The following is a 57,671-nucleotide window of genomic DNA, read 5'->3' on the forward strand; positions in this document are numbered from 1 at the left end:
GCAAAATCTGCTGACCGATTTCCAACACTCACTGGAAGGGCTTGACACGATCATTGCATCCCGCTTGATGCAACTGTCACTGACCGCAGCAAAACAGATCCTAGGTCAGCCAGCGATTTGTGATGGCACTGCCCTGCTCAATCAGATCCGTGAATTTATTCAACAGGAACCGATGTTGAGTGGTAAGCCTCAATTGCGGGTTCATCCACGAGATATGCCAATAATTGAACAACAATTAGGCAATACGCTCTCATTACACGGCTGGCGCTTACTGGCAGATAACAAACTGCATCCTGGTGGTTGCAAAATCAGTGCGGATGAAGGCGATTTGGATGCCAGCCTGGCAACCCGCTGGCATGAGTTATGCCGGCTGGCCGCACCGGGGGAATTGTAATGACAGCAAGACTCGGACGCTGGCTGGCGACACTGGATGCTTTTGAGCAGAAATTAGCGAAAACTTCGCTAGTGCGTCGTTATGGACGTCTGACCAGAGCGACCGGGCTGGTGATGGAGGCAACGGGTTTACATCTGCCTCTGGGGGCAACCTGCCTGATTGAACGACAAAATGGCAGCAATATTGAAGAAGTTGAAAGTGAAGTTGTCGGTTTTAATGGCGAAAAACTGCTCCTCATGCCACTTGAAGATCTGGAAGGAATTGTACCCGACGCCCGTGTATACGCGCGCCCGTACAGTGAAGATTGTGGCAGTGGACGCCAGTTACCCCTTGGCCCGGAACTGTTAGGACGGGTTTTGGATGGCGCCGGTCGTCCACTGGATGGGTTTCCTTCGCCAGATACCGGCTATCGTGCCCCACTCACCACACCGCCAATCAACCCTCTGCAACGTACACCAATCAGTGATGTACTGGATGTCGGTGTACGAGCGATTAATGCCCTACTGACCGTAGGCCGTGGGCAACGTATGGGGTTGTTTGCCGGTTCCGGGGTGGGTAAAAGTGTCCTGCTTGGCATGATGGCACGTTATACACAGGCTGATGTGATTGTCGTTGGCTTGATCGGTGAACGTGGCCGTGAAGTTAAAGATTTTATTGAAAACATCCTTGGCGCCGCCGGTTTAGCCCGCTCAGTAGTTGTCGCCGCACCTGCCGATATTTCACCCCTGTTACGCATGCAAGGTGCATCCTACGCGACCCGGATTGCCGAAGATTTTCGTGACCGGGGTCAACATGTATTACTGATCATGGATTCATTGACCCGCTACAGTATGGCGCAACGTGAAATTGCCCTAGCTATTGGTGAACCTCCGGCAACCAAAGGCTACCCTCCTTCGGTTTTTGCTAAACTTCCGGCGCTCGTGGAGCGGGCAGGCAATGGAGTGAATGGCGGTGGCTCCATTACCGCATTCTACACCGTACTGACCGAAGGTGATGATCAGCAAGACCCGATAGCCGATGCGGCCCGAGCGATTCTGGATGGTCACATTGTCCTTTCTCGTTCACTTGCGGAATCAGGGCACTACCCGGCAATTGATATTGAAGCTTCTATCAGCCGCGCGATGACGGCACTCATTGATAAGCAGCACTACCGGCGAGTACAGCAGTTCAAACAACTACTCGCAAACTATCAGCGTAACCGTGATCTGATTAACGTCGGTGCTTATGCGGCAGGCAGTGATCCGCTATTGGACAAAGCCATTGAGCTTTATCCCTACATGGCACAATTTCTACAGCAAGATATTGAAGAACGTAGTGAATATGAAGCTGCCTGCATTCAATTACAACAGTTGTTACCTACGTAACGTAACGATTTTCTGTGTGTTGCCATTAAAGCGAGGAAGAAGATGCAGCAACAATCACCTCTCATGACCTTGCGTGACCTTGCACAAAATGCAGTGGAAAAAGCCACCACCCACCTGGCACAAGTTCGTCAGAACCATCAGCAAATGGAGCACCAACTCGCAACGTTGGTGGGCTATCAGGATGAATACCGGGAGCGCCTGAATGACACACTGAGTAATGGTATGCCATGCACTACTTGGCAAAATTATCAGCAATTCATGAAAACACTGGAAAAAGCGATTGAACAGCACAAATTGCAGCTCAATCAATGGCAACAGCGGCTTGATACGGCTTTATCACAGTGGCGGGAAAAACAACAACGTCTCAATGCTTTTGATACTTTGCAACAACGGGCAGATAACAACCGAAGATTACATCAGAACAGAACGGAGCAGAAACAGATGGATGAGTATGCCCAACATAGCGCACAACGGAGAAATAAATAATGAACCTCACTCTTTTGCCTGCCGACCTGAAACCGACAGAAAACCAACCAACGCGTAGTGATTCACTCACTGATGCCGATCAGTCTTCGGCTTTTGCTCAGTTTCTTAATCTGGAAACCGAACTGGCACAAAAAGGCGGGGTCAAACCGGGAAAAGTGTCATCCACAGAAGAAAAAGAGATTATAGATGATACAGACAACGGTTTATCGCCACTATTGTCTATCCCAAATGAATTGTCTATCCCAAATGAATTGTCTATCCCAAATGAATTACCTATCTCAAATGGAATGCCAACGGAGCCGATTACCTCCTCGCGGGTTTCCCTTGATGTAAAAGCAGATGTAAACAAACAACCGGCTTCTGTTGATGAAAAACTCATGTCAGCAGAAGAGCTGGCGGCAAGTTTACCCATACAATTATCCGGGTTAGCCATCAAATCAGAAAACCAGAAAAGTAGCCTCCAATCTGACGGACTCATTAAGCATAATGACAAAAACCGTCAAATTAGCGCTCAAGAATTAGTCGTTACAGGATTATCGACTGAGGAGAATCCGCTGACTACGATTGCAGAACAGCCAGAACAAAAAGAACAGAAAGAACAAACAGAAGTACTTTTTAAAACCAAGCCTGAAAACGGACTTGGGCAAAATTCTTCGGTAAAACCCAAGATTACTGCCACAACTCTCCAGCATGAAACTGCAACTCAACCCCATCCACGTGAATCAGCATTAATTCAAACCCCTGCTCAAGCTGAAAGCCAGCCCGCGCCAGCAGTCACTGAAAATCAACAAACCGGGCAAATCCCCTCTGTAGCAACCTCTCCCCTGCTTTCCGCCGGGCATAACCAGACGGCCCAGTTTCAGTTATCCAGTGCTTCCACCCCCTTACTGAATGCCCAGTTGGGGAGTGAAGAGTGGCAACAACAATTAAACCAGCAGATCATCTTGTTCAACCGCAATGGCCTGCAACAGGCAGAACTACGCCTGCATCCACAAGAGCTAGGCGCATTGCAAATCCGTATGTCTGTTGAAGATAATCAAGCACAATTGCATCTAGCATCGGCTCACAGCCATGTCCGGGCCGCACTGGAAGCGGCATTACCGGGACTTCGCCATGCCTTGGCAGAAAGTGGTATTCAACTGACCCAAAGCAGTGTCAGCGGTGACAACGCCAATTCGTGGCAACAACAACGTTCTGGTTCACAACATTCAGGCGGCACCGCAAGTCACCATGCGGATACTGCCTCGGAAAACCATTCCGCTACTGAATCCACGGTACATTTAACACCCCATCAACTGGCATCGGTTCGGGGCGGTGTGGATATTTTCGCCTGATGATGGAAGGTATTGATACGTACTATAAACAAGGCTCACAACAAACGAACGAGTTAGTAGTTTTTTCCCCGTTTGTTCCAGCTATTGCTGGCGGAAATACGCGGGATAATGATTATCGATATTGATGGATAAGCCAGTCCGCCACGGAACGCGTGGACACTTATCCGCAACAAAAACAGGAATTTGTCTGTCCATGTCTGACTATAGCTACGAGCGTAAACGCAAAAATCCATTTGGGATGATACTGTTAGTACTGATTGCCGTTATCGGTGCCGCCATCGGGGGATACAGTTGGTGGGCACTTAAACAGGCAAAAGAGAGTGACTCCGCGGCATCCAAAACCATAGAAGCCCCGGTCTTCATGACTCTGGAGCCTTTTACCGTCAACCTGATCGACAATGAAGATCACTTTGACCGAGTGCTCTACATTGGTGTGACTTTACGTTTAGCCGATGAAAAAACTCGACAGCGCTTCCACGAGTATCTGCCGGAAGTTCGTAGCCGTATGTTGTTGTTGCTATCACGCCAAAAATCGGCCGATCTGGCGCATGACAACGGCAAATTGCGTCTGATGGATGACATCAAGCAAACACTGCGCCCAACCTTGGTACCCGGTGAACCGGATCAGGTCATCACCGATGTGCTGTTTACCACGTTTATTCTACGATAATCACCATGAGTGACAATATTCTTTCACAGGCAGAGATTGATGCTCTGCTCAATGGCGACAGTGCCAGTGACGACGCGGAAAATACCGCGTCCAGGGAAAATGAGGTTCGCCCTTATGATCCCAATACCCAACGCCGTGTTATTCGGGAACGTCTGCAAGCACTGGAAATTATTAATGAACGCTTTGCTCGTCATTTCAGGATGGGATTGTTTAACATGCTCCGCCGTAGTCCTGACATTACAGTCGGTGCAATAAAAATTCAGCCTTATCATGAATTCGCCCGTAACCTGGCAGTACCGACCAACCTTAACCTGGTTCATCTGAAACCATTGAGAGGAACAGCGCTGTTTGCATTCGCACCAAGCCTGGTTTACATCGCGGTGGATAACCTGTTTGGTGGTGACGGACGTTTCCCGACCAAAGTGGAAGGTCGTGAATTCACCCATACTGAACAACGAGTGATTAACCGGATGTTACGTATGGCGCTGGATTCCTATCGTGATGCCTGGAGTGCCATTTTCAAAATTGAAGTGGAATATATCCGCTCTGAAATGCAGGTAAAATTTACCAACATTACGACATCACCGAACGATATTGTGGTGACAACGCCATTTCAAGTGGAAATTGGTGCGTTGAGTGGTGAATTTAATATCTGTATTCCGTTTGCCATGATCGAACCCCTACGGGAACGTCTGACCAATCCACCGTTGGAAAATGTCCGGCAAGAAGATAGCCTGTGGCGAGAAAGCCTGGTAAAACAGGTTCAGCATTCAGAACTAGAATTAGTCGCTAACTTTGCTGATATTCCGCTAAGGCTGTCAAAAATCCTGCAACTCCAGCCGGGGGATATCTTACCTATTGATAAACCCGAACGCCTGATCGTTCACGTCGATGGTGTGCCCGTGCTCACCAGTCAGTACGGAACATTAAACGGGCAATATGCCCTGCGTGTCGAACACCTTATTAACCCTGTTTTAAATGCTCTGGATGAGGAACAGCCCAATGAGTGATGCTAAGCAACCCACAGATACCGCTTCAACCGGATCTGCCGAAGATATGTGGGCAGAAGCTCTGGAACAACAGGCCGCGCAACAACAAACCTCTGACAGTAGCGCGGCGATTTTTGAATCTCTGGAGCCTCGGGATACACTGGCCCACTTATCGGATATCGACCTAATCCTGGATATTCCGGTCAAATTATCCGTAGAATTGGGCCGGACAAAAATGACCATCAAACAACTACTGAGATTATCTCAAGGTTCAGTGGTTTCCCTTGATGGCCTCGCCGGGGAGCCATTGGATATTTTAATCAATGGATATCTGATTGCTCAGGGTGAAGTTGTGGTTGTATCCGATAAATACGGTATCCGTATCACCGATATCATCACCCCTTCTGAACGTATGCGTCGCCTGAGTCGTTAATATGGCTTTCCAGCCCTCTCTGCATCATGGCGCGGCAGAACCTGCCGCGCAAACCCAAGCGGTGGCTCAAGTAGCCACTTCCGCCCCCCTTCCCGCAGGTCAGACACTGATGCAAGTCAGCAGTGCTCTGGCGGGAGTGTTGCTATTGATTTTCACTCTCACTTGGTTAATTCGCCGTATGGGGCTATTTTCCAGCAAAGGGAGAACTCAGCAACAATTAAGTATCAAAGCCAGTTGTTCTTTAGGACAACGTGAACGTGTCGTCATTGTGGAAGTTGAAGATAACTGGCTGGTACTGGGTGTCACTGCTCAGCAAATTAATTTATTACATCAGATGCCAATACCTGAATCCAACCGTGATAACACCGAGGGGCAAGCTATAAAACCCGCGCTGTTTGGTCAGATTTTAAAAAATACGCTGATGCGACAAGGCAAAAGTGATGAAAAAAATTAGTTCTCTCTTTATGACAAGGGATAAATTTGCCATGTCATTCCGTCTAGGGATGGCACTCGCCGCGCTTATTTTACCAATGGATGTTGCGGCACAGTTGCCGGGGATAATCAGCCAACCGCTGGCAAACGGCGGGCAAAGTTGGTCACTACCGGTTCAGACGTTAGTTTTTATTACCGCACTGACTTTTATTCCCGCGGCCTTGCTCATGATGACCAGTTTTACCCGCATTATTATCGTGTTGGGTTTACTGCGTAATGCTTTAGGCACCCCATCAGCGCCACCCAATCAAATTTTACTTGGACTGGCGCTATTTATGACGTTTTTCATTATGTCACCGGTTTTCGATAAAGTTTATCAAGATGCTTATCTGCCTTTCAGTGAAGATAAAATTAGTCTGGAAACCGCTTTAGAAAATGGCGCCAAGCCACTACGGCAATTTATGTTGCGTCAGACAAGGGAAAACGATTTAGCGCTGTTTGCTCGTCTTGCTGATCAGCCACCATTTGAAACCGCCGATTCCGTTCCTATGAGAGTATTAATGCCGGCATTTATCACCAGTGAACTGAAAACCGCTTTTCAGATTGGTTTTACACTGTTTATCCCATTTTTGATTATTGACCTGGTGGTCGCCAGCGTATTGATGGCGTTGGGGATGATGATGGTACCCCCCGCGACTATCTCACTGCCCTTTAAACTCATGCTATTTGTCTTAGTTGACGGCTGGCAATTACTGCTAGGTTCTCTAGCACAAAGTTTCTATGGTTAACCTGAAAAGAGGCAGACATTATGACTCCTGAATCAGTAATGGCATTGGGAACAGAAGCCATGAAAGTCGCGCTGGCGCTCGCTGCGCCGCTGCTTTTATCGGCTTTATTATGTGGTTTAATTGTGAGCTTGTTGCAAGCTGCAACACAGGTTAACGAAATGACGCTGTCATTTATTCCTAAAATTCTGGCGGTATTTGTCACTACCGTTATCGCCGGCCCTTGGATGCTAAACCTATTTCTGGACTACATGCGTGAACTCTACAGCAGCATACCCGTGATAATTGGCTGATTATGATCTCTTTTAACAGTGAAATGCTGATCCAGTTTGTCAGTGAATTTTTCTGGCCGCTGGTTCGGGTGCTTGCGCTGTTCAGTACTGCACCACTATTTAGCGAAAAACAGGCAACTAAGAAAGTCAGAATCGGACTGGCAGTGATGGTAACGCTGCTCTTGATGCCAAACCTGCAACCTGCGCAAGTGCCTATTTTCTCTGTTGCGGCATTCTGGGTGATGCTGCAACAAATCCTAATTGGCGCATCGCTTGGCCTGACGATGCAAATTGCCTTTGCCGCGGTGCGTCATGCCGGAGAAGTAATTGGTTTACAGATGGGGCTTTCATTCGCTACCTTTTTTGATCCCTCCGGCGGCCCCAATATGCCTATTTTGGCACGAATCTTTAACCTCTTGACCTTACTGTTATTTCTGGCTTTTGACGGTCACCTGTGGCTATTATCGGTTCTGGCGGATACATTTCAAGTTCTTCCGGTACAACCACTGCAACTCAGCGCTCAAGGATTTTTACTGCTAGCACAAAGCGCCAGTATGATATTTATCAACGGCATGATGCTGGCTCTACCATTGATAACGCTATTATTAACACTAAATTTATCATTGGGGATTTTAAACCGGATGACACCACAACTTTCCATCTTTGTGGTCGGTTTTCCGTTAACACTGACTACCGGTATCTTGGTACTCACACTTTTAATCCCGATGTTAGCGCCATTTACCGAGCGTATGTTTAGTGAATTATTTAATCGACTGGCGGTCATTATCAGTGGAATGGTTATTTAAAATCGAAACCATTCCAAAAACCCATAAGTATTACATACTGCATAAACCATACTATTTAATGCTGTAAAATTTTACCGATAAGTAAGAGAAAAGCGCATCTTAGTGTTTTAACTATATAATAGATTTTTAACAACAGCTAAAAGCTTATTTTTCAAAGATGTTATTAACATAGAAAAAGAAAATAAGCTAATTGGATCGGAGCAGTAAGTTAATGAATATAGAACAAGTGTTATATAATGCCGCAGTTAACTTAATTGAAAAACGATATCCAAAGGGATGGGGTGGTGCAGCCGCAGTACGGACAGAATCGGGTAAAATTTTAACCAGCATTGCTCCTGATACCAAAAATGACGCATTATCCCTTTGTATGGAAGTTGGCGCCTATTTAGAGGCACATAAATTGAATGAAGCAGTAACACATTCTTTATGTCTTTGCCGTGAAGATGCGGGTTGTGAATATATCATTTTGACACCCTGTGGAATATGTCAAGAGCGTCTGGTTTATTGGGGAAGCGCCGTAAAAGCAGCGGTGACTAATGAAAAAAATGAACTCTTATTTAAAACCATACGTGAATTACAACCTTATCACTGGTCAGCCGTTAATGGAGAAAAGCTCTAATATATGTGATTTATTTTAACTTGGTTATTCTGCTTTATTCCTGAGTATTAAAGCGGTTAATACTCAGTTATTTAAGAAAACTATATACCCTTCATCCTTCAAGTTGCTGCTTTGTTGGCTGCTTTCACTTACCCCAGTCACATAGTTATCTATGCTCCTGGGGATGCGTTCACTTGCCGCCGCGCTGCAATTTGAAATCTATTGGGTATATTTAATTCAAAACAACAATTTTATGTTTTAAAAAAATATAATATTAAAAAAACATAACAATAATTCAATCATTAAAACACCATTAATTTATAATTCCATCCAATTATAATTAAAAATAATCATCATTATTTTCATTTCTTATTTAACTAATTTAAACCTAAATAAACTCACCAAATACCTATTAGAATTCATGTTATACAATATAGTCAATATTGGTACCGTCACCCATGTTTTTGTGCACGGTACCTGTTATTTCTTATACTTTTAATATAGCGATCAGAATCTATTGATAATAGTTGTATTGATTAAAAAAAATTATCAATATCCGTCCATTGGTCTGGTCATTTAAGCGATATCTTTTTACGCTGAACACATGTTTCAACAGACCACTTAACCAGGTCAATAGTCGATTCTCTATCCATTCGAAGGCATGAAGCAACCATAATTGCCTGGGAACAAGCAATTACAAAGCAGTCCCCTGAACTTAGGTTTCTTTCAACAACGTCGAATCGTTCAACATAGTCACTGAACCGGGAAAAGATTTCGTCCTGTGGGTTCTCAATTTTTGGCGGGTTAACTTCTTTTTTACAAACCAAGATTGCATCAAGATTGATAGGTTCTTTTGCAGCGCTTTTAGGGCTGGCAACAGACATTTCAGCTTTTACCGGATGAGCAGCTACAATATCAAAACCGGCTTTAGTGACAGAATCGTATATTGCCATCCAGCCGTCTATCGTCGAATGATGATAACTGAAACACAAGAGGCCATCTTCTTTAAGCACTCGGTTGCATTCCTTAAAAATACTGCAAATTTTCCTTGTGAAACTTTCATTATCCCTATCTTGAACTTCGTTTTCATGTGATGAATCTTTCCTGTTTAAGTATTCGTATTCACCACTAAGAGCATTAGAAAGCCAAGCATAGAAAAAGTCACTCAATTCACTATAGTGAACAAAATCAAAATACGGTGGATCAGTAACTACAGCATCAACCGATGAATCAGGGATGGGAAGTGAAGAACTGTCCGCATTCAAAATCAAAGCACCTTGAGAAGCGTTTTTGAACGTTTCCCATGATTGAGTAACATTTACCCTTATCGGATCACTACAAACGACTTTCTTTGAAAAACATTTTACCCCATTGTTTTCAATGAATACTTCAAATGGTTCATCAAGATAGGTTTTCGCCTTAATCAAACGACTTTCAAATAATGTCGAAAATGTACCGCTGCTTTTTCCCAGTGTTCCCCATACACTATTTTCTAATGGTGTTCTCTCTGGTTTCAAAATATGATTCGAAAACATATGACGAACAGCACCAGTACCTTCCCCCTTAAAACTGCAAAACAGGTTATTAAATTCAAGTGTTCCGCTAAACAAGCAAACAAAATGATCTCGAATCACCTTGTCTTTAATCTTCAATATCCGCTGAAGCAATAATCCAAGGCATAACAATTGACGTTCATTAAAGAAGTCACGCCAATGATTGTAGTTATATCCGCGTGCTTGGTTCGTGTTATATCCGAGTCTAACTTTCATAGTGGGTAATGGAAGATCGCCTTTGATCAGGGAAAGACGTTCACGCGTTTCATTAAAAAGGTCGTAGTCATATTGGGTCGGTTTGATATAGACCTTTTCACCGGCTTCGTTAAGCGCCATAATGGCATACAATTTATGCTTTGGTGGATGCTCTTTGCAAGATACCAATTCCTTGATTTTGTATTCATGACCTCTACTGTCAACAATTTTTGTCCCCTTGGCAGGTCCATTTTGCGGATTAAAGTTATATGAGCAGCAAGGACATTTAATGTCAGTACTATTGTATTTCTCCACAATAATAGATTCGCATGATGGGCACCATATTTGCGAATCCGGTTTCTTGCTAGCGTAGGCATTTTTACTGAATACATAACTTGAAAACAACGGGATTTCTTCGCCCTCTGGCGTGGCAACAACCTTCACCCAAAAATAGTAAAGTGCTGGCGTGGATTTTGAAGCGCCGGGAACCATTGTTGTATAGTAGGAAAGGATTTCCTCTTTTACATCCCGTTCAATGGATTTAAATTCTTTTTTCAGTTCATTTATATTCACGCTAGCCATTGCTTGTGTGACTAAGAATGTACTAACTGGGTTAACATCACATCCTATAATACTTGCTCCAAGCTTTGCCGCTTCCCCCAATGTAGTTCCTGAACCCATAAAAGGATCAAGCACAACCTTTCCAGTATGTTTTTGGTATTCGTAAAAATCCTTCCATTGACCCTCAGTAAGAGCACCAGAAACAATAGAACGGAATACGCTTCCTAAACGCTTCGCCCACCATTTATGAATGTGGTAAATAGGACGGTTAATTTCCTTTCTGTAACTTTCGATTTCCGCAATTGGATCAATCTGCTCAAAAGGGAAATTATTTTCAATTATATACTTCATATTATTTTGTTAACACTGGCATAGAAATAGACGTACGAAGTTTTGCTGTACGTGCTTTGCAGTCAGCAAAAATATCTTCAATTAGAACAGGTTCAACAGATTGATCAGGTTTTCCATTATCAATGATATTGTACAAAAAGTTATTTTCGTAAATGTCATACCTTGATACTTCTTCTGTAGCCAAGTACGATATCTGAAGATTTTCACAATCAAATTTTTTCGCTACAAAAACCTTTCTTGTATGAAAACACTTTAATTTGTAATTTAGTGGATTAGGGTACGTATACATTGCCCGATGACGAACAGAGCCTTCACCGTACGGACCATGGTTATACCCGGTTTGGTTCGCAACTTTGGCTTTCTTATAAAGATTAAAGTCATAGTTGATGAAATCACCGTGCATCAAAATAAAAGTTACAATACTGCTACTGTCATTGCTCAATAGTGAGTACATGTAATAACAAGGAATATCGACTGTTGTATTGCCCATCTTTATCAAAGCAGTTCCACACGGCAAGCAACTATTGTAATCCATAGTAAGACCACGTGCATCAGCGCCACTCGGCTTCTGAATTAGCTTTTTAACTTCAACCCCAACAATGATACCCGTTCGCTTATCACGAATAATAATATCAGGGGTAGTCAGCTTACCTGAACGAACAACTTCCAATTCAGGAAATGCTTGTTGAAGTTTTTGTTCAATCAAACAATCAAAAGGATCGTCTTGAACTGTACCAATCAAGGAAGGCGCACGTAGGTCAATAGGTATAACGCCATTATCATTAATCTGACCATAAAAGTGATCGTAAACAGCTTTCATTATTTGATGTTCATTGTGGTACATGCGCAATCCTTAAGGTTATTTTTTAATATTGATTATTGTTTTCAACCGCTTCCATAATTCGTTACTTAAATCACGATATCCTTCTTCATTGGGATTAGATAGAAAGTTGAATCCCTAGCCATTTTAAGCGTTATACCGTAACGATTTTTGAAAAAAAGATCAAAAGGGAAATCAAATAACACAGTAATTAGGACTAAAAATGCAATTATTCTGGACACCAGAGGCTATTCAAGACCGCGAGGAGATATCTATGATGTTGCAGGTAAAACAGTACGTATCCTCCGTGTACTACATACCATACCGCCAGACAATGGCCCAAATCTTGACTTGCTCCCGCCGCTAAGTCACAAATGACGCTAGCGGGGGCTTCTTATGATCCCTATTAGCGAGGGCCAATAGCTTTCTTTTAGTCGTAACCCTCTTTATCCTTCCAACGAGTCTTCGATACAAAACTACTTTGATACTTTTGATAATTAGGATTTTTAGTATGATATAATAATAACAATATTAACCGTTAACAAAAAAATATCTACAGGCGGGAAATTAACTAAAAACGGAGAAGCAGGATTAATATAATAAATAATTATTTGGGATATTTAATTGAGAAAATCGCTGGCCTGAAAACCAGCGATTAAAGTAAAAAATAAAAACCGAATTAACGAAATATCTCAAATAACGACATGCCTTTCATATCAGTAAATGTCTTATACGATGCTTGAAGTATTGCTTGTTGTTGATAATAATTCGAAATCGCTGAATTCCATTCCACATCAACCAGTTCACTCAAACGGCTCTTATTAGCCAGACTGCGTTCTGCTCCTAAACTATCCAAATCTTCCATTTCTCTCAGTTGTAAACCCAATACCGATTCCACCGAAGAGACATTATTCAACGCATTGCGAGTTCCACGGTTGGCTTTATTCAGCAATTCCAGTGCATCATCACGAGTCTTTTGATCTGCCTCGGCAAATGGCGTTTTCAATGACTGAATCGCCATATCTATCGTTTTAAATATGTCAGATTCACTGGAGCTGCCATCCGGCTCTTTTATCGGATTACTCGTCGATGAGAGAAATACCTGAGCCCCAGTATGTCCAATGATCATAGAGCGGTTGCTATCTACTTTTTGAGTCAGTTCCTCAGAGCCACCTCGATAGCTAACTGCTCCGCTTTTACTCTCATCAAAAGGTTTCACATCCGTTTTATAACCGGCAAAAATATAGCGGCCATTACCATCGGTGGTGTTACCCAAGTTAACCAGTTGCTCTTTAAATCCTTCCAGTTGAATAGCCAGCGAGTCACGATCTTCATCACTCAATACACCATTCACTGTAGCTACCAGGCTTTCATGAACATTTTGAACCACACCAACAACTTTAGATACTACGCTTAATTGCATGGAAATCGCATTCTTGGCAAATGAACGAGCAGTCTTATATTGCTGATTCTGAGCTTCAGCCTGGGCAACCATCACGCCCTGAGAGGCCGCCATCGGATCATCCGATGGATTTATCACTCTCTGACCACTAGATAGCTGTGTTCCCTGTTGCATCCATTTTGACTGGGCAGTAGTAATGCCAACCATTTTCTGGTCGTACAATATATTGGTACTTACGCGCACAATATTATTCCTTTTAAATATTCAGCTATACCCTTTATCTTTCAAGCTGCTGCTTTGTTGGCTGCTTTCACTCACCCCAGTCACATCGTTATCTATGCTCCTGGGGATTCGTTCACTTGCCGCCGCGCTGCAACTCGAAATCTATTAGGTATAAATGCCAAAAATATCCGAGTATTCTCAGGCTATTTTTTATTAAGTGGCACGTTTATTAGCGACGGAGATCCAAAATGGCATTAAACAAGGTTGTGGCAGTCTGGACAACTTGCGCATTAGCCAGATAATATTGCTGTAAACTTTGTAATGCGCCGTACTCTTCATCTATATTGACGCCGGAAACCGACTGCTGTTCGGCATAAAGCTGTTTAGTAATATTATTCTGAGTTTCTAAATCAACATTCGCCGTGCTAGTCTGGTTACCAATAGTACTGACCATCGAAGCATAAGCACCAGAAAATGACGCTTTACCCTCTACCAATTTTTTACTTTGTAATTCAATGAGTTTTTTGGCATTGGCGTTATCACTCGGTCCACTATCTTTAGTGCCCGCCGCCGCCAATTGTGACGCATCTTTAATATTCACTTCCAGGCCGCCAATAACACCATTAACCGCTTTCAGTGTATATCGGTCATTCTTTTGCGCATTGTCTGGATTAATTTCAACCTTTAATCCATCAAATTCCAGAGTATTACCCGTTACTTTGGCAGAAATATCCGCCTTATCAGAGGCACGCTGGATGTTCCAATTAGACCCATCGTAGCTGAGATGATAATCACTGGCTTTTACCGCTGAGGTATCTGTATATTCCACGTTGAAATCGGCAGAACCTTTATTTTTGCCATTGGCAATAACATCAGGGTTATTAAATGCGAAGAAGTCTTCACCCGGTTTACCTTTTAAATCAAAACCAGAACGATGAACCTGATTAAATTGATCGCCCAATACCAACGCTAATTGGTTTAACTGATTACGGGAATTATCCAACACTTCACTGCGCGCCCGTAATATGCCGCTTAATTTACCTTTATCAATGTATCTTTCATCAATTTCAACAACGCCGCCAAAACCACGATCATAACCTAGTGTAATGCGACTGCTGTCCGTATTGGACGAAATCGCTTCTACTCGGTAGGCGGTTGTCCCCTGAACTAGCATCGTTCCACCGGCAAAAGTCACATTATAAGCGTCACCGTCCTGCTGAGTCACATTCACACCAACCCGTTCATTCAGTTCATTGACCAATTGATCTCGCTGATCCAGTAATGAGTTTGGTTCAGCACTACCACCGCCTCTCATACGGGTAATTTCACCATTGAGTTTAGCAATTTGCTGGGCATAATTATTGATGGAATCAACGGAGTCAGTTATTTCCCGGTTAATATTATTTTCCATTTTACGCAGGAAGTCATCTGCACTTTTCAACTGGTTTACCAATCCCTTTGCTTTACCAATGGCTGTCGTTCTGGCGGCATCATCTTCAGCATTACTGACAACATTTTGTAAACTGGTAAAGAAGTCATCAACGGTGTTTGACAGGTTATTTGCTTTATCTGCCAGCAAATTATCAATCTTGGAAATTTGCTGAGAATAAGTGGTTAATGCCCCTTGTTTCGCCTGAGCAGCAGAAAATTGTTGATTAATGAATTCGTTATATTGACGGTTAATGCTGGTGACAGTAACACCATTTCCGATAAAGCCAACGGACGTCATGGTGCCACCGTTTTGATTGATAACTGTCGATTGCCGGTTATAACCAGGAACTTTGGCATTTGTGATGTTATTACTCGCGGTCCCCAGAGCAATCTGAGCAGCTTGAAGGCCGCTCATCGCGGTATTAATAAGACTGTTGGACATCAGAAGATCCTTTTGCGTTTTATTTATGTCTCCGCTGGCGGCGGCAAACAATCTTTCAGATAGCTAAAAACAATGTCTGAACTGCTTTAATTTATCGGCTGAACTCAATAAAACTTGAGCAAAATAGAGATCAGAATAGTTTACTCAAATCGTAGGTATACGCTTTCACCGCCTGTTCTCCAGCACCTTTTAGCTGTTGAATAACTGAGACCAGTTTTTTCGCATATCCAGGATCCGTTGCATAACCTGCCTGTTGCAAGGAATAAGCCCCTTGCTCCGGAGTAACAGAGCGGGCAACCTTGGCGTAACGGGGATTTTCCGTCAGCAATTTGACGTAATCCGCAATCGCTTCGATATAAGAACCATAAACACGGAAATTATCCTTCATTTTCTGTGGCTCACCGTTGATATATTCTGTGGTCAAAATATTGGTTACCGGCCCTTTCCAGCCTTTACCCGCCTTAATACCAAACAGATTATGGCTTGACTTACCATCGGCAGTCAGAATCTCTCTTTGCCCCCAACCCGACTCCAATGCAGCCTGAGCAATAATCAACAAATGAGGAATGCCAGTGCGTTGGCTAGCTATTTGGGCAGGGTGCGAGAGCGTGGATACAAAGTTCGTACTGTTCAGCGGTAGTGGTTTTGGCGCCGCCTCGGGCTTCGGCACAGTTCGACGTATAAACTGCTCAAGCGCCTGCCTTGGCAAAGTTTGCAAAACTTCGTTGTCCGCGGTCATGGGTATCTTGCCCGCTATTTCGCTGGGGGCGGTTTTAGTATTAGAAAGCTGTTTGAGTATCATATCGGCAAAACCTAGCCCCTTCCGAGCAATATTCTGCGCGATTTGCTGATCGTATATCGACGTATAGAGGTGGGTCTGTTCACTGCTCAACATGCCATCTTTAGGCAGGGCCGAACGCATACTTTTCAACATCATCTGAACAAAGAGCCCTTCCATTTGTTGGGCTACTTGCCGTAGCCCTTGTTGCGGATCTTTTGTCAGATTGGCTTTCAATGTGTTAACCGACTGTACATCATAAGCTGCCCCGGACAGGGTTAAAAAATCACTCATCAAATGATCTCCAGTCTCGCCCGCAGACAACCCGCACTTTCCATTGCCTGTAAGATTGACATTAAATCATTCGGTGTCGCACCCAATGAATTCAGTGCCTGAATAACATGGCTCAGACTTGCACTGGCATTAACCTGCTGCAATGCGCCACCTTGTTCACGAACAGCGACACCAGGATTACGGGTGACAACGGTACTACCACCTGCTAACGGCGTATTGGGCTGATTAACAACCACCTGATTCTCAACCGTCACAGAAAGGTTTCCCTGAGCAACAGCACAGCTATCCAGCATCACATTGCGGTTCATCACCACAGAGCCGGTACGAGAGTTGATAATCACTTTGGCATCACCGACATCAACACGGACAGTCAGGTTCTGCACATGAGAAAGAAATTTAACCTGCTCACTTTTGTCCCTCGGCATACGCAATTGTACCGTGCGGGCATCCAGCGGCGTTGCTGTCCCGGTTCCGCCCATACGGTTGATCGTATCGCTGATTTGCTGAGCAAGAGAGAAGTCTTCGTTATTTAATTGAAGATTCAGGATGCCATTTTCACCAAACTGTGTAGGTAATTCACGTTCAATCACTGCGCCGTTACTAATTCGGCCCCCCGCAAGCTGATTAACTTTCACGCTGCTGCCACCCGCGCTGGCACCGGCACCGCCGACCAAAATATTACCCTGTGCCAGAGCATAGACCTGATTATCAACACCCTTTAGTGGTGTCATCAACAAGGTACCACCACGTAAACTTTTAGCGTTCCCTAGCGAAGAAACCACCACATCAATATTCTGCCCAGTACGACCAAACGGCGGTAACTTCGCGGTGACCATCACGGCAGCCACGTTTTTCAACTGCATATTGGTTCCCGGAGGAACGGTAATCCCCAACTGGGATAACATGTTACTTAAACTCTGGGTGGTAAATGGCGTCTGAGTGGTTTGGTCACCAGTTCCATCCAGCCCAACCACTAATCCATAACCAATCAACGCATTTTCCCTCACCCCTTGCACCGTGGTGAGATCACGGATACGTTCTGCCGATGCAGTCGTTGTCATCAGAGCCAGCAATACAAGAAGAAGGCTAACAGCACATTGTTTTATCATCACCATCCCCTTTTAAAACGGTGCAACATTCAGGAAGAAACGCTGTAACCATCCCATGTTCTGCGCTTCATTAATATATCCATTCCCCACATATTCAATGCGAGCATCAGCGACCTGATTGGAACTAACCGTGTTATTAGCATTAATTGTCCGTGGATTAACCACACCGGAGAAACGGATGAATTCCGTTCCCTGATTGATAGCAATCTGCTTTTCACCGACAACATGTAAGTTGCCATTTGCCAGTAACCGATCGACCGTCACGGTAATCGTCCCTCTGAACGTATTATTGGCATTAGCGCCGCCTCTCCCACTGAAAGTATTTTCACCTTCCATTTCTAAATCGGTTTTATTTCCACCAATTAGCCCGCTAAGAAAACGGGGAGTCAGTGCGGCGGAAAATGTGTTTTTTCCATTACGGCTGGCATTGGCCGAAGAATTCTTACTGGCGCTGACATTTTCCTGCAATGTAATCGTCAGGGTATCGCCAATATTTCGTGGTCGGCGATCTTCAAATAGCGGCTGATAACCATAATAAATAGGCTGTACTACTTGAAAAATAGCGCCATTAGGGACCGGCGCGGTTGTCACGGAAGGTGCCGCGGTGGTTGCCCCCTCAACCAGGGGTTTTTGCGGTATATACGCACAGCCCGTTAGTGACAATACTGCCAGTGCTATGCTACAACGCCATTTGTTCGCCACATTTTTCCGTAAATGGCGAAACTGACAAACAGTGCTGGTCTCGGCAACAGCCATTGTATCCATCTTCGATGCTCTTAATTTATCTCTGAATAACGGGGAAACTGAGTGTTCCCCCGCAGTTCTGATTGACGATTAGGTTATAACTGAGTCAGTTTTTGTAGCATCTGATCAGACGTCGACACCGCCTTACTGTTAACTTCATAAGCACGTTGCGTCTGAATCATGTTGACCAATTCTTCAGCGATATTGACGTTAGATGTTTCTACATATTTATGCTGGAGCAACCCAGCGCCATTTATTCCTGGTGCATTTTCAATCGGTACGCCAGAGCTGCTAGTCTCTACATAAAGGTTTTCACCAATACTTTCTAACCCGCTGTCATTGATAAAAGTTGTCAGGGTAAATTGACCGACTTGCTGAGGTGCCGATTGCCCCTGTACCTTCACACTGACAACACCATCACGGCTAATGGTGAGATCTGTCGCGTTATCAGGAATGGTAACGGTAGGGAATATCAAAAAACCACTAGCGGTTGTCAACTGCCCGTTTTGATCTTCCTGAAATGAACCATCACGGGTATAGGCGCTGGTACCATCAGGTAACTGAACCTGAAAGAATCCCTTTCCTCTAATGGCAACATTATGACTGTTATTAGTTTCAGATAAGTTTCCCTGACTATGTATCCGTTCTGTTGCTACCGGACGCACCCCGGTACCTATCTGTAAACCAGAAGGTAGGCGGGTTTGTTCCGAGGACATCGCCCCTGGTTGACGAATGGTCTGGTAAAGCAGATCTTCAAAAACGGCACGCTGGCGTTTAAAACCATTGGTGCTGACGTTTGCCAGATTGTTGGCAATCACATCCATATTGGTTTGCTGGGCATCCAGCCCAGTTTTAGCAATCCATAATGATCGGATCATCGGTTTTATCCTCTGTGTCTAAATCAACTCATTGATAAAAGTTGATTAGCACGTTGTGCATTCTCATCTGAGCTATGGATGACTTTCATCTGCATTTCAAAACGACGGGCGTTGTCAATCATACTCACCATGCTTTCCATCGGGTTGACGTTACTTCCTTCAAGCGTACCGGGCATTAATTTCACCTCATCGCTGGCAGGCAAGACATTACCCTGTAATTCCTGGGCTTGCTCAGTCATACGGAAAAGACCATCATCGCCACGAACTAGCTGATTGTTCTCAGGCTTCACCATTTTCAATTTGCCAAGTTGCCCCAGTAAAGTTGGCGGATCACCGGCAACCAAGGCAGAGATCGAGCCATCAGCCGCCAGAGTTAATTCAGCTTGTGGCGGAACATCGATCGGGCCGTTCTCACTCATCAGCAAGTTACCCTGAATAGTTAACTGACCGTCCGCTGAAATTTGAATGCTGCCGTTACGGGTATAAGCCTCAGAACCATCTTCAAGCTGAACCGCCAGATATCCCCCCTGCCCGATAGCTACGTCCAATGGACGGGAGGTGTAATTCATCGGCCCCTGACGATTGTCAGTGCCCGGCGTTGAAGCCACGACCAAAGTTCGGGTATTAAAAGCAGCCCCTTCAATAGGCACCGCTCGCAACGCAGCCAGTTGCGCTTTAAAACCCGGCGTCGATGCATTAGCCAGGTTATTTGCCGTCACTGCCTGATGTTCTAGTGTCTGACGGGCGCCGCCCATTGCGGTATAAATGACATGATCCATAATGCTATCCTGAAACTATCAGCGCATGCTGACCAGAGTTTGCAGGATCTGATCCTGAGTTTTAATGGTCTGCGCACTGGATTGATAGTTGCGCTGAGCCACGATCATATTAACCAGTTCTTGGCTCATATCGACATTGGATGCTTCCAACGAGCCACTGAGCAATTTGCCAAAACCGCCAGAATCCGCAATGCCAACCACTGGGCTACCTGAAGCACTCGTCTCTACCCAAACGTTGTCACCCTTCGCTGCCAGCCCTTCTGGGTTAGCAAAGTTAGTCAGAACGATCTGACCTAATAATTGGGATTGCTCATTGGTATAGGTGCCGATGACACGGCCATCTTGCTCAATACGGTAGCCCTTGAATTCACCTGCGGCATAACCGTCTTGCTTGGGTGCTGATATGCTATCAGTATCAATCTTTTGCTGTTTACTGCCATTAAAATCAATCGTGATATCAGCGGCATTAGAACCATTCAGAGAAGGAACATTAAATGTAAACTGATTATTGTCACCAATCAGTTTACCATTGCCATCAAATTTCAACGTCCCCAACGAAGCGGCTTTAGCGCCCTCAACCGCACTATCCTGAGCATGAACCTGCCATTCGTTATCGTTCGTTTTCACAAAGAAAACCTGGATAACATGTGGGTTACCCAAGCTATCAAAGGTAGTAACACTGGTAGGATAGTTATAAGAATCCTTATTTTCTGGCGAGAAAGCATCTGTCGGTTTTTTATGCATCGAATTAAGGTTGGCTGTCATCGTCACCTGAGTTGTTGCTTTAGCCATCAATATACCTTGAGGTATTGTAATCGGCTCTGGGTTAGCCCCTTTCTGAATCTCCGGCGCACCGCCATTGACACCGACCGCGGGATAGCCTGTCAATTTCATGCCTTGCATGTTGATAATATTGCGGTTCTCATCCATCTTGAATTGACCGTTACGGGAATAGTAAATCCCACCATCACCCCCTTGCATACGGAAAAAACCATTCTGAGTGATCGCCAGATCAAGTGGGCGATTAGTCGTTGTCGGCGTACCATCTTTAAAATTCTGATTAACACCCGATATTTTTACCCCCAGCCCCACCTGAGAACCGGCAAAAATGTCAGAAAAAGCAACCGTACTGGATTTAAAACCATATGTCGCCGCGTTAGCAATATTATTACCAATAACATCCAAATTACCTGCCGCGGCATTCAAACCACTTACTGCTTGTGAAAAAGCCATACTATTCTCCGTTAAAATTCTTGTTGGTTAAAGAATCTGACGTATCTGATCCATTGTGACAGTACCGATCCGTCCTAAATCTAACTTAGCGCCGTCCGCGTCACGAGTAACGCCCTTCACCTCCGCGGACCTCAATGGCTGAAACACTCTCTGCTCGCCTTGATAGCTAGCAGTAATGGTGAAGTTATAAGCGCCATCCTCAACATGAGTGCCATCTTCTTTTTTGCCATCCCAAGGGGGGAAACTATGGACACCCGCTTCCAATCCACCAATATCAATTTGGTGTACAACAGTCCCTTGTTTATCAGTAATGGTGACTTTCACACTATCCGCGGGCCTTTCCAACTCAATACCAAATGGTGTGGTACTGACGTTCCCAGACTCTTTGTTTAAACCAGACAAAATGGTATTCCCAGGAATCATCACTTTCCGTCCAATCAGAGCCGATGCCTGTACAGGCTGATTATTATTTATCTGACCAACAATCGACCCCAGGGTGGTATTCAGCTTTTCGATCCCCGCGAGTGTGTTAATCTGCGCCAAATGGGAGGTCAGCTCATTGTTCTTCATCGGGTTAGTTGGATCTTGATTTTTCATTTGCGCGACCAGCAATTTCATGAAGTTGCTATTCAGCTCTTCACTACCCTTTTTCTTGCTGGCCAATGCTGACTCTCCAACAATCGTGTTATTCAGTGATTCATTCACTGAACTGGTAATAGCCATGAGTCACTCCTGTTACTGACCTAACGTTAATGTTTTCAGCATTATCGATTTAGTGGTATTAAGCACCTCAACGTTGGCTTGATAGCTACGAGAAGCCGAGATGGTGTTAATCATTTCTCCGACCACATCAACGTTTGGCATCCGCACATAACCCTTTTCATCCGCCAATGGGTGTCCCGGCTGATACTCAAGGCGGAAAGGAGTGAGATCATCCACAATTTCACTGACCCGCACACCGCCTGTTTCCTGCCCTACTGGTGCAGCCACTCGAAAAACTACCTGTTTAGCCCGGTATGGCTGACCATCAGGCCCCGCAACACTATCAGCATTCGCCATATTACTGGCACTGACATTTAATCGCTGGGATTGCGCTGATAATGCCGAGCCGGCAATATCAAAAACACTGAGTAAAGACATGGCCTTTATCCTTGCTGTAAGACTGACATCATGCTTTTAACCTGAGAGCTGGTCGCTGTCAGTTCAGCCTGATATTTCAGGCTGTTATCCATAAAATTGCCACGTTCCATATCCATATCCACCGTGTTGCCATCCATCGCTGGCTGATAAGGCACCCGATACAGTAAATCCATCTCCATTCTCTTCTGAGGCTGAATAGGAATATGCCGATCGGATGTCAGCGTCAGCCCAATCCCGTTTCCGGTGACCCGACCGTGTGCAATGGTTTTTTTCAGTTGTGTAGCGAAATCAATATCCCGCGCCTGATAGCCAGGCGTATCCGCATTGGCGATATTAGCGGACAATATTTCTTGTCGCCGTGTTCGCAATGACAAAGCTTCCTGCTGAAAATGAAAGGCTGCATCTAATTTATCGAGCATATTCCTCCCTCTGATGTGACTTACCTGGGTTGTGACCTTAATAGCGCCGTTCGCGATCGCGAAGTTCGCAGTAAACAGAATAAACGCAGAAAGAAAAGCCTATCGGATGAATAGACACTAATTGAATTGCTATTTATCCCATTGACCGATTTTCAATACAGGTACACTGTGCGTTACTAAACAGCGGCGTATTAACCTACGGAAATAATGAGAGCGAGAAGATGCCAGCTATAAATATTATCGGGCTATTCGCATTTTTCTTTATGACTTCGCTGGCATGGGGCAATAATTTACCTCACGTTATAGAACATTATTTTCAGCAGATACACCGGGATAATCATCATAAAGTTTCGGTTAACATCAAAACACCTGAACAACAATGGCCCCAATGTGAATGGCCAGAAATTCAACCCCCTATCGGCGGTCAAAACCGGGGAAATCTCTCTTTACCTGTTATCTGCCATCAACAACGCAAATTTATTCAAGTCGCTGTCAGTGTGACAGGAAATTATCTGGTTACCCGCCGAGCTATCTTGCGTAATGATGTTTTATCAGATAAAGATTTTCAGGTCAGAAGTGGATTACTGGAAAAACTACCGCATGATCTGATCATTAACAAAAATAAGATAAAAAACAGTATTGCGATACGTAACATCCCGGCGGGGCAGGCGATTACGCATAATATGTTACGCCGCCCGTGGGTTGTACGGTCAGGCCAGAGTGTGGTGGTGATTGTACAGGGAAATGGCTTTCAGATACGCAACGAAGGGAAAGCTATTAATAACGCCGCTATTTCTGATAAAGTCAGGGTTCGAATGAATTCAGGGCACGTTATAACCGGTCAGGCATTAGAAAACGGCAATGTAAAAATCATGTTATAAGTTCTAAAGTTTTCTCTTACTGTGCCGATATAACCAGCAGAGCACGATTTGCAGGTATGCAAATGGCATGTAACCTGCTCCGATCCATAGGTGAACCTATGCCTGGCCATAAAGGATAATGATTATGAGTATCGAACGCACTCACCCCTTATTAGCTATCGCTGCTGTTCAACAGCGACCTACTAATGAAAGCAGCGCCCAGGGCACCCGAAAAACCTCTGGCGTTACCTTACAAAGCAGTGATGCACAAGTAAAACTGAGCGAAGCACAAACAAAACTGGTTCAGCCGAGCAGCCAGGATATTAATATTCAAAAGGTGCAAAAGTTGAAAGAAGCGATTGCTCAGGGAACCTTAAAAATGAACAGCGGTAAAATCGCAGACGCTCTGCTCAAAGAAGCCGCCGAAAACTTTCAGTACGATAAGAAATAATTAAACCCGCTATGGAAGAACTGCAACAATTATTCGAACAGCAAGTGACTTATTTGACCTCGCTGACCCAAACTATGGTGGAAGAACAGCGTATTCTGTGTGAGGGTTTTATTGAAGCACGGGATTTGCACCAGGTAACAGAACGAAAAAATTTTTTGTTATCTGCGCTTAGCTATTCAGAACAGCAACGTCTTAATTTGAGCAAAGCATTAAACATCATCGCGCCTTATGATAAACAACCTGTACTCGCCACATTATGGCAACAGATCGGCAAAGCGGTTACTCAGATTCGTGATTTAAACACCCATAACGGTTTGTTATTAACCCAACATCTTGAACTCAACAGCCAAGCTATCGCTTTTCTAAAAAGCCACCATAGCCCTTCTCTTTATGGCTCAGATGGTCAAGCTGCCCGTCACTCTATGCTTTCCGGCCATAGAGCTCAGGTTTAATTAAGTGCATTACCGCATCACAGCGCGGTAGTGCCATTTTATTGTCTTAATAGCACTTATATAAATATTCCCACCCGCTAATACCTTACGCTTTACCCCATAACTATTTAGGACGAGAGAATTCCTAACGTATTTACAATGGTAATATACATTACACATCATAATAACATTATGAAATAATAATAACTAAAAATATTTATAAAGAAGATTATACTCTGGCATATTGGAAAATACGCTTATCAGATTTGTGTAAATACCCCTATTTACAAAAACACCAATTCGTTAGTATTTAATGTTTTCAATTGAGTAACTCAACCAAATAAAACAAAGCCTTAACACTCATATATTTAATTAAAAAAAATTTCATGGATATTTTTAAACGTTATTTCATAGGTGTTTTCATGAATTATCGTCTACGCTTTGAAAACAGATACTACTGGTCATTCAGTGATAATGATTCACCAGAAACTATATAATCTCATCTTAATTATATTATTTGTTCATAACTCTTATACTATGAGAGAAAACTATGGCAGAACAAACGATAAACACAATATCTATTACGGAGTTATCTTTACCAAAAGGCGGCGGTGCACTCAAAGGGCTGGATGCAGAATTAAATTCTGCTGGCGTCAGCGGGATGGCAACTTTCACTATACCGCTACCCGTTTCTTCTGGCAGAGGCTACGCGCCTTCATTGTCTTTGCAATACAGTAGTGGACAAGGGAATAGCGAATTCGGCGTCGGATGGCAACTCCCTTTATTACGTATCAGCCGAAGAACCCAAAAAGGTGTTCCTAATTATGGCCTGGGGATCGATAAGACAGGGAAAATTGATCAATTCGTTGGCCCCAATGGCGAACTATTAATATCAATAGAAGAAAAAATAAAGAAAGATATTATTAATCATGAGGAAATCCCCATATCATATAATATCACTCGTTATTGTTCACGCTCGGAAGGTAATTTTTTACGATTTGAACATTATCAGTTAAATACTGAAGATGCAGGCCATTGGCTTATTTACTCTCCAGACGGACAAATTCATTGTTTAGGTAAAACAGAACAAGGTCGAATTTCCGACCCCGAAAATAAAAACAAAGTCGCCATCTGGTTATTAGAAGAGTCTTTATCTCCCACCGGAGAACATATTGGCTATCATTATTTGGCCGAAGATGGTGAAGGACTACCAGAACCCCTTCCAGAATGGGAATTAGAAAGAAAACGTAATGCACAACATTATCTTAGTAAGATTACTTATGGCAATTTAGAACAACATGAATCCCTTTATCTAGCATCGTTATCTGTACTACCCCAAGAGGGATGGCTTTTTACCTTGGTTCTCGACTATGGAGAAAGAGGAAACAATTTAGATGAAGCGCCTCCCTTTGATATACCGGAAAACGGACAATGGTTAGTTAGATCAGATATTTTTTCCCGTTATGAATATGGTTTTGAGCTACGGACTTATCGCCTTTGCAGGCAGGTGCTGATGTATCATCACTTTCCAGATCAATTAGGTGAAGATAATGTGTTAGTAAAACGCCTATGGCTTGAATATGAAGATAACCCGATATTAAGTACACTACGCAGCGTGACGGTAACAGGTTATGGAGATCACTCGTCTCAATCTCTTCCTCCCATAGAGTTTAGTTATACCCCCTTTTCGCCAAACAATAATACTGGCTGGCAATCCTTTGATTTACCGGATACAGATTTTGAAGGTGTATATAAAGGTCAAAAATTTCAACTGGTTGATTTGTATAAAGATGGCATTGCCGGGATCCTGTATTTTAATGCTGGAGAATGGAAATACCGTTCACCAATACGTGATGTGGCAACCGATAATCCAGATGCCGTAACCTATTCCGATTGGGAAACATTACCTTTAATTCCGGGTTTAAGGCCAGAAAATGCCTATCTCGCCGATATCAATAACGATTCTAAGCTTGATTGGATTATCACATCGCCGGGATTGTCAGGCTTTTTTACTCATCAAAACCATAGTTGGTCAGAATTTACGCCTTTTAATGCACTGCCGCTTGAATTCTTTGCTACCGATATTCGTTTCGTTGATATTAATCATCGTGGTTTTAGTGATTTAGCATTATTAGGTCCTATGTCAGTTCGTGTTTATCTCAATAATGGCAATGGATTTGAGGCGGGTGTCGATGTTACTTTACCCACAACGGCGGCTATCGGTAATTGGCAACACGATCATGCTAATGTCATCGCTTTTAGTGATGTTGCCGGCTCTGGTCAACAACATTGGATGAAGGTTAGTGCGGAAGGGGTTAGCTTCAGCCCAAATTTAGGCAACGGTCAGTTTGGCCCTATTGTTAAACTGAGTGGGTTTAATCCGACAACACCATTTAATCCTGAACGCATCTATTTAGCCGATATTAATGGCTCAGGAACTACCGACCTAATTTATGCTGATTCAGACAAACTTTATTTATATCTAAACCAAGCAGGAAATTCATATGGAGAACCTCATATTATTCCGCTGCCTGAGGGGATCCGCTATACAGATCTATTAAGCAAGCTACTGATCGCAGACATAAGAGGAACCGGTGTTCCCAGTTTAATATTCAGCGTTGTTGGTGACGGTGGTTATTACCGTCATTGGCGTTATGATTTCACTCCAGTTAAATCCTATTTATTATCTTCCGTGAGTAATAACATGGGAGCTTACACCGAATGGGGATACCGTAGTTCCGCACAATATTGGTTGGATGAAAAAAAAGAGACACCGGAAGCAATGTCTCGTTTACCCATGCCGATATATGTCCAAGCATATTCATACGTAAAAGATGAAATTAGTGGTAATTCATTAAGCCAGTCTTACACTTATCGGCGTGGAGTTTTCGATCAGAGTGAGCGAGAATTTCGTGGATTTGGTTATATATCAATAACTGAGTCAGCAATTGATCTCAGCAAGAATGACTCTCCAGATGATAGAAATACGCGCATTGATTCCTGGTATCATCTTGGCTATGAAGGTGATGAGAATCATCTTATTAATTGCTGGCTTGGTGATAAAGAGGCTTTTACGCCTGCGCCAACGCAATTGACCTATTACGATGCAGAGAAACAGCAAGATGTTATCTTAGAAAATCCAGATGAAACTACGCTCAAAGGATTACATCGCAGCTTGCAAGGAATGCTGATACGTAAAGAAATTTGGGATATCAATAAAGCGGTGCCATTTAATGTACAAACTACTCGCCTACGTGCCAGATTAGTGCAGCCAGTTGTTTACAATGATAATCGTAATGATAGGGTAATAAAAGAAGCTGTGGTTATGCCTGTAGAGCTAGAAAAAGTAAACTATAACTATGAAGGGATAGCTAATGATCCCGTAATATCTCAACAGATCATTATACAGCAGGAAGAATATGGTGCGATATTGCATCGGGTGAGCATAAATTATCCACGCCGAAATAAGCCCTTAACGAATCCTTATCCTCCCCTATTTCCTGAAGAGGTTTGGAACAATAGCTATGATGAGCAACAGCAGATATTACACGTGTTTGAAGAGCGATTTCAATTCGTTCATTTCGATGAACAAAATATTTGGCGGCTAAGTGTGCTTCAAGGAGAAAGACGAAATTATCTGACACCGGATCCTGCGGATATTCCACAAGGGCAAGGGTTTAGTTTCGAAACAGTGACCACGCCAGGAGGCATATTATCCGCCAACCGTCCCCGCCAATTTGCCGGGCAAACCCAAATCTATTACGCGACCAATGTACCAGAAGTTTTAGCTCTGATCGATCATATCGATATTGCCAAATTTGATGATGAGAGTTTGTCTGCATTCCAAGACGTTATGAGTGAAACAGAACGCGATAATTACCTGATTTCAGCCGGATATCGTCAAAGCGAACGTATTTTATCGGTACCGGGAGTAGAACCTGAAACAAAAGTATGGGTTGCAGGTAATACATATACAACATATGCAGAAAAGAGTGAATTAAAATTCTATCGACCATTGGCTCAACAAAAGAGTTTACTCAGTGGGGCAATCAACTATGAATATGATCAATTTATTTGTGGCATTATAAAAACTCGTGATGCCGCCGAAAATATCACGACGATTGAATATGATTATCGTTTTATGCAGCCTTGGAAATTAATAGATCTCAATAATAATATTTCCGAAGTTAAATTTAATGCATTAGGCCGTGTCATTGCCAATAGTTTTTATGGGAAAGAAGGGGAAAAAGGAGATGATGGTTCCTATATCATCAGTGGCTTTTACCCAGTGAATGATTTTGTTTTACCTGACGGTAATGTTACCGAGATGATTGAACACGCTTTGCAAAATAAAGAACAAATCGTTTCCCAATATAGTGGAGTTGAATGGTTTAGTTGGATGGGAAAAGTCAGTAAAGAAAAAACTGAACATATTGTTATTGATAGAAAATCAATAAATGTCGCCAAGAATTTATGGGATTATATGCTCGACCGTCACTTTATTACCCTAGATGGTCATGTTCGTACTGAAGCTTACCGCTGGCTAGAAAGGCAAAAGATTTACGACTGCGGAGATACCTTACTCGAGTTGTTTAATAACAAAAACCATTTAAGAAAGAAGGATATTTCTCGAATTGGAACACTTTTGAATTTATCCAGTGAACGACTCTGGTGGAGTCTAGTTAAAGCAAGAATTATCAGTGTTCGAGGAGAAGTACTTCTGCCAATATCTTGTTGGCAGCACGATGCCCAAAGTGATGGATGGGGAAATATGATGCGCGAAGTATTAGCAGAGATCTTACCGATGCCAATACATGAAGCCCGTTTTCTTGCTGATAGATACGCCCGGCCTAAACAGGAACAACATATCCGAATTGCTGTTAGCTTTAGCGATGGTTTTGGTCGCATATTGCAAACATCGGTACTCAACGAACCGGGAATATCTTATTTACTTAGCCCGTCAGGAGAATTAATTGTGGACGATAAGAATAAGCCACAACAGAGGGAATCTGAACCACGTTGGGCTGTCAGCGGACGAACTGAATACAATAATAGAGGATTAATCAAACGTACATATCAACCCTTTTTCCTCAATGACTGGCATTATGCGTCTGATGCCAGCTTACGTATTAACCAGTATGCAGATAAATATGAATATGACGCTCTGGATAGAGAAATCAGAGTAGAAACAGCCAACCAGAAGTTACGAAGGACATCTTATTTCCCTTGGTTCAACGTACATGAAGATGAAAATGACACAGCAATGGAAATGGAGGAAAAACGTAATAATATGAAATAGGTGATATTATTTCTTGAGAGCGGAGGGTATTCAATATGCTGTGGTGCGACACAGAGCTGTTCCTATGATTATTTCAGCCAATAAATAATCTGGGCGAATAAGCTTGCTGTCCCACCACCATCTTCCCTCGTGTCTGTGTATTGGCAATAACGTTAATGTACAAAGTGCAGGTATTAATTCAGATAAATAAGAGTCATCTACTTGTAATCTATATATAAATAATTTTTCCTCAATGACACTATTTAATATCTTTACAATACTTTTATTTATGAAATTATTATTCTAATAATAGAGAAAAAATCTTTATTTAATCAGACGCTGTGGCAAATATGTATATCCCCTTCATCCTTCAAGTTGCTGCTTTGTTGGCTGCTTTCACTTACCGCCGCGCTGCAATTTGAAATCTATTGGGTATATATCTGATTTCAAGCCAATAATTAATTTTTCACATAAGAATTATTGATTAATTTCAGACATAGTCTACTGTTTATTTCATCTGCCTGAAATTTTATCTGCTAAGACATATCATTGAAAAAACCTTACTTTAATAGAGGATGATTTTATGGTTAATAAAAAAGTACCTCAAGATGATAACAACTTATATATTTCCCCAGATCCGGGTACCAAAGATTTAAAAGAGCTTGAAAAAGTATGGGGAGCTGGCGCTGCTGAAAAAACCTATGCCGCCAATAAGTTCGATCCTGCTACCTCAGATAAACAACTCTCTTATACTCCAGGAAGGGTAGCTAAGAGCTTGTTTAATAACTATCAAGCTGATCCTGATTTTCTGGTGTTTGGCTACCTCACTGACTGGGGGATTTATGACAGCCGCTATGGTAACTTTGCGGGAGATACCGACGTTGATTACACCGTAGGAGGGCGTGGTACCGATATCATGCGCTTAAAAGATGATAACTATCCACGTTATGACAAGATTATCATTGGTTTCACCGGGATCATTGGTGATGAAGGAGAACAACAAAACAACATTGAAAAAGGTGCTATCGACTTTGCCATAGCCGAAGATCAGGACGACCTCATTAACCATCGAGGCAAAGCAACTTTCCTCGACGGTTGGGCAGACGTTCAGGCTTATTTGAACTGCGGATTTGCTGGTTGGGTACCGGGTGATCCGCCTGAGATGTTTGACCCTCATAAAGCACAAGGCGTTTTAGGCGCATTAGTCAAACTCACTAAAGTTGCAAAGCCTCCCAAAGTGGGTTTAAGCCTGGGCGGTTGGACAATGAGTCAGGCATTCCACCATATCGCTAAAGAGCCTGAGTCCCGTGAAAATCTGGCTGAAAGTCTGAAAAAGATTTTTGATACTTTCCCTATGCTTACTGACCTTGATCTTGACTGGGAATATCCCGGTATTCCAGGTGCAGAAGGTAATGATTATGGGGACGAAGATGCGGAAAATTTTGCAGAATTAATTAAAGCTATTAAGCAAAAGCTGCCTGATATAAAAATCAGTATCGCGCTTAATGCTGAGCCGAACAAAATGGCAAAAGCCAATGTCCTTGAATTGATTAAAGCAGGCGTCGAAGGATTAAACGTGATGTCTTATGACTTCTTTGGTTCCCCGTGGGCTGACAGTCTGGCTCACCATACCAATATCAAACGTGATCCTAATAATGATCAGGTAAATTCAATGGAAGATGCAGTTAACTACCTTCTGGAGCTAAATGTTAACCCTAAAATGATTTTCTGTGGTTTTGCCGGCTATAGTCGTAATGCTCAACAAGCATTCGTTACCAACTTATCTCCACTAAAAGGCTTCTATACACCAGATAATCCTGACGAAGATAATACTTTCGGCAGCTTTGGCCCCGGCACCACCGAATTTCCGGATCTACTACGCAACTATTTGGATAGTGACCTACAGGGTAAAAATGATTTTACCTTATATACCGATACCGTTTCCGACGCAGACTTTTTGTATAACGAAAATACCGGCGCATTCCTGTCGATAGAAACACCTCGTACTGTGTATCGAAAAGCGGAATTTGTAAAAAATAAAGGTCTGGGAGGACTGTTTGTCTGGACGATTGACGCCGATAACGGGTTATTAGTCAATGCTGCTCGTGAAGGATTAGGTGCCACTCCTGTTGCTCCAGTCACTATTGACATGTCCAAATTCTACCACGCAGGTAAAACAAAGTCAGATTCCCGACAAAAACGAGCCCAACACTCCTTTATTACAAAGCTTCATCAAAGTAAGACGGTCAAAAAGAAATAAATATCCGGGCTATATACCCTATGGATTTCAAAATGCATCGCGACGGCAAGGGAGCGAATCCCCGGGAGCATAGCGAACTATGTGACCGGGGTGAGTAAGTGCAGCCAACAAAGAGGCAACTTGAAAGATAACGGGTAGATAAGCTGGCTCGACTCATCATATTGAGTCGAGCCTCACTTATGCGTTATTTCAGTTTATAAGGTGAATTATGAACGATAAGACAACGCTCCAATCCAATAATAATGTGTCTCAGACTATTTCAACGCTATTAATGAAAACAATCCCGGCAGCAGCAGAAAATAGTTTAGCGACTCAACTCATCACTTTTGGTTACCAATCTGTTTTCGATATTATGCGCGTCGGAAAGTCCCGTTTTCTTCGCCGCCATAAGCATCAGTTCTCTGGACACGCGGGAGAAATTTATGATCGGGCGCTCAGTTTTGCCACTCAACTTGTCCATATGCAAAGAGAACAAGGGTTACGCGATGGTGAGCAGTTGCGCTTGAAACGCATTGCAGAGGGCAAACCGGAGCTGCCGAGTTATGCTGATCTTTTTCCTGAACCTTGGGACAACTTCTGTCGCCCAGGAGCGCTGGAAGCACTTAACTCCCCAATAAGTTATTTACTTGAGCTCTATCTGTTTGCACGGCAAATCGAGCTGGATTCTACAGAAGGCGCGGCAATGCTGGAACAGCGACGCCCTGACTTAGCCGAATTAATGCTGGATGCGGACAATACCTATCAGGAACTCCCGGCATTAAAGATCGTCAATGAAGTGCTCAGTTACTCCGCCGCAAACTATATTGACTTAACGGAAGATACAGGCAAACCGGTTAATCAAGTGCTAGGTGAGACACGCTATCCCTTTACGTTGCCATTCAGCCTGCCGACAACGCAAATAACCTTGGGATTAGAGCAAAAAAAGACCTCGCTGGCTAAAATTATTCAGGCAGTAAATACCGAGATCCCGTGGTTTAGTAACAATCCACCACCAAATAAGCAGAACAACATTTTGCTGGCAGGTACCCTGCTGAGTAAGGAGCAAATGGCATTACTGAGCCAACCCAGTCCATTTACTCAAGTACATCTGACTCGTCCCCGCTTACGGGATGTTTATCTCAGCGGCAGTACAACAGAAACGGTCACCGATATTGTGCTTTCTGCTCATGGCTATATTGTGCCAAAACAAACTGATGTCAGTGGCCCAGAAGCACTAACATACAGTGAGATTGAACCCGCGCCGGACAGCCATGAATTCATAACCATCACCTGTATTAATCAGGATAAAAAGCCCATTACGATTAAGTTACGGGGTAAATCAGTACTCAGTTATCAGCGTATTAAAGCCCGGTTGCTCCCGTTTGATGATACTCCGCCCTACCCGCGCCAGTTAGAACTCAGTTGGCATGACGAAGATAATCCCGGCCTGGATCTTTCTGATGGCCCTTATTTTGGTGAGATCAAGATCGAAGTTCAGGCGTGGTCAGAGAAGAGATCAATACTGACCTTAACATACCATTTCGCCATTGCCAGTGATGATATTGATGAAGATAAATTACTACCGGAAGCCACCGATTTCTTCTTAGAAAACTACGGTATCCCTCCGCAACAAAGGCAAAAGCTGGAAGAGATTTTGTTCTTCTCTGAACAAACCAAGGGCTCTGTTGAAGAATTGGAACGGGCATTCAGCCACGGCGATTACCATCCCACCGTGTCATCGAATGTTCAGTTTAAGAATACAATCTTTAGTAATGGACAGAGCCACGCCACATTTCCTACTCCTTATCAATATGGCTCGGTATATCTGAATTCCGCCCACCCAGAAGCGTTGGATATTAACAAAACGCGTCCCCGTAGTATGACGGCAATCACGGAATATCGTTTCGATCGCTTAAACCGTTTGTTACGCCTGCAACGCTGGACAAAACTACCACATGATAAATTAGACTTGTTGCTTACCTCTGCTGCCCGAGCAGAAGGTATGGCTAATTTAGAACTGAATATCAACTACAATAGCCTTCGAGCTCTGGGTCTATTCCGTTATTTAAACAATAACTATAATTTGGCCGCCGAAGCCTTTGCCGCGTTTGTCTACCAGATTACCCCTTTCGGCATCAGTTCTGATGTGCCGTTCTTCGATCAGGTATTTAACCAGCCTCAGTTGTTTGATATCCCAATGGCGTTGGACAATAGCGAATTTGACTATACTGCCCGCCGGGGCAACGATGCCAGAACGGTAAAACAGATCTGTGCCGGTCTGGGGATTGCTTCAGCGACTTTCCAGATTTTAGCTCAACAGGTCTGTTCCGCATTCTCATTGCCGGAAAAACGGCTCACTCGTTCTCTGGATGTCATATCCGCATTTTATCGGCTGGTTATGATCCCCAGGCTGTTTAAACTGACCGCAGAACAAGGGATTATTATTGTTGATATTCTCTCCAAAATTGGGGGTTTTAATCCGCTATTGCTGGCTGGAGCGCCTCGTTTAAGCCCACTGGGGAGTGACGGAGAATCAACAACGGAAGTCGATGTTCTTGATATCATTCTTGCTATCGAGGAGATGTCATCCTGGCTATCACAGACAAAACTGACGCCAGAAGAGCTTAGCCTGTTCATTCAAAATCAGCGTTTGCCCATTGTCGCCACTGATAGCAGCGCAGATTTTTTTGGCGGCATTGTCTCTAGCTTGCCGGAAAATCTTTTGACAGAACAAGACTTCCAGGGCCCGGAAATTCCTGATATCGGCAACTGGATGCTAAAACTTAACGAGCTCATTACCGAAGATGGTCTGGTGAAACCGTTTCCTTTGGTCTGGGCACAAAGTGATGACGAATATCTTAACAAAATCATCACCCCCATCGTTGATGCGTTAACTCCTCCTCCAGACGATAAACCGCTTACAATTACCGCACTGAGGCTGATTATTCAGCAATATAAAACGGCACAGGACAATCTGGTTTCTACGGCAGTTGCCAAGGAATACGGTGTTTCCCGCGATGTGGTCCCGCTGTTGTTGAGATGGGTTGGCAGTAGCGTAACGGAGCTATTGGAGATGCTGAATCAGCAATCGCGCCAGTATCACGGACATCTCCTTCATGCTCAGCAAATCTCCGATGAGCTTCTGCAAATTGCCTACAATCTGGCGATGAACGGTGCCCTGATTAAACAACTGCGACTAACTCCCCAACTATTGTTCCTGCGCCTGGCCGAGCCAACATGGCTGAGCCTATCCTCCCCTAAAGTTACAGATCCCGGACAAGGTGCGCCATTGACACTGAAAGAAGTCTTTATATTGAGCCGTTATCGTCATTGGGTAACCTCGTCATTGCACACGGAAGATAAATTAATCGAATATCTGGCTTACGCCAATAATCCGCCCGTTCAGCGTAATGACGAAGATATTAACCTCGATTGCGCAGAACTATTAGCCGATATTTTAGGTTGGGAGGCCAGTGAAGTAGAACAGGCATGTGAACAATTTACCCCGACTCGAGCTTGCAATATGGGGCAGATTGATTGGTTACGCCGTGTTCAGGCACTTTCACAACAGACGAAACTCTCCGTTTCACCACTTCGTGAAGCCGCCACCATCAGCCCCTCTTCCTCATTCGATCAGATCCAACATGTCGGTGAGGCCGTCATTGCGGCGACAAAATCCTGATCTTCCCGGAGAACAACAACGATGAGCGAAAATACGATAGAAGCAAGTTTGTTGGAAGCACAGCGAGATGCATTGCTGGACTATTTTATTGGTCAGGTAGTTGCTCACTCTCCCACTATGGAGTCGCTACGTGACGACATTAAAAATGTGGATGATGTCTATGATTATCTGCTGTTGGATATCATGGTTTCCGCCAAAGTCAACACCAGCCGTGTCGCAATGGCAACCAATACTCTTCAGCAATACATTAACCGCATCTCACTGAATATTGAAAAAGGTCTGTTTATGACCGTAGAGGAGAGCGAAAACTGGCAAGAATTTGCCAATCGTTACAACTATTGGTCCGCCGACCGCATGCTGAGAACCTATCCGGAAAGTTATTTGGAACCCATGCTGCGACTGAATAAAACGGAGTTTTTCTTTCAACTTGAAAGCAGCCTCAATCAAGGAAAGATTACCGAGGAATCGGTACAACAAGCCGTGCTAGGATATTTGAATAACTTTGAAGACGTTAGCAATTTGGAAGTTATTGCCAGCTACGAAGACGGCGTAGACACCACTCGTGATAAATTTTTCTTTATCGGACGTACCCGAACTCAACCTTACCAATACTACTGGCGCTCTCTGAATCTGTCTATTCGACATCCAGATACCGATGCGCTTTCACCGAATGCCTGGAGTGAATGGCGTTTTATCGATTTACCATTAGGAGGAGTAAAAAGCACAACGATACGTCCCATCTTTTTAAATAATCGCTTGTATATTGCCTGGGCGGAAAGCGAAGAAGTCACGCCAACGACAACGAATTTTCGTCTACTTGCAGACACAGCGGAAGCACCGAAAACGTACAACACTCAATTAAAAATCGCCTACGCAAAATATGATGGAACCTGGAGCGCTCCCAGTATTCTGCGGGAAAGCGAATTGCCCTATCAGATGACCGATATGGTCGCCGTCATGGATGTAATGCAAGGCGAACCGAAGCTCGCTATCATCGCCTTTATTCGTCTTCAAGGAATGGATGGTGATAAACCTTATGATTACGATTACTGTTTCGAATTTATCTGCGATACGTTGTTGGCGGAAATTACCGATCTACCCGATACATCGGAAAAATATGCTGCTGATCTAGTGTGGTATTATTCCCGCGAGCATAAAGATGGGCCAAACCCCATACCTTACCGTACTATGGTGCTTTACCCAGCAACCCGTAATACCAAATTTATGATTGCGGGAGCAGATCAGGAAGACGGCAACGAAAAACTAGGAAGAGGGACGATAGAACTGGTTGTCGATTTTGTCTATGGCTCCAGCACCGAACTGCAACTGACCGCCAGATCGACTTTTGATTATGGTTCTGATCCGATTCATGACAACTTTCCAGACGAAATTGATTTCTGTATTTGGCAACTCAGTATCACCAAAACCAAGAATGCTGATGGGAAAGAAATCGAAGTCCAGTCCGAGGAAAAACTAGGATCAGTTACCATACATAAACACCAACCCGTACCAGAACTTGTTGTTCCCCGCCTAGATCTGGGAGACCACCGCTCCGTTAAGCTAAAGGCTGGAATCGATATCATTGGTGGTGGATCATACACAAATGACTATCGGATCGGGATGTTGATCCGTCCATTGGTTCAGTTTAAAGAAGAGCGTCAAGTTCAGTACCTTTCCTTACCAGCGGATGATGCTAAGCATGTTCCGCCCACTATTCGACTGAACACTTTATTCGCCAAAGAATTAATCAGCCGCGCCAGCCAAGGTATCCATCAGGTACTCAGTTGGGATACTCAACATATTAAGGAACTGCCTCTACCGCCGCACAGTGGCATGACAGCCATCGACCTCGATGGTGCCAACGGTATCTATTTCTGGGAGCTATTCTTCCATATGCCATTCCTGGTGGCCTGGCGCTTGAATATAGAGCAACGACTTGAAGAAGCAACACAGTGGTTACACTATATATTCAACCCACTGGAAGACGCCGAACATCCCGATTTATCCAAAGGAAAGCCGCGTTACTGGAACAGCCGGCCACTGATTGATCCTCCACCGAAATTTATGCGCAGCCTTACCCAGCCGACAGATCCTGATGCCATCGCCGCCAGCGAACCTATTCACTATCGCAAAGCGATTTTCCGTTTCTATTTGAAAAATCTGCTGGATCAAGGTGATCGGGAGTACCGCAAACTGACGCAAACTTCCCGTATCATTGCCCGACTCACCTATGCGTCGGCTAACAACCTACTCGGTACCAGTCCGGATATTCAGCTCGCCGCCGAGTGGAAACCGCGTACGCTGGAAGACACAGCGACCTATACCAATACTCAGACACGTCAGTTGGAAATGATGATGACGGACACGCTACCTCTGTTGCCTGTCGCGTGGGATTCCGCCGTTGCCAATCAACCCTCGGATTTATTCCGTAAGCCTGTCGATACGGAATATTTGAAGCTTTGGGAGGAACTGGCGCGGCGGATTTATAACTTGCGCCATAATTTAACATTGGACGGAAAAGAGTATCCAGCCGGGCTATTTGATGAACCTATTAGCCCTCGTGATTTGTTGAAACAGCGCTATCAACGTGTTGTTGCCAACCGTCAGGCCGGAGCTAAGAGAATGTCGATCCCCAATTATCGCTTTGCCCCCGTGTTCAACCGGGCAATGAGCGGTGTGGAGACATTAATTCAGTACGGAAATAGCTTCCTCGGTTTGCTGGAACGCAAAGATAATCTGGACTTTGAACGTTTCAGAATGCAGCAACAGTTAGGTTTGTATAACTTTACTGTGAATCTGCAACAGCAGACAATCGACATCAATCAAGCCTCTTTGGATGCGTTAAATATTAGCCGACGTGCCGCACTTGAACGGCAACAGCATTACCAAGCGCTGTACGATGAAGATATCTCCAGTACCGAACAGCAAGTGATTGAATTACAAGGAGGAGCGGCTGACGCGGTTATTGCTGCCCAAGCTGTTTCCACTGCGGGAGCGGTTGCGGATCTCGTACCTAATATTTTTGGCTTTGCCGTTGGCGGTATGCAATATGGTGCTCCATTAAGAGCCATTGCAGAAGGGATACGTATTGAATATGAATCTAAAAATGCGAAAGCTAACAGCCTGAGCGTTTCAGAAAATTACCGCCGTCGTCGTCAGGAATGGGAAATTCAGTACAAACAGGCTGAAATTAACGTCGAAGAAATCGATCAACAAATTGCTATTCAGAACCGACAATTGCAGGCATCTATCACTCAATTGGCGCACATACAGGCACAAAGAGAACACGATAATACGCTGTTAGAGTATTTTTCCCAGCGGTTCACCAGTGAAAGCCTGTACATGTGGATGATCAGCCAAATTTCCGCGCTGTATTTACAAGCATATGACGCCGTGATGTCTTTATGTTTGTCCGCCGAAGCTTCCTGGCAATATGAAACAGGAAAATTTGACACACAGTTTATTCAAAGCGGGGGCTGGAACGATCTCTATCAGGGGTTATTGGTCGGAGAATCACTGAAGTTGTCCTTACTGCACATGGATCAGGCGTATATGAAACAGAACGTTCGCCGGTTGGAGGTGGTTAAAACCATTTCATTAAAATCGCTACTAACTTCTCAAGCATGGGAAGCAGGGAAGTCAACCGGTAACTTTAATTTCAACCTGGATTCTGAAATGTTCCTCGGAGATTATCCCGGACATATTGATCGTCGTATTAAAACCGTCTCAGTTTCTCTCGCTACACTAGTCGGTCCCTATCAGGATATTCGTGCAACGCTAGTGCAAAACAGCAACAGCATCAATTATATGGAAGATTCTGACACTATCGACTATCTACTTAATCCAGTTAAATATGGCGAACCTCTTGGCTTAATTCGTAACTTACAGGCCAATCAGGCCGTGGTGTTATCAACCGGCATAAATGATAGCGGCATGTTCCAGCTTGATTTCCAAGATGAACGTTTCCTGCCTTTCGAAGGAACGGGGGTGTTTTCTAACTGGACACTGACGTTTGGCGATAATCAATCTGATCTGCTGGAAAAGATGAGCGATATTATCATCCATCTGCGTTATACGGCACGTTCTACTAGCGATAGTTTCGCCAAAAAAGTCAAACAGCGATTACTACAGCACGAAGCTCAGAAAAAACAAGACTAACCGACGCCCATTTCACACCTCACTGAATGAGGTGTGAAAAATATAAAAGGTAAAAAAGATGACTGATAACAGTAAATATCAATATACCTGCAAAAAAGTGATGTCCGATGCCAGTGAAAATATCGGCGCACCGTTAGCCGCCTGGAGCAACCAATCTGGCGGAGAAACTTATTACGTTATATTTGATGGTCAGGTCTATAAAAACACTTACTGGGTGGAACGCTGGCACATTCCGCAACGTGACAATATCCCTTCATACGAAAATGCCTGGATCTGGGTACGAACCGCAACAAACGCAGAGATCGAAGAACATGGCAATCCGACACAAGGTACCGTTGAGCCTATCCCCGGAGATGTGGATATTTTAAAACCCGATGCCCTCACAGAAGAGACTTATCGGGAAAAAGGCTATAACCCTAATGGTTCAGGCACGAATCTGGCTTATACCTCTGCACGCGTATGTCACTCCTTATACAACCAATATGAAACGGACAGAACACGCCCTAAAGTTTCTGCCTATATTACTGACTGGTGCCAATATGACGCGCGCTTACCCGCCGCTTTAAATGACTCCGGCGGGGATGATGATAAAGATGGGCCTGGTCGTGGATTTAACCTAGAAGATATTCCCGCAACCGCTTATGACAGATTGGTATTCAGCTTCTTAGGGATTTATGGCGATAAAGGAAAAAAAAGTGACAGAATCAACCTGTCTGCTGAAGGTTGGAATAAGCAGTTAAAACCGGGCGATCCTCCCATTACATTCGGTCATATTGTTCCTGTCGACCCTTATGGTGATCTAGGCACCACGCGTAACGTCGGGCTACCCGCGGAAGATAAAAGAGATGCCGGACCTAATACATTTCTGCAATTTTATAACCAGCAAGCGGCATCGGGCCTGCTCGGAGGGCTGCGTAACCTGCAACAAAAAGCCAAACTGGCAGGACACCGTTTAGAACTGGCATTCAGTATCGGCGGCTGGAGTATGTCTGGCTATTTTTCTCCCATGTTAAAAGATGACACACAACGCGAGACCTTTATTAACAGCATTGTTGACTTCTTCCAACGTTTCCCCATGTTTACTGCTGTCGATATCGACTGGGAATACCCAGGCGCCAGTGGTGAAGAGGGTAACGAGTTTGATCCCATTAATGATGGACCGAACTACGCTACTCTCATTAAGGAGTTGCGTCAGGCGTTGGATCGGGCATTCGGCACCAGTGCCAGAAAACAGATTACGATTGCATCCAGTGCTGTCGTCGGAAAGCTGAAAAAATCCAACATCAAAGAACTTATCCGCAATGGGTTGGACAATATTTTTGTCATGACCTACGACTTCTTTGGAAACGGATGGGCGGAGCACATTGGTCATCATACCAATCTCTATTCTCCTTATTATGCGTCGGACGATCCTGATCGCCTGTACGATATTTCAGCCGATGAGGCAATTAAATATCTGATTGAGGTTGAAGGGGTTCCTCCGGGAAAAATTCACCTTGGTTTTGCCAACTATGGTCGTTCCTGTATAGGCGCCAATCTAGAAACCCGTCAATACAACCGTAACCCAAATAATCCTACACCTGCTCTGGGCACGATGGAAAACGGCGCTCCTGAATTTTTCTGCTTGCTGAATAATCAGTTTGACTGTGAGCAACAGCTTGCATGGGCAAAAAATGGTTTTAAATTAATGACAGATACCGCCACCGATGCGGACTTTCTTTATAACAACACAGGTGGGCATTTTATCTCTCTGGATACCCCTCGTACGGTATTCAAGAAAGGTATTTATGCAACGGAGCATAAACTGGGAGGAATATTCTCTTGGTCCGGTGATCAAGATTGCGGCCTGCTGGCAAATGCAGCCAGAGAAGGGGCCGGCTATATCCCGATTAAAGGTAAAGAGAAAATTGACATGGGGCCACTGTATAACCGGGGAGAACTTATAGAACTTCCTGATGTTAATTCCGGTAAAAAGTAATCTCGTTTCTTGACTGCTTCTCTTCCTTTAGGAATGAGGAGCAGCCAACGGCTTTCCTGCAATTGGGTTTTGCCAGCAGGCCGTCCAATTGCCAATATTCAATAATCTTTGCTGTTCCAACTTACTAGGTTAGTCATTATTCGTAACAGTTTGGAGCATTAAGGCTTTTTGCAAGTATTAATACGTTCGTAAATACAGGCAATTTTCCAAGGAGTAGCTAATATAAATAACTCAAGACAGGAAGTTATGTTAATTGGGTAGCAAGTACTTTACGTCTTATTACCAAAGAATATATTATTATAATTGTCGATTCGATTAAATTTCGCATTCTAATCATTAATAATGTCTTGCAAATGAAAGATTATCTTTATATAAGTATTTCAATGGCGCAACAAGAGCAATATATCAGGGAGCCTCTAATGTGGGTTATATCGGTAGGGCTATTTTAGAGATACCCAAGACTAATATAAGTGCGAAACAAATAAATAATTGGAAATTATTCTCTACTGTCACTGGTGATAGAATTAAAGTTGACAAACAATATCAGGTTAAATTTAATGATATTGTGATAGATAATATCATTCTTAAGCCTGTGACTTATGCAACAAAACAAGCATTCGTTAGTGTAAGCCACGGTAAAGCGACAATTACAATTCAAAGATCAAAAATATGATAATGTCGTGACTAATCTTTAAGTTAAGCCAGTTCCTGATGTATTAAGGAACTGGTTATTTGAACGGTTTTCTTTTTTATCCACGATAGCTATTATCCGTTATCACCAATAGTCACTGCCATATGGATTTGACGGTTATCATTGATATCAAGATTAGATAAAACCACTAACTGGACAAAGTTCTTCGCAAGAAACGCGATAACAACGGAAATAATGCATGTGTGAGCAGGCACGTCCAGCTTAGTGTTAGCGATTATGGGTATCAATTGACATTCTCAAAGATATAAATTACACCAGCTTTGGACGCAGAATCAACCTTCGTTGAAGTTGCACTAACAGCCAAGATCGTTCCCGCCGCATTTCTTATGACAAAGTCAAAATCGTCGTAATCGTCTGAATTGCCGGAATTACTTGAAGGATTCAAAACCTTAATAGGGTTTCCTATATCCCACTGATTATTAATATATTTATATACATAGACCACAGAACTAGATCCTACGATCAAACGATCTCCCACATTGTTCAGACCGGCAGACATACCAAAAAAGTATGCATCGCTCTTAGGGGCCAAAAACTTAATCCGGTTTTCCATATCCCACCCCCCATCCGCGCGCGTAAACACATAAACCTTCCCAGCAGAGCTTCTGTAAACAATCGTCCCTCTGGCTAGACGGTCTCCCGCCTCATTTATGCTAATAGAGCGGCCAAAGCCTTCTTTAGGAAAAGGAGAAACAATACGCGTCATCACGATGCGTTTCAAACCCAACAACTGTGTAATCTCCATCCGCTCACGCCGAGATAAACTGAAAAAATCCGCAAACTGAACCTGCTGATCGGCATCCAATTTCAGATACCCTCCCCCATCAAAAGAGAGTCCCCCTTCTGGCTTCAGTGATAGGGCCAAAGCGCCTTGGTCAAGGTTTAACCCACCAGAATGGTGAACGTTGAGGGCCAGCTTTCCTTTATCATCTCGTTTCAGGCCTGCGGTCGGACCATCACCCTGGGCGCCATCAATGATTTCATATGCCTTATATGCCTCATCAATCAAGTGGGAAAATGCTTCCGGCATGAGCCGCACACCAGATTTAAAATTCGCTTTCAATGAGTCAATGGTATTGATTTCTTTATCAGTCATCATATTTTCCTCAAAAGCCAGCCGTATTAGATAGTCACCGTCATCTGTTCTCTGTTTCCTGTCCTCTATTTGATATTCTCAAAGATATAAACCACACCGGCTTTGGATTTAGAATCAACACTTTCTGACGTTGCACCAACAGCCAAACTCGTCCCCGCCTTATTCAGGCCGACAGGTCCACCAAAACCATTTAAATTGTCTGAATTGCCTGAAGGGTTCAAAATCTCCATCGGTGTTTCCATATTCCACTTACCATTCAGACAGGTATACACATATACCCGATAAGACGCTCCCACTGCCAGACGATCTCCCGCATCATTCAGTTCGAGAGAGCTACCAAAATATACGCTACTTGCCGGGGCCGAAAACTTAATGGGATTTTCTGTATCCCAGACCCCATGCCGGCGCTTATACAAATAAACCTCCCCATCTGTGGAGTTATAAAACTCTATCCCCACCGCTAAGTGATCTCCTTCTGCATTCAGGCTAAAAGCCCTACCCACGAATAGGTTATTTTCAGGGACCTTGAACTTAATGGGGTTCTCTCCATCCCAGATCCCATTTGTGCGTGTATACACATAAATCACAGGAGCATAATCACGCACCGCCAGACAGTTTCCCGCAGCACTTAGGTGGGCCATCCAGCCAAACTCATAAGAATCCGAAGGGATCGGGATCGGAATGGGGTTTTTTGTATCCCAGATCCCATTCCGGCGCATAAATATACGGAACGGAGGGTAGGGTTTGCCCCCACCCACCAGACAGTCTCCCGCAGCACTCAAGCTGACATTCACACCAAAGTATTCAACTCCTATCGGAAACACAACGGGATGTTTTGTATCCCAAAAGCCCTTCGTGCGCGTATACACACAAACCCGCCCTTGGTTATAAGTGGGATACGGCAACATGTTTCCCAACGCCAGGGTATCGCCAGCAGCATCCAGAGAGACATCCCATGAAGATTTATGATATTCATCTTCATAAGCCTCAAACACAATAGGTTTGCTTATATTCCACTCACCACTCTTCCGGCGCGTATACACACAGACTTGATTATTCATCCCAACTGCTAAACAGTCTCCCGCCGCGTTCAGGCTAACAGAAGTGCCAAAACGCTCATCTTCTTTGGGGAAGGGAGAAACAATGCGCGTTATCATGGTGCGCTTCAAACCCAACACCTGCGTGATCTCCATCCGCTCCCGCCGAGATAAACTGAAAAAATCCGCAAACTGAACCTGCCGAGCAGCATCCAATTTCAGATACCCTCCCCCATCAAAAGCGAGTCCCCCTTCTGGTTTCAGTGATAGGGCCAAAGCGCCTTGATTAGAATTTAATCCGCCAGAATGGTGGGTGTTAAGGGTCAGTTTTCCTTTGTCATCTCGTTTTAGCCCTGAGGTTGGGCCATCACCCTGAGCGCCATCAATGATTTCATATGCCTTATATGCTGCATCAATCAAATGGGAAAAGGCTTCCGGCATGAGCCGCACACCAGATTTAAAATTCGCTTTCAATGAGTCAATGGTATTGATTTCTTTATCAGTCATCATATTTTCCTCAAAAGCCAGCCGTATTAGATAATCACCGTCATCTGTTTTCTGTCTTCTGTATGGGCATCAATTGACATTCTCAAAAACATAAACTGCACCGGCTTTGAGCTTAAAATCGACACTCTCTGACGTTGCGCCAACAGCCAAACTCGTCCCCGCCTTATTCAGGCCGACAGGCCCACCAAAACCATTTAAATTGTCTGAATTGCCTGAAGGGTTCAAAATCTCCATCGGTGTTTCCATATTCCACTTACCATTCAGATAGGTATACACATACACCCGGGAAACCGCCCCCACTGCCAGACGATCTCCCACATCATTCAGTTCGAGAGAACCGCCAAAATATACGCCACTTGCAGGGGCCGAAAACTTAACGGGATTTTCTCTATCCCAGATCCCATCCGTGAGCGTATACAGATAAACCGCCCCATCAGCGGATTTATAAAAATTCGTACCCGCCGCCAAGCGATCTCCCTCTGCATTCAGGCTAAAAGCCCCGCTAAAACTAGATAATCCACCTTCAGGGTGACTGAACTTAATGGGGTTTTCTGTATCCCAGATCCCATTTGTGCGTGTATACACATAAATCACGGAAATGCGATCACACACCGCCAGACGGTTTCCCGAAGCACTCAGGTGGGCAACCACGCCAAACTCATAAGCATCCGAAGGGGCCGGAAACAGAATGGGTTTTTTTATATCCCAGATCCCATTCCTGCGCATAAACAGACGGAACGGAGAGGTGTACCCCCCAGCCACCAGACAGTCTCCTGCGGCGTTCAAGCTGACATTCGCACCAAAGTTTTCAGCAATCCGCGGAAACACAATGGGATGTTTTGTATCCCAAACGCCCTTCGTGCGTGTATATACATGAACCACTTCGAGCCATATCTCTCCCAACGCCAGACAATCTCCTGCCGCATCCAGACCGACACGCCATGAAGCTCTATCATATTCATATCCAGGTTCAGTATCCTCAAACACTATCGGCTTGCTTATATTCCACTCACCACTCTTCCGGCGCGTATACACACAGACTTTATGAGTCGACCCAACCGCTAAACAGTCTCCCGCCGCGTTCAGGCTAACCGAGTGACCAAAGTACTCACCCTCTATGGGGAAAGGAGAAACAATGCGCGTTATCATAGTACGTTTCAAACCCAACAACTGCGTGATCTCCATCCGTGCGCCCCGCGATAAACTGAAAAAATCCGCAAACTGAATCTGCCGAGCGGCATCCAATTTCAGATATCCTCCCCCATCAAAAGAGAGTCCACCTCCTGGTTTCAGTGATAGCGCCAAAGCGCCTTGATTAGAATTTAACCCGCCAGAATGGTGGGTGTTGAGGGCCAGTTTTCCTTTGTCATCTCGTTTCAGTCCTGCGGTTGGGCCATTACCCTGAACGCCATCAATGATTTCATATGCTTTATATGCTTCATCAATCAAATGGGAAAAGGCTTCCGGCATAAGCCGCACACCAGATTTAAAATTCGCTTTCATTGAGTCAACGATATTGATTTCTTTATCAGTCATCATATTTTCCTCAAAAGCCGTATTAGACAGTCACTGTCTTCTGTATGGACATCATTTGACATTCTCAAAGATATAAACTGCACTGGCTTCAGACGCAGAGCCAACCTTCATTGAAATTACACCAACCGCCAAACTCGTCCCCGCCTTATTCAGGCCGACAGCCCCGCCAAAACTATCTAAATTGTCTGAATTGCCTGAAGGGTCCAAAATCTCGATAGGTGTTTCCATATTCCACTTATTATTCAGACAGGTATACACATACACCCGGGAAACCGCCCCCACTGCCAAACGATCTCCAGCATCATTCAGTTCGATAGCACGGCCAAAATACGTTACGTCACTTGAAGGAGCCGAAAACTTAATGGGATTTTCTCTATCCCAGATCCCATTCGTGCGCGTATACAGATAAACCTTCCCATCAGTAGGTTTATAATAATCCGTTTCTCCCCCCACAGCCAGACGATCTCCCTCTGCATTCAGGCTAAAAACCCTAGTAAAACCACGTAATTCACCTTCAGGGGCCCTAAACCTAATGGGGTTTTCTCCATCCCAGATCCCATCCGTACGTGTATACACATAAATCGTGCTTGAATAACCATACACCGCCAGACAATTTCCCGAGGCACTCAGGCGGGCCATCCCGCCAAAATTATAAGAACCCGTAGGAATCGGAAGCTGAATGGGGTTTTCTGTATCCCAGATCCCATTCCTGCGCATAAATATAAGGAACTGAGAGTAGTATGTTCCCCCAGCCACCAGACAGTCTCCTGCAGCGCTCAAGCTGACATTCATACCAAAGTATTGGGCAACCCGCGGAAACACAATGGGATTTTTTGTATCCCAGACGCCATTCGTGCGCGTATATACACGAACCACAGAGGGCGAACTGTTCCCCAACGCCAAGCAATCTCCCGCCGCATCCAAACTGATATCCCATGAAGAGCTATAATATCCTGTTGCATAAGCCTCAAGCACAATCGGCTTGCTTGTATTCCATTCACCACTCTTCCGGCGTGTATACACACAGACTTTATTGTTCATCCCAACCGCTAAGCAGTCTCCCGCTGCGTTCAGGCTAACAGAAGTGCCAAAGTATTCACCCTCTTTGAGGGAAGGAGAAACAATGCGCGTTATCAGAATACGTTTCAAACCCAGCAACTGCGTGATCTCCATCCGCGCTCCCCGCGATAAACTGAAAAAATCCGCAAACTGAATCTGCCGAGCAGCATCCAATTTCAGATACCCTCCCCCATCAAAAGAGAGTCCCCCTTCTGGATTCAGTGATAGGACCAAAGCGCCCTGATTAGAATTCAACCCGCCAGAATGGTAAGTGTTGAGGGCCAGTTTTCCTTTGTCATCTCGTTTCAGCCCTGCGGTTGGGCCATCACCCTGAACGCCATCAATGATTTCATATGCCTTATATGCTTCATTAATCAAATGGGAAAAGGCTTCCGGCATGAGCCGCACACCAGATTTAAAACTCGCTTTCAATGAGTCAACAGTACTAATTTCTTTATCAGTCATCACATTTCCTCAAAAGCCAGCCGTATTAGACAGTCACCGTTATCTGTTTTCTGTCTTCTATATGGGCATCAATTGACATTCTCAAAGATATAAACTGCACCGGCTTCGGATTTAGAATCAACACCTTCTAACGCTGCGCCAACAGCCAAACTCGTCCCCGCCTTATTCAGGCCGACAGGTCCACCAAAACCATTTAAATTATCTGAATCGCCTGAAGGGTTCAAAATCTCGATAGGTGCTTCCATATTCCACTTATTATTCAGACAGGTATATACATACACCCTGGATGACGCTCCCACTGCCAGACGATCTCCCGCATCATTCAGTTCGAGAGAACCGCCAAAAGATACTCTACTTGCCGGGGCCGAAAACTTAACGGGATTTTCTCTATCCCAGATCCCATTCGTGCACGTATACAGATAAACCTCCCCATTATAGGGTTTATAAAAATACGTACCCACCGCCAAGCGATCTCCCTCTGCATTCAGGCTAAAAACCACGCTAAAACGAGAGGATTCACCTTCAGGGCGACGGAACTTAATGGGGTTTTCTGTATCCCAAATCCCATTTGTACGTGTATACACATAAATCGCGGAAATGTAATCATCACACACCGCCAGACGGTTTCCCGCAGCACTCAGGTGGGCAATCGCGCCAAACTCATAAGCATCCGAAGGAGCCGGAAACAGAATGGGTTTTTCTGTATCCCAGATCCCATTCCTGCGTATAAACATACGGAACGGAGAGGAGTATTTTCCCCCAGCCACCAGACAGTCTCCTGCGGCGTTCAAGCTGACATTCGCACCAAAGTTTACAGCGACCCGCGGAAACACAACGGGATGTTTTGTATCCCAAACACCCTTCGTGCGTGTATATACACGAACCACTTCGGGCCATATGTCTCCCAACGCCAGACAATCTCCCGCCGCATCCAGACCGACACGCCATGAAGATAAAACAGATTCAACATCCTCAAACACAATCGGCTTGCTTATATTCCACTCACCACTCTTCCGGCGCGTATACACATAGACGTGACTATTCATCCCAACCGCTAAACAGTCTCCCACCGCGTTCAGGCTAACAGAGCTACCAAAAGACTCATCCGTTCTAGGGAAGGGAGAAACAATGCGCGTTATCAGAGTACGTTTCAAACCCAACAACTGCATGATCTCCATCCGCGCTCCCCGCGATAAACTGAAAAAATCCGCAAACTGAATCTGCCGAGCAGCATCCAATTTCAGATACCCTCCCCCATCAAAAGAGAGTCCCCCTTCTGGTTTCAGTGATAGGACCAAAGCGCCCTGATTAGAATTCAACCCGCCAGAATGGTAAGTGTTGAGGGCCAGTTTTCCTTTGTCATCTCGTTTCAGCCCTGCGGTTGGGCCATCACCCTGAGCGCCATCAATGATTTCATATACCTTATATGCCTCATCAATCACATGAGAAAAGGCTTCCGGCATGAGCCGCACACCAGACTTAAAACTCGCTTTCAATGAGTCAACAGTACTAATTTCTTTATCAGTCATCATATTTCCTCAAAAGCCGTATTAGACAGTCACCGTCACCTGTTCTCTGTCCTCCGTTTTCTGTCCTCTGTCTTCATTTGACATTCTCAAAGACATAGACTGCACCAGCTTCAGACACAGAACCAACCTCGGCTGAAACTGCACCAACCGCCAAACTCGTCTCCCACCTATTCAAACTGACAGCCTGACCAAAACCATTTAAATTGTCTGAATTGCCTGAAGGGGCCAAAATCTCGAGAGGTGTTTCCATATTCCACTTATTATTTAGACAGGTATACACATACACCCGGGAAGCCGCCCCCACTACCAGACGATTTCCCACATCATTCAGTTTGATAGCGCTGCCAAAATACGTTACGTCACTTGCAGGAGCCGAAAACTTAATGGGATTTTCTGTATCCCAGATCCCATTCGTGCGCGTATACAGGTAAACCTTCCCAGTAGTAGGGACATTATAATCCACCCCCACCGCCAGATGATCTCCCTCTGCATTTAGGCTAAAAATCCGATTAAAACTGGACGAATTATCTTTAGAGGCAGCGAAGCTAACGTAGTTTTCTCTATCCCAAACCCCATTCGTGCGTGTATACACAGAAACCCCGTTGTACACATACCCCGCCAGACAATTTCCCGAGGCACTCAGACAAACCTTGACAAAATAAGGTAACTGAATGGAGTTTTCTGTATCCCAAATCCCGTTCGTACGTGTATATATATAGGACATAGAGGCACCGCCCACCACCAGACAGTCTCCTGCGGCGCTCAAGCAGACATTCGCACTAATAGAGTATCCACGTTGATCTTCCAGCGGAAACACAATGGGATTTTTGGTATCCCAGACGCCATTCGTGCGCGTATATACATAAGCCTTCACTTTTTTAACATCCATGTAGTATTCCACCAAGTATCCCACCGCCAAGCAATCTCCTACCGCATTCAAACTGACATCCCAGGAACTACGAGATTTATCTTGATCATTCTCAAACACCGTAGGAGCACTTATATTCCACTCACCCTTCCGACCCGTATATACACAGACTTTATTATCCATCCCAACCGCTAAGCAGTCTCCCGCCGCGTTCAGGCTAATAGAAGTGCCAAAGCGTTCATTCGCTTTAGGGGAAGGAGAAACCACACGCACCATCATGGCAGGTTTCAAACCCAACACCCGCGTGATCTCCATCCGTTCCCACCGCGATAAACTGAAGAAATCCGCAAACTGAACCTGCCGATCGGCATCCAATTTCAGACGCTTTCCTCCATCAAAAGAGAATCCACCTTCTGGCTTCAGTGATAGAGCCAAAGCCCTCTGCTCAAGGTTTAACCCGCCAGAAAGGTGAGTGTTGAGAGCCAGTTTTCCTTTATCATCTCGTTTCAGTCCTGCGGCTGGGCCATCACCCTTACCGCCATCAATGATTTCATATGCCTTATATGCCTCATCAATCAAATGGAAAAAGGCTTCAGGTGCGGGCGGAACACCGGACTTAAAACTCGCTTTCAATGAGTCAACGGTACTAATTTCTTTATCAGTCATCATATTTCCTCAAAAACCGTATTAAACAGTCGCCGTTATCTGTCCTCTGTCTTCTATTTAACATTCTCAAAGACATAGACTGCACCAGCTTCAGACACAGAACCAACCTCGGCTGAAACTGCGCCAACCGCCAAACTCGTCTCCCACCTATTCAAACTGACAGATTTACCAAAACCATTTAAATTGTCTGAATTGCCTGAGGGGGCCAAAATCTCGAGAGGTGTTTCCATATTCCACTTATTATTTAGACAGGTGTACACATACACCCGGGAAGCCGCCCCCACTACCAGACGATTTCCCACATCATTCAGTTTGATAGCGCTGCCAAAATACGTTACGTCACTTGCAGGAGCTGAAAACTTAATAGGATATTCTGTATCCCAGATCCCATTCGTGCGCGTATACAGATAAACCTTTCCCTTAGTGTGGATATCATAATCTACCCCCACCGCCAGAAGATCTCCCTCTGCATTTAGGCTAAAAATCCGATTAAAACTGGATGAACGATCTTTAGCGGCTATGAACCTAACGTAGCTTTCTTTATCCCAAACCCCATTCGTGCGTGTATACACATAAACCACGTTTATTGGATTATGAGAATAATCAACAAGATATCCCGCCAGACAATTTCCCGAGGCACTCAGACAAACCTTGGTAAACGAGCTCATCAACTTAAAGGGGTTTTCTGTATCCCAAATTCCATTCGTGCGTGTATATATGTAGGACCAAGAGTCGCCCGCCACCGCCAGACAGTCTCCTGTGGCGCTCAAGCTGACATTGTGACCACCAGCGTATCCACGTTGATCTTCCAGCGGAAACACAATGGGATTTTTGGTATCCCAGACGCCATTCGTGCGCGTATACACACAAGCCTTCACTTTTGGAATAACATCAATGAAATATCCCACCGCCAGGCAATCTCCTGCCGCATTCAAACTGACGTCCCATAAAGAACGATGAGATTGATCTTGATCATCCTCAAACACAGTGGGAGCGTTTATATTCCACTCACCCTTCCGGCCCGTATACACACAGACTTTATTATCCATCCCAACCGCTAAGCAGTCTCCCGCCGCGTTCAGGCTCACAGAAGTGCCAAAATGTTCATTCGCTTTAGGGGAAGGAGAAACCATACGCGCCATCATGGCACGTTTAAAACCCAGCAACTGCGTGATCTCCATCCGTTCCCACCGCGATAAATCGAAGAAATCCGCAAACTGAACCTGCCGATCGGCATCCAATTTCAGACGCCTTCCTCCATCAAAAGAGAATCCACCTTCTGGCTTCAGTGATAGGGCCAAAGCCCCCTGTTCAAGGTTTAACCCGCCAGAAAGGTGAGTGTTGAGAGCCAGTTTTCCTTCGTCATCTCGTTTCAGCCCTGCGGTTGGGCCATCACCCTGAGCGACATCAATGATTTCATATGCCTTATATGCCTCATCAATCAAATGGAAAAAGGCTTCAGGTGCGGGCGGAACACCGGACTTAAAACTCGCTTTCAATGAGTCAACAGTACTAATTTCTTTATCAGTCATCATATTTCCTCAAAAGCCGTAATTAGACAGTCACTGCCACCAGTTTCTGTTCAGGGAAATTTAAACCCGCTACCCGGTTATTAAGAATGCTTAGTGCCCGCATTCAATAACAACTTGGCAATTTTTTTCTGCGTCTCCTCAGGAAGCAATTTAAAAGCTTGGGCCGAAACCGCTACAGTCCCATCCACTGACAGCACCCCGGATTTATCCAACATCAATCCCCCATCGAGCTGTAGCTTTAACGCAAGCCCTTTCGGTTCCAACGAGATGCCATCACCAATCTTAACCGCCAAACGGTTGTCGATAACCTGCAACCCAACTCCCGGATGATAAGTTTGATCACTATCCCGCCAACCAAAAAGCTGTCGCCACAACATGGCCCAATCAATCAATGAATAAAATGCAGCCTCAGTCGGGATCTTGCCAGGGGCGAAGTGAGCACTAAGCTGGCTAACCGTTTCATCTGTTATCTCTTTCGCCATCGTCTTTTCCTCATTTAGCTAGTCGTAAAGGTAAACTTTCCCTTCTCCACTTTTCCAGCCACTGGCGCCAATCGCCAACGTATTGCCGTCACCGCTAAGACAAATGCCGGCACCAAATTTATGGTTTAATTCCCCATCCACTGCCAGTAATCTGCCCTGCGTAATCCATTGTTCATCCTGATAACTAAACCACCATCCTGCACCGGTTTGCACACCTGTGTTATCTTTACCAACAGGTGTTGACACCACCAGTACCCGACCGTCGCCACTCAAAGAGAGTTCGCTGCCAAACCTTTCCCCGGCAGTCACCGCTTCTCTCAGTATCCCCAGGGATTGCCATGCATTACGGTGACGCAGATATAAATAGACCGCACCAACATTGCCCTTCTCTCCCGGACACCCCACCGCCAAAATATCGCCGCTATCGCTCAGGCTGAGACTGGCGCCAAAGTCGTCTTTGCTGATGGTTAAAGGGGAAGTAAGCGAGTTGAGTGGCGGTCGCGGCTGCCAGTATGTCCCGTAACGATGAAATAGCGTCACTTCACCGTTATTACCATTACGCCCCGTTGCCGCCACTGCCAAGGTTGAACCATCCGCACTCAAGCTTAGTTTGCCGCCAAACATATCGCCCTGTGCCGGAGAAGCTAAGGTCAGACGCTCACCAAGCTGTGACCATTTCTTTCCGTCATACTGATAAAGATACACTGCGCCACAATTAGTCAATAAACCCGATCCCCAGCCATAAGCACCTACTGCTAATAGTGTGCCATCAGCGCTCAGGCTCACAGAACAACCGAAATGCTGCTGAACGTTCGCCTCACTAAGCCAAAGTTTGGCCGATTTTTCCCACGCGCCATTTGCCAATCTGTGATAAACGAACACTGAGCCATGCCCGCCATCACTGCTCCGGTTATCAATACCCACCGCGAGAACATTACCATTTCGATTCAGACTTAGCGCTCTGCCGCCATAGCCACTGACGTAATCAGCGAATTGCTGCCGCCAACCGTTATCGGTATAAGAAAATAGATATACAGGTTCCTTAGCCTCTGCCCCACTAAGCGCGATAGTTTTCCCATCGCCGCTGACACTGACAATAGCGCCAAGGTTTTTATTGTTACCGTTGGTCGGCAAGTCAAACGCGGGCAACTGCACCTGACTAGCTGCCATCTCTCCTGCATGAATCAGCCAACGGTAAAGTTCTCTTTGTTGTTCCTCCGTAAAACTCTCAAACAATTCCAGCGACAATTTAAAGTCGGGGCGTAACCCCAATTCGCCATTAATAAACTGTAAGCCGCTGTTCTTATCAATATTAACAGCAATTTCACGGTCTTCTCCGATATGCACCCCTTCACCGGGATTCACTAAGAGTAAATTCACCTCATCCAGATCCCGGTTCAATCCTGCCCCTGGATTATTATCGACCTGACCAGGGTCCAACCCGGCTAAACGCCGACCTTCTGCCGCTATTTGCACCAATTGAGTATAATTTTCACTTTTCGGCATGGAATATAATTTAAACCAGGATTTAACCTCCTCTTTATTCACCAGATTATTTTCGCCGGATGCAGATGTCTTATTGTTAGCCATTAATACCTCCCAGAATGACAGATAAGTTAACGTTGTCACACGCTGTTCTATTCTTTTACTTTTGAGATAAACAATATTCTGGCTTTATCCCTCTCTTGATACTTCTCTTTATTCTAATTGACCGCTTATCGGTAAACTTTACCGAATCGTCGGGCGTGGTGATATGTTTAGCCCCTAAACGGGCATTCCTTCTCTGGGTACAAACAGCACCTCTGCGGCTTTTAGCTGCTCGTAGTCTTTCTTACTCCAGAAGAATTCTTTATCGGCAAACTTCGCCAAATCATCGGGTGTGGCAACATGTTTAATCCCCACACCGCGTATTTTTTCTGCGGGTATAAACAACACTCTCTTAGCCTCCATCTGTTGGTAGGTTTTCTCATTCCAATAGCCTTCTTCATCAACAAACTTCGCCAAATCATCGGGCATAGCGACATATTTAATTCCCAGACCAGGTAGAGTTTCTCCCGCTGGTGTAAACAACACTTCTGCGGTTTTCATCTGCTCATAGGTTTCTTTATTCCAGAAGAGTGCTTGATCGGCAAACTTCGCCAAATCGTCGGGTGTAGCAACATGTATCACGACAATATCTTCTTGATGTAGCGGCGGATCAGTGGACATAATGTTTCCCCCATTAATAAAGTCAGACCTCGGTATAGCTAATGCTGCCCTCGAGAGACGCGCTCCCGATGACTCTTATTTAATATTTAACTTGACTACGCTATTCGTTTTTCGTATGACACAACAAGCTATATTTAAGCATTATAGAAAAGTGAATTTTTGCCAGTTATTTGATGAAAATTTAATTGTTTTTTTTTAGAAATCTCATATAAAAAGATATTATTTAAATAACATTCTACTAGTGTCGCAATAACCATTAATTTGATTAGATTTAAATTAATCAACCAAGAATTTTATTAAAGAATGCATAATAATCAATGATATGTATAAATGTCACATATTTATACCGAGCGATTTTATCGCTAAATAATGAAAACATTTGGTAGATTCACATAATAAGTACAACATCGTCAATCCGGAAGTAAACATATCCGTATTCCTTTAAATAATTCATAACCGGCGAGAACCGATAAAATAGCTAAGGGAGATGGTTAATAAACTATTCCAACAATCTTTTAAAAGATAACTAAACACCCAAATTAAAAAACATAAAATCACCCAGAATTAAGGGTTTGGGGTGAGTAGACCGACCCAGTTACCCGGGCAGGCCCCCTCAATTGTACGTTGACCGCTTAACGGCGTTTTCTCTTCCGTTACACCTGAAACCCTATGACTAATAATCCATTGAAATAGAGAAATTTATTAGACAATAGTAAAGAATTTAAAATCTATACCAAAACCGGTAACTCTCAATTTTTCAAGGTCCTGTATCAGCGCCAGTCGCGTTTAATATACATTAAATAACTTAATCGATTATTTTCCAAATATCCTGGTTTTGGCTGGTATCCCATCTGAGAATTTTGTGCCACTCCAGTCTATTTGATTGGGTGGTATGCCGAATTTTTTCCATGTTAATTTAACGGGTACTCCAAGTATGCACGCAGCAATAAATCGATGTTGACCATCCATTATATGGGTAAGACCCGTCTGGCTATTGCGCCAGACAACGATTGATATTGGATTCCCCTTTGTTTTGAAACTTGCTATTTTTTCGTCGACAACTTTTTGAAAAACTTCTGCTTGAGCGGGTAGTGGTGCGTAATTCCCAATATCCCTTCGTCCTACAGGGCTGCCTTTTAATATTGATGTCTCATATGTGCCCTCATTTCCTTTTAGTTGAAGTCCGTTTTCTGTTTTTCTTAATGTTACGGGATTTAACATATTTTTATACATATTTAACTCTCATCCTTTTGAATTGTGTAGGGAATCAGATATTACTGAATTTTCTTTTTTCGTCACCATATTTGGTGTATTATTTTTTATCTTTCCTTTATCATTATTTTATTCAGCATTTGACTGTTTAGTCCGTTATTTATTATTCTCATTCAGCATAATTTGATCTATTTTTAAGCCATTACGAAAATTTTTTTAATATCAGCCACAGGCATAATCCATTTATTTTAATTAACTCCCACTCTGAGACGGAATTAAGGGTAATTTTGTTTTTTTAACAGAAATAAGTGAGATCACGAAGTTAGCGGAAATAAAACTGTATGAATATATATTACCAATAATGCCAAATGAAATAATGTGCTCTCCACTTGGCAGATGGCAACCCACAATTCCCCCATTAATACAAGTCATTAAACAGAAACACCCCGCTAAGGAGAATTCTAGTCATACATTATAAATTTTTTCATCATATGGTTAGCCTGAACGATATTATAAGTAAGTAGTAAAAGTATAAGCCGGGGTTGATTTAGGCTTTCAGTTATTCACTTTTACTTTAAGAATATTATTCAAAAACCTATTGCAAGATATTGTCCAAATATAGCATTTGACGGATAATCAGGAGTGAAAGCCCATTCATTTCCAAGATAATCATTAGCCCGCCCACTCACCCAAGTCCTATACCTAATAGATTTCGAGTTGCAGCGCGGCGGCAAATGAACGAATCCCCAGGAGCATAGATAACTATGTGAC

The 57,671-nt window shown here is 44.2% G+C and carries 45 protein-coding genes and 2 pseudogenes (2 of these 47 cut by a window edge); 21 read left to right on the plus strand and 26 right to left on the minus strand.

Annotation, left to right across the window (positions count from 1 at the left end; genetic code table 11):
* The 12 genes from fliH to D3222_RS00370 form a co-directional block, all read left to right on the plus strand.
* On the plus strand, nucleotides 1-394 hold the 3' portion of the coding sequence (fliH, locus tag D3222_RS00315; RefSeq protein ID WP_118984319.1) for a flagellar assembly protein FliH. Its footprint begins 311 nt before the window's first position; the window shows 394 of its 705 coding nt (coding positions 312-705); its start codon lies beyond the left edge, outside the window; its stop codon occupies nucleotides 392-394.
* Nucleotides 394-1,758, plus strand: coding sequence for a flagellar protein export ATPase FliI (fliI, locus tag D3222_RS00320; protein WP_118984320.1), 1,365 nt, complete (start codon nucleotides 394-396; stop codon nucleotides 1,756-1,758). Before fliH ends, fliI begins: the two co-directional genes overlap by 1 nt.
* Nucleotides 1,759-1,800: 42 nt before the next feature.
* The gene (gene fliJ, locus D3222_RS00325) at nucleotides 1,801-2,244 is read left to right on the plus strand and encodes a flagellar export protein FliJ (RefSeq protein WP_118984321.1); all 444 of its coding nucleotides are present in this window, start codon (nucleotides 1,801-1,803) and stop codon (nucleotides 2,242-2,244) included.
* Entirely contained in the window at nucleotides 2,244-3,578 is a 1,335-nt protein-coding gene (locus D3222_RS00330; protein ID WP_118984322.1) for a flagellar hook-length control protein FliK, read from the plus strand. The genes fliJ and D3222_RS00330 overlap by 1 nt, the downstream gene beginning before the upstream one ends.
* A 193-nt stretch (nucleotides 3,579-3,771) precedes the next feature.
* The gene (gene fliL, locus D3222_RS00335) at nucleotides 3,772-4,248 is read left to right on the plus strand and encodes a flagellar basal body-associated protein FliL (RefSeq protein WP_118984323.1); all 477 of its coding nucleotides are present in this window, start codon (nucleotides 3,772-3,774) and stop codon (nucleotides 4,246-4,248) included.
* Between the two features lie 5 nt (nucleotides 4,249-4,253).
* Complete coding sequence (gene fliM / locus D3222_RS00340; protein ID WP_118984324.1) at nucleotides 4,254-5,258, plus strand: flagellar motor switch protein FliM; 1,005 nt, start codon at nucleotides 4,254-4,256, stop codon at nucleotides 5,256-5,258.
* Nucleotides 5,251-5,670: a flagellar motor switch protein FliN gene (fliN, locus tag D3222_RS00345; protein WP_118984325.1), complete on the plus strand. Its 420-nt coding sequence runs from the start codon at nucleotides 5,251-5,253 to the stop codon at nucleotides 5,668-5,670. Before fliM ends, fliN begins: the two co-directional genes overlap by 8 nt.
* Nucleotide 5,671: 1 nt before the next feature.
* Complete coding sequence (gene fliO, locus D3222_RS00350; RefSeq protein WP_118984326.1) at nucleotides 5,672-6,124, plus strand: flagellar biosynthetic protein FliO; 453 nt, start codon at nucleotides 5,672-5,674, stop codon at nucleotides 6,122-6,124.
* Nucleotides 6,125-6,155: 31 nt separating this feature from the next.
* Nucleotides 6,156-6,890 (plus strand): flagellar type III secretion system pore protein FliP, encoded by a 735-nt coding sequence (gene fliP / locus D3222_RS00355; RefSeq protein ID WP_118984505.1) that lies wholly within the window; start codon nucleotides 6,156-6,158, stop codon nucleotides 6,888-6,890.
* 20 nt (nucleotides 6,891-6,910) lie between these two features.
* On the plus strand, nucleotides 6,911-7,180 hold the full coding sequence (fliQ, locus tag D3222_RS00360; RefSeq protein ID WP_021324077.1) for a flagellar biosynthesis protein FliQ: 270 nt from the start codon (nucleotides 6,911-6,913) through the stop codon (nucleotides 7,178-7,180).
* A gap of 2 nt (nucleotides 7,181-7,182) precedes the next feature.
* Nucleotides 7,183-7,965, plus strand: coding sequence for a flagellar biosynthetic protein FliR (fliR, locus tag D3222_RS00365; RefSeq protein ID WP_118984327.1), 783 nt, complete (start codon nucleotides 7,183-7,185; stop codon nucleotides 7,963-7,965).
* Between the two features lie 211 nt (nucleotides 7,966-8,176).
* The gene (locus tag D3222_RS00370) at nucleotides 8,177-8,584 is read left to right on the plus strand and encodes a cytidine deaminase (RefSeq protein WP_118984328.1); all 408 of its coding nucleotides are present in this window, start codon (nucleotides 8,177-8,179) and stop codon (nucleotides 8,582-8,584) included.
* 551 nt (nucleotides 8,585-9,135) lie between these two features.
* Here D3222_RS00370 and D3222_RS00375 read toward each other — a convergent pair.
* The 13 genes from D3222_RS00375 to flgB form a co-directional block, all read right to left on the minus strand.
* Nucleotides 9,136-11,223: a DNA methyltransferase gene (locus D3222_RS00375; RefSeq protein ID WP_118984329.1), complete on the minus strand. Its 2,088-nt coding sequence runs from the start codon at nucleotides 11,221-11,223 to the stop codon at nucleotides 9,136-9,138.
* A gap of 1 nt (nucleotide 11,224) precedes the next feature.
* On the minus strand, nucleotides 11,225-12,067 hold the full coding sequence (locus tag D3222_RS00380; protein WP_118984330.1) for a hypothetical protein: 843 nt from the start codon (nucleotides 12,065-12,067) through the stop codon (nucleotides 11,225-11,227).
* A gap of 655 nt (nucleotides 12,068-12,722) precedes the next feature.
* Nucleotides 12,723-13,688: a flagellar hook-associated protein FlgL gene (gene flgL / locus D3222_RS00385; protein ID WP_118984331.1), complete on the minus strand. Its 966-nt coding sequence runs from the start codon at nucleotides 13,686-13,688 to the stop codon at nucleotides 12,723-12,725.
* Between the two features lie 208 nt (nucleotides 13,689-13,896).
* Nucleotides 13,897-15,540, minus strand: a complete 1,644-nt coding sequence (gene flgK / locus D3222_RS00395; protein WP_118984333.1) for a flagellar hook-associated protein FlgK — start codon at nucleotides 15,538-15,540, stop codon at nucleotides 13,897-13,899.
* A 130-nt stretch (nucleotides 15,541-15,670) separates the two neighbouring features.
* Entirely contained in the window at nucleotides 15,671-16,612 is a 942-nt protein-coding gene (gene flgJ, locus D3222_RS00400; protein WP_118984334.1) for a flagellar assembly peptidoglycan hydrolase FlgJ, read from the minus strand.
* Complete coding sequence (locus tag D3222_RS00405) at nucleotides 16,612-17,721, minus strand: flagellar basal body P-ring protein FlgI (protein ID WP_118984335.1); 1,110 nt, start codon at nucleotides 17,719-17,721, stop codon at nucleotides 16,612-16,614. The genes flgJ and D3222_RS00405 overlap by 1 nt, the downstream gene beginning before the upstream one ends.
* Before the next feature lie 12 nt (nucleotides 17,722-17,733).
* Complete coding sequence (locus D3222_RS00410) at nucleotides 17,734-18,486, minus strand: flagellar basal body L-ring protein FlgH (protein ID WP_118984336.1); 753 nt, start codon at nucleotides 18,484-18,486, stop codon at nucleotides 17,734-17,736.
* 74 nt (nucleotides 18,487-18,560) lie between these two features.
* Complete coding sequence (flgG, locus tag D3222_RS00415; RefSeq protein ID WP_118984337.1) at nucleotides 18,561-19,343, minus strand: flagellar basal-body rod protein FlgG; 783 nt, start codon at nucleotides 19,341-19,343, stop codon at nucleotides 18,561-18,563.
* Between the two features lie 23 nt (nucleotides 19,344-19,366).
* On the minus strand, nucleotides 19,367-20,122 hold the full coding sequence (locus D3222_RS00420; protein WP_118984338.1) for a flagellar basal body rod protein FlgF: 756 nt from the start codon (nucleotides 20,120-20,122) through the stop codon (nucleotides 19,367-19,369).
* A gap of 18 nt (nucleotides 20,123-20,140) precedes the next feature.
* Nucleotides 20,141-21,355, minus strand: a complete 1,215-nt coding sequence (flgE, locus tag D3222_RS00425) for a flagellar hook protein FlgE (protein ID WP_118984339.1) — start codon at nucleotides 21,353-21,355, stop codon at nucleotides 20,141-20,143.
* 27 nt (nucleotides 21,356-21,382) lie between these two features.
* Nucleotides 21,383-22,078 carry a flagellar hook assembly protein FlgD gene (gene flgD / locus D3222_RS00430; RefSeq protein WP_118984340.1) on the minus strand — a complete coding sequence of 232 codons (696 nt, stop codon included), beginning with the start codon at nucleotides 22,076-22,078 and terminating at the stop codon, nucleotides 21,383-21,385.
* Between the two features lie 12 nt (nucleotides 22,079-22,090).
* Nucleotides 22,091-22,495, minus strand: a complete 405-nt coding sequence (gene flgC / locus D3222_RS00435; protein WP_118984341.1) for a flagellar basal body rod protein FlgC — start codon at nucleotides 22,493-22,495, stop codon at nucleotides 22,091-22,093.
* Between the two features lie 5 nt (nucleotides 22,496-22,500).
* Nucleotides 22,501-22,914, minus strand: a complete 414-nt coding sequence (gene flgB, locus D3222_RS00440; protein ID WP_118984342.1) for a flagellar basal body rod protein FlgB — start codon at nucleotides 22,912-22,914, stop codon at nucleotides 22,501-22,503.
* A 221-nt stretch (nucleotides 22,915-23,135) separates the two neighbouring features.
* On the opposite strand from flgB, the gene flgA reads away from it, so the two are divergent.
* The 9 genes and pseudogenes from flgA to D3222_RS00485 all read left to right on the plus strand — a co-directional run.
* A complete protein-coding gene (gene flgA / locus D3222_RS00445) occupies nucleotides 23,136-23,795 on the plus strand; it encodes a flagellar basal body P-ring formation chaperone FlgA (RefSeq protein ID WP_118984343.1) in 660 nt (219 codons plus the stop codon).
* A gap of 124 nt (nucleotides 23,796-23,919) precedes the next feature.
* The gene (gene flgM, locus D3222_RS00450; RefSeq protein ID WP_049582025.1) at nucleotides 23,920-24,225 is read left to right on the plus strand and encodes a flagellar biosynthesis anti-sigma factor FlgM; all 306 of its coding nucleotides are present in this window, start codon (nucleotides 23,920-23,922) and stop codon (nucleotides 24,223-24,225) included.
* A gap of 11 nt (nucleotides 24,226-24,236) precedes the next feature.
* Nucleotides 24,237-24,677, plus strand: coding sequence for a flagella synthesis protein FlgN (locus D3222_RS00455; protein ID WP_118984344.1), 441 nt, complete (start codon nucleotides 24,237-24,239; stop codon nucleotides 24,675-24,677).
* Nucleotides 24,678-25,206: 529 nt separating this feature from the next.
* Nucleotides 25,207-29,955 carry a SpvB/TcaC N-terminal domain-containing protein gene (locus tag D3222_RS00460; RefSeq protein ID WP_118984345.1) on the plus strand — a complete coding sequence of 1,583 codons (4,749 nt, stop codon included), beginning with the start codon at nucleotides 25,207-25,209 and terminating at the stop codon, nucleotides 29,953-29,955.
* 562 nt (nucleotides 29,956-30,517) lie between these two features.
* The gene (locus D3222_RS00465) at nucleotides 30,518-32,194 is read left to right on the plus strand and encodes a glycosyl hydrolase family 18 protein (RefSeq protein ID WP_118984346.1); all 1,677 of its coding nucleotides are present in this window, start codon (nucleotides 30,518-30,520) and stop codon (nucleotides 32,192-32,194) included.
* A 208-nt stretch (nucleotides 32,195-32,402) separates the two neighbouring features.
* Complete coding sequence (locus tag D3222_RS00470) at nucleotides 32,403-35,855, plus strand: Tc toxin subunit A (protein WP_118984347.1); 3,453 nt, start codon at nucleotides 32,403-32,405, stop codon at nucleotides 35,853-35,855.
* Nucleotides 35,856-35,876: 21 nt separating this feature from the next.
* Nucleotides 35,877-40,013, plus strand: coding sequence for a neuraminidase-like domain-containing protein (locus D3222_RS00475; RefSeq protein ID WP_118984348.1), 4,137 nt, complete (start codon nucleotides 35,877-35,879; stop codon nucleotides 40,011-40,013).
* Between the two features lie 58 nt (nucleotides 40,014-40,071).
* Entirely contained in the window at nucleotides 40,072-41,991 is a 1,920-nt protein-coding gene (locus tag D3222_RS00480) for a glycoside hydrolase family 18 protein (protein WP_118984349.1), read from the plus strand.
* Nucleotides 41,992-42,361: 370 nt separating this feature from the next.
* A pseudogene (locus D3222_RS00485) lies at nucleotides 42,362-42,664 on the plus strand (YrpD family protein); the annotation flags it as partial.
* 92 nt (nucleotides 42,665-42,756) lie between these two features.
* On the opposite strand, the gene D3222_RS00490 reads toward D3222_RS00485, so the two are convergent.
* From D3222_RS00490 to D3222_RS26575, 13 genes and pseudogenes are all read right to left on the minus strand, one after another.
* Nucleotides 42,757-42,930, minus strand: a complete 174-nt coding sequence (locus D3222_RS00490) for a hypothetical protein (RefSeq protein ID WP_198672713.1) — start codon at nucleotides 42,928-42,930, stop codon at nucleotides 42,757-42,759.
* A 391-nt stretch (nucleotides 42,931-43,321) separates the two neighbouring features.
* A pseudogene (locus D3222_RS26935) lies at nucleotides 43,322-43,802 on the minus strand (hypothetical protein); the annotation flags it as partial.
* A 62-nt stretch (nucleotides 43,803-43,864) separates the two neighbouring features.
* On the minus strand, nucleotides 43,865-45,346 hold the full coding sequence (locus D3222_RS00500; RefSeq protein WP_118984352.1) for a hypothetical protein: 1,482 nt from the start codon (nucleotides 45,344-45,346) through the stop codon (nucleotides 43,865-43,867).
* A 66-nt stretch (nucleotides 45,347-45,412) separates the two neighbouring features.
* Complete coding sequence (locus D3222_RS00505) at nucleotides 45,413-46,882, minus strand: hypothetical protein (RefSeq protein WP_118984353.1); 1,470 nt, start codon at nucleotides 46,880-46,882, stop codon at nucleotides 45,413-45,415.
* 48 nt (nucleotides 46,883-46,930) lie between these two features.
* Nucleotides 46,931-48,406 (minus strand): hypothetical protein, encoded by a 1,476-nt coding sequence (locus D3222_RS00510; RefSeq protein WP_118984354.1) that lies wholly within the window; start codon nucleotides 48,404-48,406, stop codon nucleotides 46,931-46,933.
* A gap of 65 nt (nucleotides 48,407-48,471) precedes the next feature.
* Nucleotides 48,472-49,935, minus strand: a complete 1,464-nt coding sequence (locus D3222_RS24900; protein WP_157975260.1) for a hypothetical protein — start codon at nucleotides 49,933-49,935, stop codon at nucleotides 48,472-48,474.
* Nucleotides 49,936-50,005: 70 nt separating this feature from the next.
* Nucleotides 50,006-51,469 (minus strand): hypothetical protein, encoded by a 1,464-nt coding sequence (locus tag D3222_RS00520; protein WP_118984355.1) that lies wholly within the window; start codon nucleotides 51,467-51,469, stop codon nucleotides 50,006-50,008.
* 50 nt (nucleotides 51,470-51,519) lie between these two features.
* The gene (locus tag D3222_RS00525; protein ID WP_118984356.1) at nucleotides 51,520-53,001 is read right to left on the minus strand and encodes a hypothetical protein; all 1,482 of its coding nucleotides are present in this window, start codon (nucleotides 52,999-53,001) and stop codon (nucleotides 51,520-51,522) included.
* 77 nt (nucleotides 53,002-53,078) lie between these two features.
* Nucleotides 53,079-53,480 (minus strand): hypothetical protein, encoded by a 402-nt coding sequence (locus D3222_RS00530; protein WP_118984357.1) that lies wholly within the window; start codon nucleotides 53,478-53,480, stop codon nucleotides 53,079-53,081.
* Between the two features lie 18 nt (nucleotides 53,481-53,498).
* The gene (locus D3222_RS00535) at nucleotides 53,499-55,070 is read right to left on the minus strand and encodes an FG-GAP repeat protein (protein ID WP_118984358.1); all 1,572 of its coding nucleotides are present in this window, start codon (nucleotides 55,068-55,070) and stop codon (nucleotides 53,499-53,501) included.
* Nucleotides 55,071-55,244: 174 nt separating this feature from the next.
* Entirely contained in the window at nucleotides 55,245-55,688 is a 444-nt protein-coding gene (locus tag D3222_RS00540; protein WP_118984359.1) for a hypothetical protein, read from the minus strand.
* A gap of 813 nt (nucleotides 55,689-56,501) precedes the next feature.
* Nucleotides 56,502-56,921, minus strand: coding sequence for a hypothetical protein (locus D3222_RS00550; protein WP_118984361.1), 420 nt, complete (start codon nucleotides 56,919-56,921; stop codon nucleotides 56,502-56,504).
* A 664-nt stretch (nucleotides 56,922-57,585) separates the two neighbouring features.
* A protein-coding gene (locus D3222_RS26575; RefSeq protein WP_369973490.1) for a gp53-like domain-containing protein crosses the window boundary here: on the minus strand, nucleotides 57,586-57,671 show its 3' portion. 544 nt of this gene lie beyond the right edge of the window; 86 of the gene's 630 nt are visible here — the last part of the coding sequence; its start codon lies beyond the right edge, outside the window; its stop codon occupies nucleotides 57,586-57,588.

Source organism: Photorhabdus sp. CRCIA-P01 (genome assembly GCF_003545805.1).
GTDB lineage: Bacteria > Pseudomonadota > Gammaproteobacteria > Enterobacterales > Enterobacteriaceae > Photorhabdus > Photorhabdus antumapuensis.

What these genes read in the sequence shown, in the direction of transcription:
- fliI (WP_118984320.1), top strand. Translation starts at nt 394, where the DNA reads ATGACAGCAAGACTCGGACGCTGGCTGGCGACACTGGATGCTTTTGAG.
- fliJ (WP_118984321.1), top strand. Translation starts at nt 1,801, where the DNA reads ATGCAGCAACAATCACCTCTCATGACCTTGCGTGACCTTGCACAAAAT.
- D3222_RS00330 (WP_118984322.1), top strand. Translation starts at nt 2,244, where the DNA reads ATGAACCTCACTCTTTTGCCTGCCGACCTGAAACCGACAGAAAACCAA.
- fliL (WP_118984323.1), top strand. Translation starts at nt 3,772, where the DNA reads ATGTCTGACTATAGCTACGAGCGTAAACGCAAAAATCCATTTGGGATG.
- fliM (WP_118984324.1), top strand. Translation starts at nt 4,254, where the DNA reads ATGAGTGACAATATTCTTTCACAGGCAGAGATTGATGCTCTGCTCAAT.
- fliN (WP_118984325.1), top strand. Translation starts at nt 5,251, where the DNA reads ATGAGTGATGCTAAGCAACCCACAGATACCGCTTCAACCGGATCTGCC.
- fliO (WP_118984326.1), top strand. Translation starts at nt 5,672, where the DNA reads ATGGCTTTCCAGCCCTCTCTGCATCATGGCGCGGCAGAACCTGCCGCG.
- fliP (WP_118984505.1), top strand. Translation starts at nt 6,156, where the DNA reads ATGTCATTCCGTCTAGGGATGGCACTCGCCGCGCTTATTTTACCAATG.
- fliQ (WP_021324077.1), top strand. Translation starts at nt 6,911, where the DNA reads ATGACTCCTGAATCAGTAATGGCATTGGGAACAGAAGCCATGAAAGTC.
- fliR (WP_118984327.1), top strand. Translation starts at nt 7,183, where the DNA reads ATGATCTCTTTTAACAGTGAAATGCTGATCCAGTTTGTCAGTGAATTT.
- D3222_RS00370 (WP_118984328.1), top strand. Translation starts at nt 8,177, where the DNA reads ATGAATATAGAACAAGTGTTATATAATGCCGCAGTTAACTTAATTGAA.
- D3222_RS00375 (WP_118984329.1), bottom strand. Translation starts at nt 11,223, where the DNA reads ATGAAGTATATAATTGAAAATAATTTCCCTTTTGAGCAGATTGATCCA.
- D3222_RS00380 (WP_118984330.1), bottom strand. Translation starts at nt 12,067, where the DNA reads ATGTACCACAATGAACATCAAATAATGAAAGCTGTTTACGATCACTTT.
- flgK (WP_118984333.1), bottom strand. Translation starts at nt 15,540, where the DNA reads ATGTCCAACAGTCTTATTAATACCGCGATGAGCGGCCTTCAAGCTGCT.
- flgJ (WP_118984334.1), bottom strand. Translation starts at nt 16,612, where the DNA reads ATGAGTGATTTTTTAACCCTGTCCGGGGCAGCTTATGATGTACAGTCG.
- D3222_RS00405 (WP_118984335.1), bottom strand. Translation starts at nt 17,721, where the DNA reads ATGATAAAACAATGTGCTGTTAGCCTTCTTCTTGTATTGCTGGCTCTG.
- D3222_RS00410 (WP_118984336.1), bottom strand. Translation starts at nt 18,486, where the DNA reads ATGGATACAATGGCTGTTGCCGAGACCAGCACTGTTTGTCAGTTTCGC.
- flgG (WP_118984337.1), bottom strand. Translation starts at nt 19,343, where the DNA reads ATGATCCGATCATTATGGATTGCTAAAACTGGGCTGGATGCCCAGCAA.
- D3222_RS00420 (WP_118984338.1), bottom strand. Translation starts at nt 20,122, where the DNA reads ATGGATCATGTCATTTATACCGCAATGGGCGGCGCCCGTCAGACACTA.
- flgE (WP_118984339.1), bottom strand. Translation starts at nt 21,355, where the DNA reads ATGGCTTTTTCACAAGCAGTAAGTGGTTTGAATGCCGCGGCAGGTAAT.
- flgD (WP_118984340.1), bottom strand. Translation starts at nt 22,078, where the DNA reads ATGGCTATTACCAGTTCAGTGAATGAATCACTGAATAACACGATTGTT.
- flgC (WP_118984341.1), bottom strand. Translation starts at nt 22,495, where the DNA reads ATGTCTTTACTCAGTGTTTTTGATATTGCCGGCTCGGCATTATCAGCG.
- flgB (WP_118984342.1), bottom strand. Translation starts at nt 22,914, where the DNA reads ATGCTCGATAAATTAGATGCAGCCTTTCATTTTCAGCAGGAAGCTTTG.
- flgA (WP_118984343.1), top strand. Translation starts at nt 23,136, where the DNA reads ATGCCAGCTATAAATATTATCGGGCTATTCGCATTTTTCTTTATGACT.
- flgM (WP_049582025.1), top strand. Translation starts at nt 23,920, where the DNA reads ATGAGTATCGAACGCACTCACCCCTTATTAGCTATCGCTGCTGTTCAA.
- D3222_RS00455 (WP_118984344.1), top strand. Translation starts at nt 24,237, where the DNA reads ATGGAAGAACTGCAACAATTATTCGAACAGCAAGTGACTTATTTGACC.
- D3222_RS00460 (WP_118984345.1), top strand. Translation starts at nt 25,207, where the DNA reads ATGGCAGAACAAACGATAAACACAATATCTATTACGGAGTTATCTTTA.
- D3222_RS00465 (WP_118984346.1), top strand. Translation starts at nt 30,518, where the DNA reads ATGGTTAATAAAAAAGTACCTCAAGATGATAACAACTTATATATTTCC.
- D3222_RS00470 (WP_118984347.1), top strand. Translation starts at nt 32,403, where the DNA reads ATGAACGATAAGACAACGCTCCAATCCAATAATAATGTGTCTCAGACT.
- D3222_RS00475 (WP_118984348.1), top strand. Translation starts at nt 35,877, where the DNA reads ATGAGCGAAAATACGATAGAAGCAAGTTTGTTGGAAGCACAGCGAGAT.
- D3222_RS00480 (WP_118984349.1), top strand. Translation starts at nt 40,072, where the DNA reads ATGACTGATAACAGTAAATATCAATATACCTGCAAAAAAGTGATGTCC.
- D3222_RS00500 (WP_118984352.1), bottom strand. Translation starts at nt 45,346, where the DNA reads ATGATGACTGATAAAGAAATCAATACCATTGACTCATTGAAAGCGAAT.
- D3222_RS00505 (WP_118984353.1), bottom strand. Translation starts at nt 46,882, where the DNA reads ATGATGACTGATAAAGAAATCAATATCGTTGACTCAATGAAAGCGAAT.
- D3222_RS24900 (WP_157975260.1), bottom strand. Translation starts at nt 49,935, where the DNA reads ATGATGACTGATAAAGAAATTAGTACTGTTGACTCATTGAAAGCGAGT.
- D3222_RS00520 (WP_118984355.1), bottom strand. Translation starts at nt 51,469, where the DNA reads ATGATGACTGATAAAGAAATTAGTACCGTTGACTCATTGAAAGCGAGT.
- D3222_RS00525 (WP_118984356.1), bottom strand. Translation starts at nt 53,001, where the DNA reads ATGATGACTGATAAAGAAATTAGTACTGTTGACTCATTGAAAGCGAGT.
- D3222_RS00530 (WP_118984357.1), bottom strand. Translation starts at nt 53,480, where the DNA reads ATGGCGAAAGAGATAACAGATGAAACGGTTAGCCAGCTTAGTGCTCAC.
- D3222_RS00535 (WP_118984358.1), bottom strand. Translation starts at nt 55,070, where the DNA reads ATGGCTAACAATAAGACATCTGCATCCGGCGAAAATAATCTGGTGAAT.
- D3222_RS00540 (WP_118984359.1), bottom strand. Translation starts at nt 55,688, where the DNA reads ATGTCCACTGATCCGCCGCTACATCAAGAAGATATTGTCGTGATACAT.
- D3222_RS00550 (WP_118984361.1), bottom strand. Translation starts at nt 56,921, where the DNA reads ATGTATAAAAATATGTTAAATCCCGTAACATTAAGAAAAACAGAAAAC.